The sequence below is a fragment of the Eikenella corrodens genome, from assembly GCF_003990355.1.
Lineage (GTDB): Bacteria > Pseudomonadota > Gammaproteobacteria > Burkholderiales > Neisseriaceae > Eikenella > Eikenella corrodens_B.
The window spans coordinates 1874880-1931574 of record NZ_CP034670.1 but is presented as its reverse complement, the minus strand read 5'-3'; the positions used below and the strand labels follow the sequence as shown (position 1 = coordinate 1931574).

At 55.6% G+C, this 56695-nt stretch carries 52 protein-coding genes, 1 tRNA gene and 2 pseudogenes (2 of these 55 only partly in view); 33 read left to right on the top strand and 22 right to left on the bottom strand.

Going from position 1 to position 56695, the window contains the following annotated elements:
* From ELB75_RS09735 to ELB75_RS09700, 8 genes are all read left to right on the top strand, one after another.
* A protein-coding gene (locus ELB75_RS09735) for an Imm51 family immunity protein (protein ID WP_126983742.1) crosses the window boundary here: on the top strand, positions 1 to 313 show its 3' portion. 623 nt of this gene lie to the left of the window's left edge; the window shows 313 of its 936 coding nt (coding positions 624-936); the start codon falls outside the window, past its left edge; its stop codon occupies positions 311 to 313.
* Positions 314 to 377: 64 nt separating this feature from the next.
* Complete coding sequence (gene scpB, locus ELB75_RS09730) at positions 378 to 971, top strand: SMC-Scp complex subunit ScpB (RefSeq protein ID WP_126983741.1); 594 nt, start codon at positions 378 to 380, stop codon at positions 969 to 971.
* Positions 972 to 1149: 178 nt separating this feature from the next.
* Entirely contained in the window at positions 1150 to 3189 is a 2040-nt protein-coding gene (recG, locus tag ELB75_RS09725) for an ATP-dependent DNA helicase RecG (RefSeq protein ID WP_126983740.1), read from the top strand.
* A gap of 309 nt (positions 3190 to 3498) precedes the next feature.
* Complete coding sequence (locus ELB75_RS09720) at positions 3499 to 4341, top strand: BPSS1780 family membrane protein (RefSeq protein ID WP_126983739.1); 843 nt, start codon at positions 3499 to 3501, stop codon at positions 4339 to 4341.
* A 148-nt stretch (positions 4342 to 4489) separates the two neighbouring features.
* Positions 4490 to 5344 (top strand): ABC transporter six-transmembrane domain-containing protein, encoded by an 855-nt coding sequence (locus tag ELB75_RS09715; RefSeq protein WP_126983738.1) that lies wholly within the window; start codon positions 4490 to 4492, stop codon positions 5342 to 5344.
* Between the two features lie 413 nt (positions 5345 to 5757).
* Positions 5758 to 7536, top strand: a complete 1779-nt coding sequence (gene ilvB, locus ELB75_RS09710) for a biosynthetic-type acetolactate synthase large subunit (protein WP_126984281.1) — start codon at positions 5758 to 5760, stop codon at positions 7534 to 7536.
* The gene (gene ilvN / locus ELB75_RS09705; RefSeq protein WP_035573514.1) at positions 7536 to 8027 is read left to right on the top strand and encodes an acetolactate synthase small subunit; all 492 of its coding nucleotides are present in this window, start codon (positions 7536 to 7538) and stop codon (positions 8025 to 8027) included. The genes ilvB and ilvN overlap by 1 nt, the downstream gene beginning before the upstream one ends.
* Before the next feature lie 525 nt (positions 8028 to 8552).
* On the top strand, positions 8553 to 8741 hold the full coding sequence (locus ELB75_RS09700) for a hypothetical protein (protein ID WP_126983737.1): 189 nt from the start codon (positions 8553 to 8555) through the stop codon (positions 8739 to 8741).
* 200 nt (positions 8742 to 8941) lie between these two features.
* On the opposite strand, the gene ELB75_RS09695 is transcribed toward ELB75_RS09700, so the two are convergent.
* Both ELB75_RS09695 and ELB75_RS09690 read right to left on the bottom strand, forming a co-directional pair.
* Positions 8942 to 9958: a DUF1853 family protein gene (locus ELB75_RS09695; protein ID WP_126983736.1), complete on the bottom strand. Its 1017-nt coding sequence runs from the start codon at positions 9956 to 9958 to the stop codon at positions 8942 to 8944.
* Positions 9955 to 10269, bottom strand: a complete 315-nt coding sequence (locus ELB75_RS09690) for a hypothetical protein (protein WP_126983735.1) — start codon at positions 10267 to 10269, stop codon at positions 9955 to 9957. Before ELB75_RS09690 ends, ELB75_RS09695 begins: the two co-directional genes overlap by 4 nt.
* Before the next feature lie 353 nt (positions 10270 to 10622).
* On the opposite strand from ELB75_RS09690, the gene ELB75_RS09685 reads away from it, so the two are divergent.
* The 7 genes and pseudogenes from ELB75_RS09685 to ELB75_RS12720 all read left to right on the top strand — a co-directional run bounded on the left by ELB75_RS09685 (position 10623) and on the right by ELB75_RS12720 (position 16699).
* Positions 10623 to 11696, top strand: coding sequence for an AI-2E family transporter (locus ELB75_RS09685; RefSeq protein WP_126983734.1), 1074 nt, complete (start codon positions 10623 to 10625; stop codon positions 11694 to 11696).
* A gap of 275 nt (positions 11697 to 11971) precedes the next feature.
* On the top strand, positions 11972 to 12235 hold the full coding sequence (rpsT, locus tag ELB75_RS09680) for a 30S ribosomal protein S20 (RefSeq protein WP_003823349.1): 264 nt from the start codon (positions 11972 to 11974) through the stop codon (positions 12233 to 12235).
* Between the two features lie 294 nt (positions 12236 to 12529).
* Positions 12530 to 12910, top strand: coding sequence for a holo-ACP synthase (acpS, locus tag ELB75_RS09675; RefSeq protein WP_126983733.1), 381 nt, complete (start codon positions 12530 to 12532; stop codon positions 12908 to 12910).
* A gap of 126 nt (positions 12911 to 13036) precedes the next feature.
* Positions 13037 to 14383, top strand: a complete 1347-nt coding sequence (locus tag ELB75_RS09670; protein ID WP_126983732.1) for an aldehyde dehydrogenase family protein — start codon at positions 13037 to 13039, stop codon at positions 14381 to 14383.
* 182 nt (positions 14384 to 14565) lie between these two features.
* On the top strand, positions 14566 to 15381 hold the full coding sequence (gene hpnC / locus ELB75_RS09665; RefSeq protein ID WP_126983731.1) for a squalene synthase HpnC: 816 nt from the start codon (positions 14566 to 14568) through the stop codon (positions 15379 to 15381).
* An 856-nt stretch (positions 15382 to 16237) separates the two neighbouring features.
* Positions 16238 to 16342: pseudogene (locus ELB75_RS13135) on the top strand (carbonic anhydrase); the annotation flags it as partial.
* Between the two features lie 183 nt (positions 16343 to 16525).
* Positions 16526 to 16699 (top strand): hypothetical protein, encoded by a 174-nt coding sequence (locus ELB75_RS12720; RefSeq protein WP_206501449.1) that lies wholly within the window; start codon positions 16526 to 16528, stop codon positions 16697 to 16699.
* A gap of 86 nt (positions 16700 to 16785) precedes the next feature.
* Here the strand turns inward: ELB75_RS12720 and ELB75_RS09650 are convergent, their stop codons facing one another.
* Positions 16786 to 17058: a hypothetical protein gene (locus tag ELB75_RS09650; protein ID WP_126983730.1), complete on the bottom strand. Its 273-nt coding sequence runs from the start codon at positions 17056 to 17058 to the stop codon at positions 16786 to 16788.
* Positions 17059 to 17230: 172 nt separating this feature from the next.
* Here ELB75_RS09650 and ELB75_RS09645 point away from each other — a divergent pair, with 172 nt between their 5' ends.
* On the top strand, positions 17231 to 17467 hold the full coding sequence (locus ELB75_RS09645) for a helix-turn-helix domain-containing protein (RefSeq protein ID WP_126984280.1): 237 nt from the start codon (positions 17231 to 17233) through the stop codon (positions 17465 to 17467).
* Positions 17468 to 17542: 75 nt separating this feature from the next.
* Here the strand turns inward: ELB75_RS09645 and ELB75_RS09640 are convergent.
* Positions 17543 to 17710 (bottom strand): annotated as a pseudogene (locus ELB75_RS09640) (GTP cyclohydrolase, FolE2/MptA family); the annotation flags it as partial.
* A 139-nt stretch (positions 17711 to 17849) separates the two neighbouring features.
* Between ELB75_RS09640 and ELB75_RS09635 the strand changes: the two are divergent.
* A protein-coding gene (locus ELB75_RS09635) for an IS5 family transposase (protein WP_126982866.1) occupies positions 17850 to 18645 on the top strand; the annotation gives its coding sequence in 2 pieces (ribosomal slippage) (positions 17850 to 18215 and positions 18217 to 18645; 795 coding nt in all).
* Between the two features lie 344 nt (positions 18646 to 18989).
* On the opposite strand, the gene ELB75_RS09630 is transcribed toward ELB75_RS09635, so the two are convergent.
* The 4 genes from ELB75_RS09630 to hscB all read right to left on the bottom strand — a co-directional run bounded on the left by ELB75_RS09630 (position 18990) and on the right by hscB (position 23555).
* Positions 18990 to 20390 (bottom strand): hypothetical protein, encoded by a 1401-nt coding sequence (locus ELB75_RS09630; RefSeq protein WP_126983729.1) that lies wholly within the window; start codon positions 20388 to 20390, stop codon positions 18990 to 18992.
* A 56-nt stretch (positions 20391 to 20446) separates the two neighbouring features.
* Entirely contained in the window at positions 20447 to 20713 is a 267-nt protein-coding gene (locus ELB75_RS12715) for an ATP-binding protein (protein ID WP_206501448.1), read from the bottom strand.
* A 127-nt stretch (positions 20714 to 20840) separates the two neighbouring features.
* Positions 20841 to 22868, bottom strand: a complete 2028-nt coding sequence (gene uvrB, locus ELB75_RS09620; protein ID WP_126983728.1) for an excinuclease ABC subunit UvrB — start codon at positions 22866 to 22868, stop codon at positions 20841 to 20843.
* 186 nt (positions 22869 to 23054) lie between these two features.
* The gene (gene hscB / locus ELB75_RS09615; protein WP_126983727.1) at positions 23055 to 23555 is read right to left on the bottom strand and encodes a Fe-S protein assembly co-chaperone HscB; all 501 of its coding nucleotides are present in this window, start codon (positions 23553 to 23555) and stop codon (positions 23055 to 23057) included.
* Positions 23556 to 23758: 203 nt separating this feature from the next.
* Between hscB and prmA the strand changes: the two genes are divergently transcribed.
* Together prmA and ELB75_RS09605 are read left to right on the top strand one after the other, a co-directional pair.
* Positions 23759 to 24652, top strand: coding sequence for a 50S ribosomal protein L11 methyltransferase (prmA, locus tag ELB75_RS09610; protein WP_126983726.1), 894 nt, complete (start codon positions 23759 to 23761; stop codon positions 24650 to 24652).
* Between the two features lie 250 nt (positions 24653 to 24902).
* Complete coding sequence (locus ELB75_RS09605; RefSeq protein WP_126984279.1) at positions 24903 to 25718, top strand: MJ0042-type zinc finger domain-containing protein; 816 nt, start codon at positions 24903 to 24905, stop codon at positions 25716 to 25718.
* Between the two features lie 340 nt (positions 25719 to 26058).
* Here the strand turns inward: ELB75_RS09605 and ELB75_RS09600 are convergent, their stop codons facing one another.
* Entirely contained in the window at positions 26059 to 26862 is an 804-nt protein-coding gene (locus ELB75_RS09600; protein ID WP_126983725.1) for a c-type cytochrome, read from the bottom strand.
* A 281-nt stretch (positions 26863 to 27143) separates the two neighbouring features.
* On the opposite strand from ELB75_RS09600, the gene ELB75_RS09595 reads away from it, so the two are divergent.
* Positions 27144 to 27220, top strand: a tRNA-Arg gene (locus tag ELB75_RS09595).
* A gap of 201 nt (positions 27221 to 27421) precedes the next feature.
* Here the strand turns inward: ELB75_RS09595 and ELB75_RS09590 are convergent.
* The 6 genes from ELB75_RS09590 to ccoG form a co-directional block, all read right to left on the bottom strand.
* Positions 27422 to 28081, bottom strand: a complete 660-nt coding sequence (locus ELB75_RS09590; RefSeq protein ID WP_126983724.1) for a protein-L-isoaspartate O-methyltransferase family protein — start codon at positions 28079 to 28081, stop codon at positions 27422 to 27424.
* Between the two features lie 318 nt (positions 28082 to 28399).
* The gene (locus ELB75_RS09585; protein ID WP_126983723.1) at positions 28400 to 28924 is read right to left on the bottom strand and encodes a hypothetical protein; all 525 of its coding nucleotides are present in this window, start codon (positions 28922 to 28924) and stop codon (positions 28400 to 28402) included.
* A gap of 11 nt (positions 28925 to 28935) precedes the next feature.
* Positions 28936 to 29232 (bottom strand): hypothetical protein, encoded by a 297-nt coding sequence (locus ELB75_RS09580; protein WP_126983722.1) that lies wholly within the window; start codon positions 29230 to 29232, stop codon positions 28936 to 28938.
* 280 nt (positions 29233 to 29512) lie between these two features.
* Positions 29513 to 31795 carry an NADP-dependent malic enzyme gene (locus ELB75_RS09575; protein WP_126983721.1) on the bottom strand — a complete coding sequence of 761 codons (2283 nt, stop codon included), beginning with the start codon at positions 31793 to 31795 and terminating at the stop codon, positions 29513 to 29515.
* A 79-nt stretch (positions 31796 to 31874) separates the two neighbouring features.
* On the bottom strand, positions 31875 to 32462 hold the full coding sequence (locus tag ELB75_RS09570; RefSeq protein WP_126983720.1) for a FixH family protein: 588 nt from the start codon (positions 32460 to 32462) through the stop codon (positions 31875 to 31877).
* A 4-nt stretch (positions 32463 to 32466) separates the two neighbouring features.
* Entirely contained in the window at positions 32467 to 33888 is a 1422-nt protein-coding gene (gene ccoG, locus ELB75_RS09565) for a cytochrome c oxidase accessory protein CcoG (RefSeq protein WP_126983719.1), read from the bottom strand.
* A gap of 623 nt (positions 33889 to 34511) precedes the next feature.
* Between ccoG and ELB75_RS09560 the strand changes: the two genes are divergently transcribed.
* On the top strand, positions 34512 to 35549 hold the full coding sequence (locus tag ELB75_RS09560; protein WP_126983718.1) for a threonine aldolase family protein: 1038 nt from the start codon (positions 34512 to 34514) through the stop codon (positions 35547 to 35549).
* Between the two features lie 187 nt (positions 35550 to 35736).
* Here the strand turns inward: ELB75_RS09560 and ELB75_RS09555 are convergent, their stop codons facing one another.
* A complete protein-coding gene (locus tag ELB75_RS09555) occupies positions 35737 to 35949 on the bottom strand; it encodes a hypothetical protein (RefSeq protein ID WP_126983717.1) in 213 nt (70 codons plus the stop codon).
* An 11-nt stretch (positions 35950 to 35960) separates the two neighbouring features.
* Positions 35961 to 36539 (bottom strand): C40 family peptidase, encoded by a 579-nt coding sequence (locus ELB75_RS09550; RefSeq protein WP_126983716.1) that lies wholly within the window; start codon positions 36537 to 36539, stop codon positions 35961 to 35963.
* Positions 36540 to 36705: 166 nt separating this feature from the next.
* Between ELB75_RS09550 and ELB75_RS09545 the strand changes: the two genes are divergently transcribed.
* Positions 36706 to 38373 (top strand): ABC1 kinase family protein, encoded by a 1668-nt coding sequence (locus ELB75_RS09545; protein ID WP_126983715.1) that lies wholly within the window; start codon positions 36706 to 36708, stop codon positions 38371 to 38373.
* Positions 38374 to 38644: 271 nt separating this feature from the next.
* Here the strand turns inward: ELB75_RS09545 and ELB75_RS09540 are convergent, their stop codons facing one another.
* The gene (locus ELB75_RS09540) at positions 38645 to 40018 is read right to left on the bottom strand and encodes an L-serine ammonia-lyase (protein ID WP_126984278.1); all 1374 of its coding nucleotides are present in this window, start codon (positions 40016 to 40018) and stop codon (positions 38645 to 38647) included.
* Between the two features lie 416 nt (positions 40019 to 40434).
* Between ELB75_RS09540 and ELB75_RS09535 the strand changes: the two genes are divergently transcribed.
* A complete protein-coding gene (locus tag ELB75_RS09535; protein ID WP_126983714.1) occupies positions 40435 to 40638 on the top strand; it encodes a hypothetical protein in 204 nt (67 codons plus the stop codon).
* Positions 40639 to 40810: 172 nt separating this feature from the next.
* Here ELB75_RS09535 and xseA read toward each other — a convergent pair whose 3' ends face one another.
* Positions 40811 to 42163 (bottom strand): exodeoxyribonuclease VII large subunit, encoded by a 1353-nt coding sequence (xseA, locus tag ELB75_RS09530; protein ID WP_126983713.1) that lies wholly within the window; start codon positions 42161 to 42163, stop codon positions 40811 to 40813.
* 219 nt (positions 42164 to 42382) lie between these two features.
* Here xseA and ELB75_RS09525 point away from each other — a divergent pair, with 219 nt between their 5' ends.
* Together ELB75_RS09525 and ELB75_RS12525 are read left to right on the top strand one after the other, a co-directional pair.
* Positions 42383 to 43978, top strand: a complete 1596-nt coding sequence (locus tag ELB75_RS09525) for a peptide chain release factor 3 (protein ID WP_126983712.1) — start codon at positions 42383 to 42385, stop codon at positions 43976 to 43978.
* Positions 43979 to 44051: 73 nt separating this feature from the next.
* Positions 44052 to 44750 (top strand): hypothetical protein, encoded by a 699-nt coding sequence (locus tag ELB75_RS12525; protein WP_164726867.1) that lies wholly within the window; start codon positions 44052 to 44054, stop codon positions 44748 to 44750.
* Between the two features lie 119 nt (positions 44751 to 44869).
* Here ELB75_RS12525 and ELB75_RS09515 read toward each other — a convergent pair whose 3' ends face one another.
* Together ELB75_RS09515 and ELB75_RS09510 are read right to left on the bottom strand one after the other, a co-directional pair.
* Positions 44870 to 46291, bottom strand: coding sequence for an SLC13 family permease (locus ELB75_RS09515; protein WP_126983710.1), 1422 nt, complete (start codon positions 46289 to 46291; stop codon positions 44870 to 44872).
* Between the two features lie 237 nt (positions 46292 to 46528).
* Positions 46529 to 47320, bottom strand: a complete 792-nt coding sequence (locus tag ELB75_RS09510; RefSeq protein WP_126983709.1) for an inositol monophosphatase family protein — start codon at positions 47318 to 47320, stop codon at positions 46529 to 46531.
* A gap of 212 nt (positions 47321 to 47532) precedes the next feature.
* Here ELB75_RS09510 and ELB75_RS09505 point away from each other — a divergent pair, with 212 nt between their 5' ends.
* The 8 genes from ELB75_RS09505 to ELB75_RS09470 all read left to right on the top strand — a co-directional run bounded on the left by ELB75_RS09505 (position 47533) and on the right by ELB75_RS09470 (position 56472).
* A complete protein-coding gene (locus ELB75_RS09505) occupies positions 47533 to 48024 on the top strand; it encodes a DUF456 domain-containing protein (RefSeq protein WP_035573406.1) in 492 nt (163 codons plus the stop codon).
* Positions 48025 to 48393: 369 nt separating this feature from the next.
* Positions 48394 to 48807: a PTS sugar transporter subunit IIA gene (locus ELB75_RS09500; RefSeq protein ID WP_126983708.1), complete on the top strand. Its 414-nt coding sequence runs from the start codon at positions 48394 to 48396 to the stop codon at positions 48805 to 48807.
* Entirely contained in the window at positions 48801 to 49070 is a 270-nt protein-coding gene (locus ELB75_RS09495; protein WP_064104562.1) for an HPr family phosphocarrier protein, read from the top strand. Before ELB75_RS09500 ends, ELB75_RS09495 begins: the two co-directional genes overlap by 7 nt.
* A 2-nt stretch (positions 49071 to 49072) precedes the next feature.
* A complete protein-coding gene (gene ptsP / locus ELB75_RS09490) occupies positions 49073 to 50836 on the top strand; it encodes a phosphoenolpyruvate--protein phosphotransferase (RefSeq protein ID WP_126983707.1) in 1764 nt (587 codons plus the stop codon).
* A 580-nt stretch (positions 50837 to 51416) separates the two neighbouring features.
* Positions 51417 to 54047 (top strand): leucine--tRNA ligase, encoded by a 2631-nt coding sequence (gene leuS / locus ELB75_RS09485; RefSeq protein WP_126983706.1) that lies wholly within the window; start codon positions 51417 to 51419, stop codon positions 54045 to 54047.
* Between the two features lie 83 nt (positions 54048 to 54130).
* Positions 54131 to 54520, top strand: a complete 390-nt coding sequence (locus tag ELB75_RS09480) for a hypothetical protein (protein WP_126983705.1) — start codon at positions 54131 to 54133, stop codon at positions 54518 to 54520.
* Positions 54521 to 54587: 67 nt separating this feature from the next.
* Entirely contained in the window at positions 54588 to 55454 is an 867-nt protein-coding gene (locus ELB75_RS09475) for a CPBP family intramembrane glutamic endopeptidase (RefSeq protein ID WP_126983704.1), read from the top strand.
* Between the two features lie 10 nt (positions 55455 to 55464).
* Positions 55465 to 56472, top strand: coding sequence for an IS5 family transposase (locus ELB75_RS09470; RefSeq protein WP_126983703.1), 1008 nt, complete (start codon positions 55465 to 55467; stop codon positions 56470 to 56472).
* A gap of 217 nt (positions 56473 to 56689) precedes the next feature.
* Here the strand turns inward: ELB75_RS09470 and ELB75_RS09465 are convergent.
* Positions 56690 to 56695 (bottom strand): IS630 family transposase gene (locus ELB75_RS09465; protein WP_126983702.1) (it continues 842 nt past the right edge of the window). Within the gene, positions 56690 to 56695 belong to an annotated coding region that runs on past the window's edge; the region does not span the whole gene.

The window sequence follows — 56695 nt, the reverse complement described above, 5'->3', positions numbered from 1 at the left end:
ACTCTATGCCCTTAGATCTGTTTGCGACTGTCACTTGCCCGATTTGCGTTGCCGTGAAGCCTTCTACCAAGCCCTGACGCACAAAAAAGCCGCATTCCGTTACGCAGCGCTGTACGGATTGTTATACCTGTATGAATTTGATGTGGAAAAAGTTAAGCCGCTGCTCCATGACAAAGCCAAAGCAGTGCGCGAAGCCGCCGAATACCTTCTGCGCGGGGATCAGCGCAAAGACAAAGCCGAAGACATTTTCCTTTGGAGATTTGACGATAAAGCCATCAACGCAATCCGTAAGGAATGGAAGCAGGCTACCTGAAAAAGCAGCCTGGCATTCATACCCAACGTTTTGTCAAACTCGCCCAACACATATCACACCACCCATGCCGCACACCCTTTCCCCCGAAAGCCTGATCGAAGCCGTGCTGCTTACCCAGCCCGAGCCGCTGCCCGAACGCCGCCTGCGCGCCCTGTGCGAGCCGCCGCTTTCTGCCGACAAGCTCGAAGACGTGCTCGAAGCCCTGCAACAGCGCTGGCAGGGCAGGGCGCTGCAACTGGTGCGCACCCATGAGGGCTGGCGGTTTCAGGTAGCCTCTGCCGCCTTCGAGCGGCTCGGCAGTTTGGAAGAACAGCGCACGCCGCGCTACTCCCGCGCGGTGATGGAAACCTTGGCCATCATCGCCTACCGCCAGCCGGTCACGCGCGGCGACATCGAAGCCATCCGCGGTGTGGCGGTGTCGCAAAACGTGATGCAAACCCTGCAGGAACGCGGCTGGATAGAAAGCGTGGGCAAACGCGACACCATCGGCCGTCCCAGCCTGTGGGCCACCACCAAAACCTTTCTCACCGATTTGCAAATCGACACCCTCGAATCCCTGCCGCCCCTGGCCGAATTGGGCGAGTTGGTGTTGCCGGAGTTGGGTATTTCCGGCACCACGGCAGAAAAAGGGATGGTGGAAGAAGAGGCTGCGAAATAGGGCATTCAAGCGCGGCCAATATTTTCAGGTAGCCTGATGAAGGCTACCTGAAAAACATCCGCTCCAGTACAATCCCGCCATCTTTCTGCCACGCACAAACCCACGCTTTAGCTTCGCAGAAACTCACTTCGTTCGTTTTAACTGCGTTGAAGCTCACGCTTTCAGGTAGCCTTATCCCATGAGCGCCGATTTCAAACAACAACTCAAGCTCACCGACACCACCGCCGGCAAGCTCGCCAAGCTGCATATCCGCAGCCTGTGGGATGCCGTGCTGCACCTGCCCCTGCGCTACGAAGACGAAACCCACCTTACCCCCATCAAAGACGCGCCCGTGGGCGTATCCTGCCAAGTGGAAGGCGAAGTGACGCATCAGGAAATCCAGTTCCGCCCGCGCCGCCAGCTGATTGCCCAAATCCGCGACCAATCCGGCAGTGTGCTGCACCTGCGCTTTATCCATTTCTACCCCGGTCAGCAAAAACAGCTCGCCGTAGGCAAACGCATCCGCGCCATCGGCGAAATCCGCCACGGCTTTTTCGGCGACGAAATGGTGCACCCCAAAATCCGCGATGCGGCAAGCCAAAGCCTGGCCGAGAGCCTCACTCCCGTGTATCCCACCGTGTCCGGCCTCAGCCAGCCCACGCTGCGCCGCATTATCCGCCAAGCCCTCGGGCAAACCGATTTGGCCGACACGTTACCTGAAAGCCTGCTGGCAAAGCTCAAGCTGCCGCCGCTGGCCGAAAGTCTGCACCTTCTGCACGCGCCGCCGCCCGAATACAGCATCGGCCAATTGTCGGACGGCAGCCTGCCTGCCTGGCAGCGGCTGAAGTTCGACGAACTGCTCGCCCAGCAGCTTTCCATGCGTCTGGCCCGTGCACAGCGGCTCAGTGGGCAGGCCGTGCCGCTGGTGGGCGACGGCAGCCTGGCCAAACCGCTGGTGCAGAGTCTGCCTTTCGCCCTCACCGCCGCGCAGGAGCGCGTGCTGGCCGAAATCCGCCAAGATTTGGCACAGCCGCACCCGATGCACCGCCTGCTGCAGGGCGATGTGGGCAGCGGCAAAACCATCGTGGCCGCGCTTTCTGCGCTGGCCGCCATCGAAGCAGGCGCGCAAGTGGCCGTGATGGCGCCCACCGAAATCCTCGCCGAGCAGCACCACATCAAATTCCGCCAATGGCTCGAGCCGCTGGACATCAGCGTGGCCTGGCTTTCAGGTAGCCTCAAAAAGAAAGAAAAAGACCAAGCCAAAGCCGCGCTGGCTGACGGCCGCATCCGCCTGGCCGTGGGCACGCACGCCCTGTTTCAAGACGACGTATCCTTCCAAAACCTCGGCCTGGTGATTGTGGACGAGCAGCACCGCTTCGGCGTGGCGCAGCGCCTCGCCCTGAAAAATAAAGGCCGCGACGTACACCAGCTGATGATGTCTGCCACCCCGATTCCGCGCACGCTGGCCATGAGCTTCTTTGCCGACCTCGACGTTTCCATCATCGACGAGCTGCCACCCGGCCGTACACCGATTAAAACCCGCTTGGTCAACAACATCCGCCGCCGCGAAGTGGAAGGCTTTGTGCTGGCTACCTGTAAAAAAGGGCGGCAGGCCTATTGGGTGTGCCCGCTGATTGAAGAGAGCGAAGCGCTGCAGCTGCAAACCGCCACCGATACGCTCGCCGAGCTGCAGGCCGCCCTGCCCGAGCTCACCATCGGCCTGGTGCACGGCCGCATGAAAAGCGCGGAGAAAGCCGCCGTGATGGCTGAATTTGCCGCCGGGCGCATCCATGTGCTGGTGGCCACCACCGTGATCGAAGTGGGGGTGGACGTGCCCAACGCCGCCCTGATGGTGATCGAACACGCCGAGCGCATGGGGCTTTCCCAGCTGCACCAATTGCGCGGCCGGGTAGGGCGCGGCGCCGCGGTATCCAGCTGTGTGCTGCTGTTTGCCGAGCCCTTGGGCGACACCGCCAAAGCCCGCCTCAAGGTGATCTACGAAAATACCGACGGCTTTGAAATCGCCCACCAAGACCTCAACATCCGCGGCCCCGGCGAATTCCTCGGCGCCCGCCAAAGCGGCCTGCCCATGCTGCGTTTCGCCAATTTGGAGCAAGACCTGCCCCTCTTGGAAGCCGCCCGCCGGATCGCGCCCGAGCTCATCGCCCGCCACCCCGATATTGTGGAAAAACACCTAGAACGCTGGCTGGCCAGCCGCGAAGGTTATTTGGGCGTGTGAACGGGCAAAGGCTATCTGAAAGCGAAGCTTCAACGCGGTTAAAACCAGTGAAGCGGGTTTCTTTGGATCGGATCGGACTTCCGTGGGAGAAGGGCTCTGCGGAGCTAGAATTTCAGGTAGCCTTCATCGGGCTACCTGAAAATCCGGTGTGCGCTATGGCTGAATCATTTCTTTATAGAAAGCGGCATGGTTGCGCCGCTGTGTGTTTCCGCCACAATATCCCGCCCGATGCCCGCCGTATTTCCGCCGCCCGCCGGCTTGCTGATAAAATCCACACTTCTTCTGATTAATCAACAAAAAGAGTAAAGCATGAACAATCAAGATTTTAACCGTTATGCCCCGCCGAGCACGCCGTTTGAAGAAATCTCCCGCAGCATTGAAGACGACGGCTATTTGGGCGAGCCGCAGGCCGTGGGCATGGGGCGGGCGATGGGCTGGCTGCGTGATGCATGGAGCTTGTTTAAACAGCGGCCGGGCAAATGGATGGGTGCGGTGCTGCTGATTCTGCTTGCCAACGTTGTTATTGCACTTATCCCTATCGTCGGCCCGCTGTTGCAGCCGCCGCTGATGACCTTCCTATTGGCCGGTGTGGCCTATGCGGCGCAAGACACCGAGCAGTATGGTAATTTCAGTATCGGCGATATTTTTTCTACCGGCTTTCGGGAGCGGGCTTTGAGCCTGTTGGGTGTGGGGCTGTTTACTTTTGCCCTAACCTTGCTGTACGGCGCAATCGTTTACTTTGTATTCGGTAGTGATGTGTTGCAGGCATATTTGGACAATGTGCAGGAAGGGATGCCAAACAACCTGAAGGCCATGAATTTGGTTTTCGCCATTGTTTATTTGTCTCTCACTTTCCTTACCCCCACGCTGATTATCCTGCAAGGCGAAAAGCTGTTCCGCGCCATCGGCCTGAGCCTGAAAGGCTTTCTCCGCAACATCGGCGGTGCGTTTTGGTGTTCGCTGCTTATATTTTTGGCCTTCCTCGGCGTGATATTTAGCGGTGCGGTTTTGACAGGCTTCTTGGCCTCGCTCGCGCCGGGATTGGGCAAAGCTGCCCTGGTGCTGCTGGCCGTTGCCGTGCTGGCCTGCCTGCCGGTGCTGTTTATCCTGCCTTATGCGGTTTACCGCGATCTGTTTTTTGAGCGGGAATAGCCTATCCTTCCATTCCAGGCAACAGGCTACCTGAAAATCTAGTGTTCCGGTTTTAGGTAGCCTGTTTTGTATAATATGGGTCGCTGCCAAAAGGCTGCCTGAAAAACAAGCCGGTTATCTCAAAAATCTTCCAAACACACTCCACACCATGCCCTCCCCATCAGCCTTCCAAACCCTCAAAGCCATCGCTGCCCAAAACCGCCGCCGTCTCATCGGAACGTTCTCTCTGGTGGCAGCGGAAAACCTGCTTATCAATACTTATCCGTTGTTTGCCGGCTTCGCCATCAACCAGGTGGTGTCCGGCAGCTTGTGGGGTGCGGCAGGTTATGCGCTGCTGATGATTGTGATTTACAGCGTGTCAGCAGCACGCCGCAGTGTGGATACTCGAGCCTTTGCCAAAATCTATGCCGAAACAGCCGTGCCAGTAATTCTGCGCCAGCGCGAAAGTGGGAGCAGCCATTCGGAAACCGCTGCCCGTGTAGCTCTTTCCCGTGAGTTTGTGGATTTTTTCGAGTTGCACCTCCCCTTGTTTACTACTTCAGTGTTTTCCGCCGTTGGCTCGGTGGTGATGCTGCTGGTGATTGAGTTTTGGGTGGGCGCTGCGGCACTGTTGGTGGCGGCGGTGTTTGCTCTGTTGGTGCCGCGTTTTGCTGCCGTGAATGATCGGCTCTACCACCGCCTGAACAACCGCTTGGAAAAGGAAGTGGATTTGGCGGGTACGGCTGGCGAGCATACTTTGTTGAAACATTATTCCTTCTCCGCCCGCCTACGGATTCTGATTTCCAATCGTGAAGCTGCCAGCTTCCTGACTATAGGGCTGGCGCTGAGCTTCCTGTTCGGTACGGCATTGTTGCTGCTTACCCTCCAGGGCTATGGTAGCGCGGGGCACGTTTACTCCGTAACCACTTATCTGTGGAACTTTGCCATGAGCTTGGACGATAGCCCGCAGCTTTTGGAGCAGTATGCCAAACTCAAAGATATCGGTAAGCGGGTTGAAATGTAGTTGTACTGTGGTTTAGATGGATAGGAAAAGGCTACCTGAAAACCGGCATGCTTCCGGTTTCAGGTAGCCTTTGTTTTCGCAGCATAGCTGCCAGCCGATATTATTCGATAGCTTATTTCCGCTTTTTTAAGTGAAGTGGCATTTTCTTAGTGATTGCTCGGCGTTAGCTAGTTAATCATGCCTCTGATGCAGTATTTTTCCTGCCTGCTCTTGTTTTTTATGCCGCGCTGCGGTATCTTGATTTTTCTTTTTTTACACAACCCCGCATCTCTTCCGAGGGTGCGGCGTGCAGACTGTTACCGGTTGTTGCCGTTTTGCGTACCTTAAATCCGCCCGGCTTCAGCCAGCGCACTACCATGCCGGGGTAAAGCTGCCGCCGACTGTCGGCTGATGTGCATAAAAGGAGAGGTTTGATGCAGTTATCAGGCGCACAAATATTGGTGCAAAGTCTTAAGGCCGAAAACGTGGAATACGTGTTCGGCTATCCCGGCGGCGCGGTTTTGGAAATCTACGACGCTCTCTACCAACTCCACAAATTCGAGCATATTCTGGTACGCCACGAGCAGGCTGCGGTGCATGCCGCCGATGCCTATGCGCGCGTGAGCGGCAAGGTGGGCGTGGCGCTGGTTACTTCCGGCCCGGGCGCCACCAACGCCATCACCGGCATTGCCACGGCCTATAGCGACTCCATCCCGCTGGTGGTGATCTCCGGCCAGGTGCCTTCGCCCGCGGTGGGCTCGGATGCGTTTCAGGAAATTGATATGGTGGGCATTTCCCGCCCGTGCGTGAAGCACAATTTCCTAGTCACCGAGGTGGACGAAATCGCGCCCACCATCAAAAAGGCGTTTCAAATCGCGCAGAGCGGCCGCCCCGGCCCGGTGGTGGTGGACATCACTAAAGATGCTACGCAGGCGCTTTCTAAGTTCAGCTATCCGCAGGAAGATATTTTTATCCGTTCCTACCAGCCGGTTACGCACGGCCATATCGGCCAGATTAAAAAAGCGGTGCAGATGCTGGCGGCGGCCAAACGCCCGCTGGTGTATTTCGGCGGCGGCGTGATTTTGGGCAATGCGGCCAAACAGCTCACCGAATTGGTGCAGCTTTTGAACATTCCCTGCACCGGCACGCTGATGGGTTTGGGCGGCTATCCCGCTTCCGACCGCCGCTTCCTCGGCATGCTCGGTATGCACGGCACATACGAGGCCAACTTGGCCATGCACGATGCCGATGTGATTTTGGCCGTGGGCGTGCGTTTTGACGACCGCGTAATTTCCGTGCCGGCCAAATTCCTGGAACAGCCGAGGAAAATTATCCACATCGACATCGATCCTTCCAGCATCGCCAAGCGCGTGAAGGCCGATGTGCCGATTGTGGGCGACGTGAAAAACGTGTTGGAGGAAATGATCGGCCTGTGGCGCAAGCAGGAATTGCAGTTTAATCCGGCCAATCTGGAAAAATGGTGGCAGCGCATCGAAGCTTGGCGCAGCCGCGACTGCCTCGCCATCGAGCCGCATGAAGACATTATCCTGCCGCAGCAGGTGGTGCGCACCCTGGCCGAAGTAACCCGGGGCAACGCCATCATCACTGCCGACGTGGGGCAGCACCAAATGTTTGCCGCGCAGTATTACCCCTTCTCCCAGCCGCGCCAATGGCTCAATTCCGGCGGCCTTGGCACCATGGGCGTGGGTCTGCCTTATGCCATGGGCGCGTATCTGGCCGCACCGGATCGCGATATTTGCTGCATCACCGGTGAAGGCTCGATTCAGATGAACATCCAAGAGCTGGCTACCTGCAAACAATACAACCTGCCGGTGAAAATCATCTGCCTGAACAACGGCTACCTCGGCATGGTGCGCCAATGGCAGGAGCTGTATTACAGCAACCGCGAAGCCGAAACCTATTTCGACACGCTGCCCGATTTCGTGAAACTGGCCGAAGCCTACGGCCATGTGGGCATGCGCATTGAAAAGCCGGCCGACGTGGAAGGCGCGCTGCGCGAAGCCCTCGCACTGAAAGACAGGCTGGTGTTTATGGATTTCGCCGTCGATCCCAAACAAAACGTCTTCCCCATGGTGGGCAACGGCAAAGGCTTGGACGAAATGGTGTTGCCGCCGCATATGCGCGAGCGCAAAGCCGATTCCGATGTAAACGAAGTAACCGACCGCCACTATGACACAAGGAGCGTGCCATGATGCGACACATTTTATCCATTCTGATGGAAAACGAATCCGGCGCCATGAGCCGCGTGGTCGGCCTCTTTTCCGCGCGCGGCTACAACATCGATGCGCTTTCCGTAGCCCCCACCGAAGACCCGACCCTCTCGCGCATGACCATCGTTACCCGAGGCAACGACCAAGTGCTCGAGCAGATTACCAAGCAGCTCAACAAGCTGGTGGAGGTGGTGAAAGTAATCGACTTCAACAATTGCCGCCATGTGGAACGCGAACTGATGTTGGTAAAAGTGCGCGCCTTGGGCAAAGACCGCGATGAGCTCCTGCGCCTGACCGATATTTACCGCGGCCAGGTGGTGGACGTAACCGATAAAAGCTATGTGATCGAAATCACCGGCACCAGCGACAAACTCGACAGCTTTCTCGAAACCGTGCCCAAAGGCTTGATTCTGGAAACCGTGCGCACCGGTGCCGCCGGCATCGGGCGCGGCGAGCGGATTTTGAAGATTTGATGTTGCCGGGCAGGCCCAAGCCTGCCGTGAATTTTCAAACAGCCTTTGTATGAAATGTCGGATACCCTATCCGGCCGGCCGCTGCGCCGTAGAGGCTACCTGAAACCAAGCAAATATTTTTCAGGTAGCCTTTCTCTCTTTCAGGCTACCTGAAAATCCATAGAGCGTAGGTTGGGTTAGCCACGGGCGTAACCCAACCAATAGCAGAATGTTGGGTTTATCAACCCAACCTACGCCCTGCGGCACGAAACAAGAAAAGGCTGCCTGAAACTTTTCAGGTAGCCTTTCTTTCTTTTGGGGTTGCCTGAAAAGCCGTAGCCGTTTAGGGTGCATGCAGAACGCGCGCGCAAGGTTTGGGATGGCGTGTGTTCCGCACATCCTAAGGTAATCTGTCGGTATGGCAATGCTGGCTTACGGCTGTGTCGGATGCCGGTATCCGGCCTGCAGCCGCCGTAGAGGCTACCTGAAAAAAGATTATGCTATTATTTACGGATAATTGTGTTCAACCCTGTGAAAGGAAAAAACATGAAAGCAACATATCGGTTGGCCGCTGCGGCGGTGTTGGCTGCCCTGTTGTCGGCCTGCGGTGCCGGCGTAGGCGTGAGCGGCGGCGATGGCCATGTGGGTGCGCGCGGCTCGGTGGATTTGGGCAACGGCAATAGCAGCGTGACGCCTTATGGCAAAGTGGGCGTGGGGGTGGAGGTAACGCGCTAGGCAGCTGTGTTACTGTTTCTATATCTGCCCGTTATAGTGGATTAACAAAAATCAGGACAAGGCGGCGAGCCGCAGACAGTACACACGTTACGGCAAGGCGAGCCAACGCTGTACTGGTTTTTGTTAATTCACTATAGAAAGGCTACCTGAAAACCGTTTGGATGGTTTCAGGCAGCCTTTTTGTTGTTCGGTATGGCTATTCAGCCGCGGCACATCAGGCGTTGGGTTTCGTGCCACATGCCGTCGGGGCGTGGTTCGACCACGGCGATGAGGCCGGGGGCTCGGCGGGCGAGTTCGGCGGCGCTGATGGTTTGTTCAAACGGGACGCGGGCGGGGGCGAGGTAGGCGAGGCGGGGCAGGGGGTAGAAGCGTTGTGCGGCTTGGGCGGGGTAGTCTGCCCATTGCGGGAGGAGGAGGCCGCTCCAGCCGAGGGGATTGAGGGGGCTGCCGTTGAGGCTGCCGTTTGGGGTGAAGCCGGTGCCGCGGATGATGGTGGCGGTGTGTAGGGCTGAACTGCTAAGGTTTTTTGCTTTGTGCAAATCTGTTTCGCCTGTATTGGTTTTGCAGGGGTTTGCTTCGCTCGTTTTAGCTTCGCAGAAACCCGCTTCGCTCGTTTTAGCTTCGCAGAAACTCACTGCGTTCGTTTTAGCTTTGCAGAAACTCGCTTCGCTCGTTTTCAGGTAGCCTTGGAGTGGGGCGGGCAGTTGGGCGCGGGCTTGGGGGGTGTGGAGGAGGCAGCATTGTTGTTGCAGTTTGGCGGCTTTGCCGAGCAGGGTGTCGGCGGGGTTGAGGCCTTGGAAGTCGTCGGGTGCTGTGCCGCCGTAGTATTTGCAGGTGAGTTCGAGGTGGTAGGGGGTGGAGTCGAGCAGGCAGAGGAAGTCGGCGGCGCCGAGGGTGTGGCCGCTTTCGCTATGGACGGGGTGGTTGCGGGCGATGAGTTGGCAATGGGGGGCGTGGGCCAGCCAGAAGGCGAGCAGGCTTTCGGCGTAGCGGCCTAGGCGGTGGCCGAAGGGGGCTTCTTGTTCGAGCCATTGCGTCAGTGGGGCAGGGGCGTCGTCGAGGCTGAGCAGGAAGCGGAAGCCTTGGCTGCCGAGCAGGCGGGGGATGGGGAGCTCGCAGCCGCTGTGCCACAGGGGTGGTGCGGTGAGCAGGGCGGCGAGGTCGCGCACGGCGGGGTGGCGCAGCCGCCACCAGATGGCATCGAGGGCGTAGTTCATGGTTGGGCGGGAAGGCAGCGGGCAAAGGCGGTTTGCAGGTGTTGGAGAAAGCCGGGATGGCTTAAGTTGGTGTCGATGGCTTGGTGGGCAGGATGGCTGAAGCCGCCGTTGGGTTCGCGGCGGGAAGGCAGCAGGCGGACGGTTTGGCCGGGTGTGGCGAGCAGCAGTACCAGGCTGCTTTCGATATCGAATTTTTTGGTGGCGGGGTAGCCGCTGAAGCGGGTGATGCGTTGCATGAGACGGCTTTCGTTCAGTTGGGTTGGGCTGACGGTTTGTTTGGTGGGCAGCAGGCTGTGCAGCAGGGGGGACAAGGCAGCTTGCGGCGGCGGCGGAGAGTTTGACGATGCGTTCGGACAGCCAGTCGGCGGCGTTGCCGCTATCGAGAGCGTCGTAGCTGATGAGGACGAGGTCGCCGTTGGGTAGGCGGCACAGTTGGCAGGCGTAGGTAAAGGGCATGGTGGAGTAAGATGGAAATTGATGTGAGGGAATGTAGCGATGACGGGGTGGGCAGTCAAGTTGTCTCAAGAGGCTACCTGAAAAGAGGGCGTGGTTTCAGGTAGCCTTTCGTTTGTGGATTGTGTGTGAAATCATTTGTTTTTTATGGGTTGACACCGGATAATACGCGCGACGCGGCGTGTGCCGGATGAATTAATTGAGGCTGTGTATGTATAAAACGAAGAAGCGTGGCTGGCTGCCGTGGGTGGTTGGCGGGTCGCTGTTGTTGGCGGTGGTACTTTTAATTGTGCAGATACGCGATGTGCTTTCGCCGTTTGTGGTGGCTGCGGTGTTGGCCTATATTTTGAACCCGCTGGTAGAAAAGCTCTGCCGGCACAGGGTGCGGCGTGCGATGGCGGCGATGCTGGTGATGGTGTTTGCGTTGCTGCTGCTGGTGTTGCTGCTACTGATAGTGGTGCCGATGTTGGTGCAGCAATTTGGCAGTTTGCTGGATAAACTGCCGGAATTGGCGGCATTTGCGCAAAATAAGGCGCTGCCCTGGATTAATCATATGCTGGGCACGCATTGGGTGTTAAACGACCAATCGGTATCGAAATGGCTAAGCGGCCATGTGGGCAGTGTTCAGGCAGGGCTTTCCAAGGCGCTGCCGGCCTTGTTGGAACGGGGCGGCAATTTGGTAACCAGGTTGGGCAATTTGATGGTGCTGCCATTTTTGCTGTATTACTTCCTGCTGGATTGGTCGCGCTGGGCAGAGGGAATTAACACCATGATTCCGCGCCGCTATCTGGCAGCCTATACGCGCATTGGCGGCAATATGGATACGGTGTTGGGCGAATTTTTGCGCGGCCAGCTGATTGTGATGCTGATTATGGGGCTGCTCTACGGTTTGGGACTGATGCTGGCCGGGTTGGAATCGGGCTTTGCTATTGGTATGGTGGCGGGGCTGTTGGTGTTCGTGCCGTATTTGGGGACGTTCACCGGCCTGCTGCTGGCCACAATGGCAGCGCTGTTGCAGTTTGACACTTGGCAGGGGCTGATTACCGTGTGGGCAGTGTTTGCCGTGGGGCAGTTTTTGGAAAGTTTCTTCATCACGCCGAAAATTGTGGGCGACCGCATCGGGCTTTCGCCGTTTTGGGTGATTTTCGCCTTGATGGCTTTCGGCAGCCTGTTGGGCTTTGTGGGCATACTGCTGGCGCTGCCTTTGGCCGCAGTAACGCTGGTGTTGCTGCGCGAGGGCGTGGCGGCATATATGGATAGCGGGTTCTACCGGCGAGAGAAATAGTCGGGCAGGGCAGGCGTTGTTTGCACAGGCTACCTGAAACGGCACAGCGGAATTTTGGTGCAGATAAAGTTTCAGGTAGCCTTTGGTTTGGTTTGGTTTTGGAGGCAGGTTGGGAAATGTGCTGAGCCGCCCGGTTTTGTTGTATTGGGCAAACGCTCTTTCCCCGCTTGCCCGCCGTTTGCCGAAAATAGCCCGTGGCTACTTGCATTTAGACAACATCGCCAGTAAAATGCCTCGCTTACGGATTTTATTTTACTTATCAGGAGATTTTTCATATGGCCAATAGCGCCCAGGCACGCAAACGCGCCCGCCAGTCGCAGAAAAACCGTGCACACAATGCCAGCCTGCGTACTGCTTTCCGTACCGCAGTGAAGAAAGTTTTGAAGGTTGTAGAAAGTGGCGATAAAGCCGCCGCCCAAGCCGAATTCGTGGCAGCCACCAAAGTGATGGACCGCATCGCCGACAAAGGCGTGTTCCACAAAAACAAAGCCGCCCGCCACAAAAGCCGCTTGGCTGCCAAAATCAAAGCCATGGCCTAAGCCGCTTGCCGCATAAACGCTGCCGCATCTTGCAAATAGATGCGGCTTTGTTTTGCGCGGAAGGTTTGTATAGTGAATTAACAAAAACCAGTACAGCGTTGGCTCGCCTTGCCGTACTGTTTGTACTGTCTGCGGCTCGCCGCCTTGTCCTGATTTCTGTTAATCCACTATAGAGCGGCTGTGAGGCTACCTGAAAAATATGCCAATCCCGGCCAGCCGCTGCCGCCCCATCTGTAAGGCAGCCGCCAAAATGCGCTACAATGTGCCCACTATCTTGCACAACAGGAATACCCAATGATCTACGGCATCGGCACCGACATCCTGCGTATCGAGCGCATCGAGCAGCTATACGGGAAATACGGCCAGGCATTGGCCGAACGCCTGCTCAGCCGCATCGAACTTTTGGAGTGGCGATCCGTCGGCAACAAGGCAAATTTTTTGGCCAAGCGGTTTGCCGCCAAAGAAGCCTTTGCCAAAGCCGTGCACACCGGCTTGCGCTCGCCGGTAACACTGCACCACATTTCCATCGCCCACGACAAACTTGGCCGCCCCGAATTCGTGGTGGAGCTGCCCTTGCAGGAATGGCTGCGCCACCAAGGTATCGGGCGCGTGCATTTGAGCCTGAGCGACGACAACGGCGCGGTGGTGGCCTTTGCCGTGGCCGAAAAAGCCTAACCGCCAGAGCAGTACACCAGTATTCAAACAATAAAAACAAACACATCAATTTTCAGGTAGCCCTAATCGCCCGCAGGCCGGCCTGACAAAACAGTTAATCCAAAGCAAATAGAGAAAGGAAACACCATGTTCTACAGCCGCAACGTCGTTAGCAACACCTTGCTATACGAACGCCCCGCCGACAGCATGGACGCCTTCAGCCAAAGCCTGGCCGAAATGCGCACCGCCCAGCGCCGCTTTGCCGCTGCCGGCGTGCAGGCGCGGGTGGCTATGCTTGCTGCCTTTGCCGACCGGCTCGAAGCTGGAAAAACCAAGCTCGCCCGCATGATTTGCGAAGAAGTCGGCCGCTGCCTGCGCGAATGCGAAGCCGAGATGGACAAATCCGTTTCCCTCATCCGCTATTATGTGAAACTCGCCCCCCAGCTTCTGCAACACCAAACCATCGCCACCCAGGCCAGCCTCAGCCAAGTGCGCTTCGAGCCATTAGGCGTGGTGCTGGCCGTGATGCCGTGGAACTACCCTGTGTGGCAGATTATCCGCTTTGCCGTGCCAGCCCTCTGCTCCGGCAATGCCTGTTTGGTGAAACCCGCGCCCAGCGTGGCTCGGGTAACCGCCGCCCTGTTTGATATTGTCGGCAGCGAATTGCCCTGGCGCGCCGCCTGGCTGGCACACGAAGACGTAGAACACGCCATCGCCCAAACCGATGCGCTGGCCTTCACCGGCTCTGCCAACATCGGCCGCCGCCTGGCCGGTTATGCCGGCAGCCACCTGAAAAAATGCGTGATGGAGCTCGGCGGCAGCAACGCCTTCATCGTGCTCGACGATGCCGACATCGCCCAAGCCGCCGCCGACGCCTGCTACGCCCGCTTCCGCGATGCCGGCCAATCCTGCAACGCAGGCAAACGCATCATCCTCACCGAAGGCATCGCCGCCGAATTCACCCGCCTCTTCCTCGAGCACTGCCGCCGCCTCACCCCCGGCTGCCCGCTCGACCCCGGCACCACCCTCGCCCCGCTGCACCGCAAAGACCTGCAGCTGCAAGTGCACGAACAAGTGCAGGACGCGCTCGAACACGGCGCGAAACTCCTGCTCGGCGGCGAGCTGCCCAACGAAGCCGACACCACCTTCTACCCCGCCACCGTGCTCGACAACATCACCCCCGCCTGCCGCATGTACCGCGAAGAAGTGTTCGGCCCCGCCGTGGGCATTTTCCACGCCCGCGATGCCGCCGATGCCGTGCGCCTGGCCAACGACAACCCCTTCGGGCTCGGCGCCAGCATCTATTCCGCCAATCTCGATAAAGCCTGGGAGCTTGGCCAGCAAATCGAAGCCGGCAGCGTATTCATCAACCGCCACACCAGCAGCGACTTGCGCCTGCCTTTCGGCGGCGTAAAAGACTCCGGCTTCGGGCGTGAGCTCTCCGAATTCGGCTTGTATGAATTTGTGAACGTGAAAGCATATTGGCAGAAATAGCGCGGCAGAAGGCTACCTGAAAATGCGCAACCGTTTTTCAGGTAGCCTTGTGTCTGCGCAGTAGGTCGGGCATTTATGCCCAACACCGGCCTAGAACATAAAATTCGGCATCCACACCCAAACCGCATTTTTCAGGTAGCCTCCCGCTTTGAGGCTACCTGAAAACCCACTAAGGACACACTATGTCAGTCGGACACTACGAAAATTTCCCCGTCGGCTCGCTGGTTTTGCCGCGCCGCCTGCGCCGACCGGTGCACGCCATTTATGCGTTTGCCCGCACTGCCGACGATATCGCCGACGAAGGCAATTTGCCCAACGAAGAACACCTGCGCCAGCTTGATAATTTGCGCGCCGAACTCGATCGTCTTGCTGCAGGCCAAACCCCACACAGCGAATTGATGCAGCGGCTCGAGCGCGAAGCCATCCGGCCGTTTAATCTTCCGCTCGAGCCTTTCTACCACTTACTTTCCGCCTTCAGCCAAGACGTGGTGAAAACCCGCTATCAGCACTTCGGCGAGCTGGTGGATTATGCCCGCCGCAGCGCTAATCCGATTGGCCGACTGCTGCTGCATCTCTACGGCCACACCGATCCGCTCAGCCTTGCCCAAAGCGACGGCATCTGCACTGCCCTGCAACTCATCAACTTCTGGCAAGACGTGGCTGTGGATTGGCAAAAGGGCCGCGTTTATCTGCCGCAAGACGATTTAGAGAAATTCGGCGTGAGCGAAGCGCAAATTGCCGAAGGCCGCGCCGATGCCGCCTTCCAACGCCTGATGGCGCACCAATGCCAACGCGCCCACAAAATGCTCAAAGCCGGCTCTCCGTTGGGTAAAACTCTGCATGGCCGCATCGGCTTCGAGCTGCGCCTGATTATCCTCGGCGGGCAAAGCATCCTGCGCAAGCTGGAGGAAAACCGCTACAACGTCTTCACCCACCGCCCCGTGCTTGGCGCGAAAGATTGGTGGCTGATGCTGAAACGGGCTTGGCTGAAAAAGTGAACGGCTGTATTCAGCCCAGCCAAAAGGCTACCTGGAAGTGCAGTTTCAACGAAGCCAAAACGATGTTTTCGAAGGAAGCGAGACTTTTGCGTGGTTGAACATTTTTCCACTAGATAATGAAAGGGAAAAGTAACATGCGAAAAACAGCTGGGCATATTATTTTTTGCCTTGCTGCAACCAGCGTATTAAGTGCCTGCGGAAGTGTTTATTACGGCGGGGAGCCTGTGAATAAATATCTGCGCGACAACAACGGCCAAGTGGTTTTAGATAAGAACAGCAACCTGCCGATTGTGAACCCCGAGTTTCACATCATGCGGGAAATGAACCGCTGATTATTTAGCCGAATAAGGAGGGAATAATGCGAAACAATATAGGTATGCGGGCAGTAGTATTGGCCGCCGCGATGCTTTTGGGCGCATGTAGTGCCGCCGAATTTTGGAACGGGGAGTATGCAGAGGGGGCGGCGCTCCGCAGCAGCAGGAATAAAGAGGCAGCTTTTTACGCGACCGAATCGCCACAGGCCAAAGCAACTCGGGCGCAAAACAGCCGGTTGTGCTGGAGCGAAACCAATCGCATCCATGTCGCAGATGCCGCACACTGGGATGCTGCCTACGATAGGTGTATGCGCCGGCGGGGTACGCCGATGTGGGCTGATGATATGGGGCGATAGTCTTTCTATGCCCAAAAGGCTACCTGAAAACGGGCTCGCGAGTTTCTGCGAAGCTAGAATTTTCAGGTAGCCTTAAAAACGATGGAATTGCATAGTATGCCAGAATGGTTTTGTAGGTTTGGTTGGTAACCATAACATTTCACTTTGTTTTTTGGGTTATGCCTGCGGTTAACCCGACCTACTCACTATGAGCATATCGATTAGGCGCAAGCGGAGAAATTTACCCGCGCCATCGGTTCGCACAACAGCCGCCCCGTACAGCCGCTGAATGCGCGGGTTGTTATTGAATAAGCGGTAACGCTGCAACGGTAACGCTGCAAATAGAAAAGCAGCCTACACTTCAGGAATTGGAAAGTGCAGGCTGCTTTTTTTGGGAATGTAAGGCAGGCATTTATGCCTACACAGGTGCAGGCTACCTCAAGCAAAGAACGCGTGCGTGCGTACCGCATACACCCTACACCTCGGTTTTAAAGTTTGTGCCGTCCGCAGGTAGAGAGTGGTGCAGCTACGCACGCGGTTGGCAGGGAGGCAGGCTACGGCTTGCTGCGCAAGCTGGAGGAAAACCGCTACAACGTCTTCACTCGCCGCACCGTGCTCGGCGCGAAAGATTGGTGGCTGATGCTGAAACGGGCTTGGCTGAAGAAATAATTGTTTGTTGTGATTGGCAATAAAAAGGCTGCCTGAAATTTTCAGGTAGCCTTTTTATTCAGCAAGAAGAAACTGATAACGAGAATTTACAACACGCGATTGATAAACAGCGTTACAAACAAGACTAAATATGAAAACGGCCAAAATAGTAGGGAAGTTAGTTTGGCGTTGGCAACATTAGCAAGCGTGTTATGCATATGATGCCACTCCAATTGCCGCAACACGATGCGGTTGAGCAAGAAGCCGATAATGAAATAGCCGAAGAACAAAACATTGCCAGCTAAGCTGCCAGATAAAAAAGTATAGCCAAGATACATGAAAAGCAAGCCACCTACATAGACAATAAGCCCCAGTTTCATCGGGGAAAGTGAGCTTTTTTGTTCTGGGCTATTTTCCGTGGTTAAATTTTAATTGTTTTTATCTATTGGCGTTTTCCTTAAAGGTGGGGTGAAATTGTAACGAGGATTATAATCCGTGGATAAATAAACGTCAAAAAAGGATATTTTGGTATTTACGCAAGTGGATACCATCATGGCGGATTTAAGCACTTTAGTGGGCGAGCGCATTCGGCAGCAACGCAAGCGGCTGGGTATCAACCAGGAGAAACTGGCATTGATTGCTGACATCGATCGCAGCTATATGGGACGGATTGAGCGCGGCGAAGTGAACGTCACTCTAGATAAACTCTATGGTCTGTGTGTCGTATTGCAATGTGAAGCAGCCGATTTGCTGCCACTTCGGGCGGAGCTTGATAGGCGGCAGGAATAAGATTAAGGCTACCTGAAAACCAGGAAATAGGGTTTTCTGGTAGCCTTTTGTTGCCTGGCAATGCCGCCGGGGGCTTCAAGAATACTCAATCAGCGCATAGGCTGAATGGTTGTGGATGCTTTCGAAGTTTTTGCTTTTCATGCTGAAGCGGTCGATGCGCGGGTCGTTTTTCAGCGCCACGGTGATGTCGCGCACCATGTCTTCCACGAATTTGGGATTTTCGTAGGCGTGTTCGGTAACGTATAGTGGATTAACAGAAATCAGAACAAGGCGGCGAGCCGCAGACAGTACACACGTTACGGCAAGGCGAACCAACGCTGTACCGGTTTTGTTAATTCACTAGACCTCTTGCGAAAGTATCCTGAAGATTTACAATTCCCAAATGAAATACGAAAACCTCATCCAAAGAAGCGACAGGGAATTCAAACGGCTCACAGGTGTAACGCCCGTCCTTTTTCATGAAATGCTGCAAGTCACCACAGAAGCAGAAAGCCGGAAGGTCAAGTCAGGCAGGCCGCATACGCTCGGTTTGGCAGACCAACTGCTGCTTACCCTAAGCTATCTGCGCCATTACCATACCCAACTCGAATTGGCCGCCATCTACGGCCTTTCCGAAAGCAATGTCTGCCGCACCATCCGTAAAACCGAGGACGCCCTCATCCGTTGCAAACGCTTCTCCCTGCCAAAGCACAAGAATCCGGGCGACCAAACGGTCATCATTGACGTTACCGAAAGCCCGATTGAACGTCCCAAAAAAACAGCGGCAGTATTACAGCGGCAAGAAAAGGCGGCACACGGTTAAAATCCGGGTCATATACGGCAGGGAAACGGAAAAAATCATCAGCATCCGGACGGGGATGGGTGCCCGGCATGACATGCGTTTAGCCAAGAGGCACCTTGCAGAGCTTTATCCCTACAAAATAGTCATTGCGGATAAGGGTTATCAAGGATTGGCCAAAACCGGATTACAGACCCCGAAAAAGAAATCCAAACGTCATCCGCCGGACAAACAGGATAAAGAGGCGAACAGGCGGTTAGGCAAACTCAGAACCGTCATCGAGCACATCAACAGGAAACTGAAGATATTCAAAATATTGTCGCTGCCTTACCGCAACAGGCGGAAACGGTTCGGGTTAAGGGCAAATCTGATTGCAGGACTGGTTAATGCGATGGGATGAATATTTTCGCAAGAGGTCTACTATAGTGTGTGTGGCGCCGCTACGCACGCAGTTGGTAGGGATGCAGGCTACGGCTTGCTGCGGCTAATCGTACCTACAGGCTACCTGAAAATGCCGTGCAACGGAAAAGCAGCCTGCACTTTAGGGTTTCAAAGTGCAGGCTGCTTTTTTGGAGATGTAGGGTGGGCATTTATGCCTACGCAGGTGCAGGCTGCCTCACGCAAAGAACGCGTGCGTGCATACCGCACACACCCTACACCGTGGTTTTAAAGTTTGTGCCACCCGCAGGTAGGGTGTGTGGTGCAGCTACGCATGCAGTTGGCGGGGATGTAGGCTATGGCTTGCTATTTCGGACATCCATGCAGCTCCAGACACGTCAAAGGATACGGCTTGCCGTCTATCGTAACCGTGTCTTTTTTCAGGCTGCTTTGGGGAGCGGTTTCCAGTTGCCGCTTTGCCCAATCGGGAAGGTCATACCATTTGAAGTCTTCCAGTCTGAGTTTGTTGTCTGACAGGACAACCCCGCCCAGGTCTTGTTGTGTTTCTCCATGCAACGGCTTTCCCGACAGATAAGGCACACACCGGATGCTTGGTGTTTTATATCCGGCAATCTGCTGTCCGTCGCTGCATTGCCATTCAATGCTGTTGATTGCCGCATCGGTTAAGCCCGTGTCCCGGCCAGAGTTGGTAAATCTGGATACCGTGTTGAGCAGCATCATATTTTCAGGCTGCCTTCCGTTGGCAGTGGCAGAGAATAAGGCGTTTTTGGGTGCGGCATCGGTCAGCACGATAGCGTTAAACTGCTTTTCAGGCTGCCTGAAAAACCATTCGCCGAAATCCTTACCCTCATAATCGGGCGGATAAAAATTGATGTCGTAGCGGTTTAGCCGCACGCAGTCGTCGTGCAGTTCCTGTATGTCGGCAAACGGTGTGTATGTGTCTTTATCGGCAGTGTAATTCGGCAAACCGAAAATCCGTATTCCTTTTTCGAGCGATTCGGAATGCCAGCCGGCAATCTGTTCGATTGTTGTGTGTTGCAGATTGCCCAAATACCAATTGGTCGGTTTTTCAGACAACAAAATCAGGCTGACAGACGGTGGTGCGCCGGCAAAATCCAAATACACGTTTTCGGCAGAGGTCTGGTTGCTTATGCGGTAAATATATTCTTCTTGGCGTTTCCACACAATTTTTTCGCGGACGCAATCTGCCGCTTTCTGCCGGAAAATCTGTCTGTGGTCCTCCATGGTCAGTCCTTTGACAACCTCCCTGTCGCTGCATTCGGCAATCTGCACAGACGGCTTTACGCCTGCAAAGCACCGCCAGCGTCCGTTTTCCGCTTTAAACCAAATACTGCGGCGTTCCAGCAAATCGGGAATGTAGTCTGATGTCGCACCGGTGGGTCGCAATCCGGTAGGGATGCCTCTGTCGTTATATTTATACCGTGGCAGAAACGTGTATTTATAGGCATTTAAACGCGGATAGTACAATACCTGCCAGCGCAGATACGGGCTGAAATCCTGCGGCATTTTGTCCGCCAAATCCGGAGATTCGGGGGGCGGCAGGCGTTTTTTCAGTGCGGCAACCGTTTCCGCCAACAAACTCTGCGCCTGCCGCCGCTCTTCTGCTTTGTGTTTTTGATACTGTTTTACAATTAAATCCGTGGCGTAAACCGCAATAGCGATGCCCGCTGCAAATACCGCTGTCCGCACTATTCTCGAAACGGTTGGATGGGTTCTCTCTGACATTTCTCAATCTTCCTGAAAATAGAAAGGTGCATTCATTCACTGTAATAAGAAAGCCATTATGGGGAATGAATGTAAAGATGCGGTAGAATTGTTGTAAATATTTGATGAAGATTTTCAGACTGCCTGAAAACACAGATTCCATATCCCAATCCCTTTTTCCCTTCTTGACCTTTAGAAAATAAACGTTCATATCCACCTCTTCCTTGTTTATCGCAGGCTTCCTCTACACCAAACTTCAAACAATCCGATAGAAAACCAAATGCATCAAAAATGGTACCTTTCTCCACACCATTTTTTCCAATTACGGCAGTTAGTGGAGTCAATGGTTTACTTTTCTGTTGATTCCATAGTTTCCCCCAATGTAACATCTTTAAGTGAACCAAAATTTTTAATACGGAAACCTTCAATTTTTGCCATTTAAATTCCTATATAAAATCAATTATATAAAACCTACTCAGCCCCAAACAACAAATTCTCCTTAATCCCCCGAATCCTATCCCGCAACACAGCCGCTTCTTCAAACTGCAAATCTCTAGCCGCCTGCTGCATGGCTTTTTCCAGTTTGGCGATTTCTTTAATCGCGTCTTCTTCGTTGTGAATCTCGCCGACTTTGACCTTGTTTTTGGTTTTCAGACGACCTTTGCCGCCGTCTTCTTCGTGGTACACGCCGTCGATGATGTCTTTGACCTGTTTTTTAATCTGCTGCGGCACGATACCGTGTTCTTCGTTGAATTTCATCTGTTTTTCGCGGCGGCGTTCGGTTTCGTCGATGGCGGCCTTCATGGAGTCGGTGATTTTGTCGGCGTACAGGATGGCGACGCCGTTCACGTTGCGCGCGGCGCGGCCTATGGTTTGAATCAGGCTGCGGTGCGAGCGCAGGAAGCCTTCTTTGTCGGCGTCGAGGATGGCGACGAGGGAGACTTCGGGGATGTCGAGGCCTTCGCGCAAGAGGTTGATGCCGACCAGCACGTCAAATAGTCCGAGCCGCAAATCTCTAATGATTTCAACGCGCTCGACGGTGTCGATGTCGCTGTGCAGGTAGCGCACTTTAATGCCGAGTTCGCTGTAGTAGTCGGTGAGTTGCTCCGCCATACGTTTGGTGAGGGTGGTAACGAGTACGCGTTCGCCTTTTTGGATGCGGTCGTTGATTTCGCTCATTAAGTCATCAACTTGGGTGGCGACGGGGCGGATGATGATTTGGGGGTCGACCAGCCCTGTGGGGCGGACGACTTGTTCGACCACTTGTCCGGCGTGTTCTTCTTCGTATTTGGCGGGGGTGGCGGAAACGAAGACGGTTTGCGGCATGACTTTTTCAAATTCGTGGAATTTGAGCGGGCGGTTGTCGCGGGCGGAAGGTAGGCGGAAGCCGTAATCCACGAGGTTTTGCTTGCGCGAGGCGTCGCCTTTGTACATGCCGCCGATTTGGGTAACGGTAACGTGGCTTTCGTCGATGAACATGATGGCGTTATCGGGCAGGTAGTCCATCAGCGTGGGCGGCGGTTCGCCTTCTTTTTTGCCGGAGAAGTGGCGGGAATAGTTTTCGATGCCTTTGCAGAAGCCCATTTCGTAGAGCATTTCGAGGTCGAAACGGGTGCGCTGTTCGATGCGTTGTTGCTCGACGGGGCGTTGTTCGCGGGCGAAAAATTCGATGCGTTCGCGCAATTCTTCTTTGATGGACTCGCAGGCGCGCAATACGGTGTCGCGCGGGGTAACGTAGTGGCTGGATGGGAAGACGGTGTAGCGGCCGACGCGCTGGTGCAGGCTGCCTGAAAGGGGATCAAACATATCGAGGCGGTCGATTTCGTCGTCAAACAGGCTGATGCGCAAGGCGTTTTCGGAGCTTTCGGCGGGGTACACGTCAATCACGTCGCCGCGTACGCGGAAGCTGCCGCGTTTGAAGTCTAAATCGCCGCGTTCGTACTGCATGGAAACGAGCGTGGCGATGATGTCGCGCTGCTCGATGGTGTCGCCTTCTTTGACGGACAACACCATTTGTTGATACTCGGTCGGGTCGCCGATACCGTAAATGGCGGACACGGTGGCGACGATAATCACGTCGTCGCGCGTCATCAGGTTTTTGGTGGCGGAAAGGCGCATTTGCTCGATGTGTTCGTTGATTGCGCTGTCTTTTTCGATGAACAAGTCGCGGCTGGGCACATAGGCTTCGGGCTGGTAATAGTCGTAGTAGGACACGAAATATTCCACCGCGTTTTCGGGGAAAAACTCGCGCATTTCGGCGTAGAGCTGGGCGGCAAGGGTTTTGTTGTGCGCCATGATGATGGCGGGGCGGCCGCTTTGCGCGATGACGTTCGCCATGGTGTAGGTTTTGCCCGAACCGGTTACGCCGAGCAAGGTTTGATAGGCCAAACCGTCTGAAAGCCCTTCGAGCAGGCCGGCAATGGCGGTGGGCTGGTCGCCCGCGGGCGGGAAGGGTTGGTGGAGTTTGAAAGGGGAATTGGGGTATTGGATGATGTCCATGAGACTACCTGAAAAAAGCGCGGGCAAAAGGGAGATTATAGCGCTAATGCGTGCGCTTGCTGCGGGGCGTGCTGGGGTTTCAGGTAGCCTTTTGTGGCCTGGCGGGGCGGCAGCGGAGCAGTATTGTTATGAAGAAGGCTACCTGAAAGTTTCAGGTAGCCTTCTTTTCAGGCAGCCTTTTCAGGATTACAACGCAGCGTGGATTTCCTGTCGGATTTTATCGAGGAAACGGCCTTGCGGCACCAGTTCGGCGGCTTGGGCGTAGTCTGCCTGCCGAAAGGCGGTGCTGAGTTTGGCCAGCAGCCGAGCCTCTTCGGCAGCCACTTGGCTATCCAGCGCAGCAAGCCGTTCGGTGGAATTTGCAGCGCGGGCTGCGGCCAGCTCTTCGCGCCATTCCATTTGCTGCATCAGAAACTCGGGGTCGAAGGCGGTGCGCTCTTCGGAATCGGCCTGAATACCTTGTACCTGCAGCAGCAAAACGGCGCGCTCCAGCGGCCGGCTGAGGCGGCGGTAGGCTTCGTTTACGGCGGCGGCCATCATCACGGCCTGTTTCTGCTCGAAGGCGGAAGCGGTGGCGGTTTTGTCGGGATGGAAGCGGGCGGCCAGTTGGCGGTAGGTTTGCTCCAGCGCGGCGGGATCGAGGTCGAATTGCGCGGGCAAGTTGAAAAGTTGGAATTCGCGCGGCATGTGTGTGCTTTCAGGTAGCCTGTTCTAAAGATGGAATATTGTATAGGCAAACGCCAAGATGAGGCTACCTGAAAATGGCGGCAGTCGGTTTTGCTGAGGTATGCTGCATCTGCTTTCAGGTAGCCTGCAAGCGCCGTCGGCTGGCGGAAGGGCGGCGGCTTGCTATACAATACGCGCCCTTACCATTTGAAAGAAATGCGATTATGCCCTACCAACAAGCCAGTATTCCGATTGGTGCCGACCGTGCCGAGCAGTTTTCCGATGCGTTAATGACGGCCGGCGCATTGTCGGCTGCGATTGAAGATGCCTACGCCGGCACAGACGAAGAACAGGCTATTTTTGGCGAGCCGGGCGAAGAAAGCGGCCAAATTTGGCAGCGCAGCTTGGTGATCGCCTTGTTTAACGACCAATGCAACGTAGCCGCTGCCGTGGCGGCTGCAGCCAAGGAATGCCGGTTGGAAGTGCCGCCCTACCGCATCGAGCAGCTGCCGGAGCAGGATTGGGTACGCCTCACGCAATCGCAGTTTGATCCCATCCGCATTTCCGGCCGGCTGTGGATAGTGCCCACCTGGCACGATATTGCCGACCAATCGGCCGTCAACCTGCGGCTCGATCCCGGCTTGGCTTTCGGCACGGGCAGCCACCCCACCACCCGCTTGTGCCTGCAATGGCTCGATGAAAATATCCAAGCTGCCGACCGCGTGCTCGACTACGGCTGCGGCTCCGGCATTTTGGCCATTGCCGCGCTCAAACTTGGCGCTGCCGATGCCGACGGCGTGGATATCGACGAGCAGGCCATCATTGCCAGCCGCAGCAATGCCGAGCAAAACGAAGCCGCCGCCCGTTTTTTCCTGCCCGACAACTTGCCGGAAGCGGGATACGATGTGGTGGTGGCCAATATTCTGGCTAATCCGCTGCGCCTGTTGGGCGGCATGCTGGCCTCGCGTACCAAGGCGGGCGGGCGGATTGTGCTTTCCGGCATTCTGGAAGAGCAGGCCGAAGAGCTAAACGGCATCTATAGCGAATGGTTCGATATGCAGCCGCCGGTTGCCGAAGGCGGCTGGGTGCGTTTGGTGGGCGTACGCAAAGCCGGATAACCCGCCGGCCGTGCCATAGAGCCGTTTCGAATAGGGGCAAAACCGGACAAGCCAATGCCGCGTATCCTTCTTTTTTGAAACGGCTAAATTCACGGCAAATGGTTTGGCGGGAGGGTTCCGCCGACACGGACTTTCTGTAAAATATACAAAAAACCGACAGTTAGCCGCTAAAAGGCTACCTGAAAATGGTAAAAGTGCATTAATTTTCTTAAAATAGCGGTCGAAACATCAGTATTTGGATTGCCGACACATGAAAACCGTCAAACTCAGTTGCCCCCGCTGCCAAGCGGAAAATCATTATGCCGTAGCCGATTTGCAGGCAGCCAACGGGCGGGTGCAGTGCAGCCAGTGCCGACATGCCTTTACCGTAGCGCGCAAGCCGAAAGCCCAGAGTGCCCCGGCCGCCCAGGCTGAAATTCTGCAGGAAGACGTGATTCACGCCAAAATGCCCCTGCGCGAAAAACTCGCCCGCCTCAAACAACAATCTGCCGCCTTGGCCGCACAGCAGGCCGGGCAGGATGCCGACGAGCCTCTGCATACCCAGAAAAAACCGCTGGCCGCCGAGCTGGACGAAATCGACAGCCGCCTGCGCCGCCAGCGCATGGCCTTGGATAACGACACCGGCCAAGCCATGCCCTTCAAACTGGCCGAAGCCGAGCGTACTGCCAACAGCGCCGATGCCATCGAAGCCCTGTTGCAACGCTCCGCTTCCACCCCGCCGCCGCCCACCGTGCTGCCCAGCATCGACACCCTGCTCAAAAGCGCACAATCTGCCGCCGCCGGCCATGGGCAAACCCAAAACATCCACATCCAGGCCGAGAGCTTGGTATTCAACTTGATGTCCGGCCGCGATCCCGGCGGCATCCAGCTGCCTGCCGCAGCCAAACTGCCCGCTGTTATCGACCAGCCCGCCGATAATCTGCTCGCTGCGCCTTCCAGCCCCCCGAATACTCCCGCATCTGCCGCCGCCGTACACAGCGAATTCAACTGGACGCTGGCTTCTCTGGCCGCGCTCACGGTATTAATTATGCAGCTGTTTTACTATTTGCTGATTATGAAGCATTAAATTACGGCGTCGAAAGTGAAAAGGCTACCTGAAAACCGGTTTGGAGAGGTTTCAGGTAGCCTTTTATGATTTTGGAAGCAAGGGCTATTTCCTGTTTAACCGGCGTGGTTTGTAGGCCTACGTCGGCTGGGATAAGTTGGATGGCGTGCGCTGCCGGCCGTTGAATAACTACCGCTAAGTGCAATTGTGTAGGGTGCTGCATGCTGATTGGCAGGCAGTGCGGGCATTCGAGCGACGGATGGCGACATTTTTGCAAGCGGCAGGATAGCCCGGCCGCTTGATTAGCGAAATAAAGGCTACCTGAAATTTTCAGGTAGCCTTGCTTATGCAGGGGAGGCTCTCACAGTTTGCCGCCGGATTGGTTGGCCATATACACCACGGCGGCTTCCACGTCGGCATCGCTCAGGTTGGCATCGCCGCCGCGGGCGGGCATGGTTTTGAAGCCTTGGATGGCATGCTGCACCAAGGTGGCGCGGCCTTGTTTGAGGCGCGGTGCCCATTGGTCGTTATGGGTGATCTTGGGCGAGTTGGGGAAGGCGGAGTTGGCGGCGTGGCAGGCGATGCAGAGTTTGTTGAACACGGCTTCGCCATTGGCTGAGGCAGATTTGCCTGCGGGAGCGGAAGCGGCTGCACCGGAAGCGGCGGCATCGCCTTTTTGCACGGCGGGGGCGGTGAAGTTGCCGCCGGATTGGTTGGCCATATAGGCCACGGCGCGGGCAACTTCGTCGTCGGTGAGGGTGCTGTCGCCGCCGCGCGCGGGCATTTGGCCTGCGCCATTGAAGCCGTTTACAGCGTGGGAAACGAGGGTGTCGAAGCCTTTGGCGATGCGGGCGCTCCATTCGTCGTTGTGGGTGACTTTGGGGGCGAAGGCGACGTTTTTGTCGGCGCCGTGGCATTGGATGCAGACTTTGTCGAACACTTGCTTGCCTTCGCGTTCGCCTACGGGCGTACCGTCGCCCATGGTGAGGCGGCCGATGGGCTGGATGCGGGTTTCCACGGCGCTGGGCTGCATATCGGAAACGTTGCTGTAGTAGCCGGTGGTGGCAAGCTTAATCAGGAGGAAGAGGGTGATCAGCAAAACGAACAGGCCGCCGATGAAGGTAGTGGCGGCTGAGCCTTTGATGTTGTTGGCAGTGATGTTCATGGTATGGGCTTTATGGTTTGTGGTCGCTATGGGCGCATGCGGTGCGCATGCTTGTTGGTTGGTGTGAAACCTTCGCCTAATCAAGTTATTGAATGCTTTTTAGGATTGGCGCCCAAGCCGGCTTATACGGATTGGGTTTCGGTTTGTAAGATTGTGCGAAATTATACTGAATTCGCTTATGGCTTCCAATCGTAAAATCCTATTCTGTGCCGCTTTGCCGCCGGAAGGAGACAAAATTTTTTGCCTTTGCGCCGGTTTTGGGTTAATCTTACGCGCTTCTCGCACCCATAGCTCAGTTGGATAGAGTGTCAGTTTCCGAAGCTGAAGGTCACAGGTTCGATCCCTGTTGGGTGCGCCAGTTTCATGGGAAGGCAGCCGGAGGGCTGCTTTTTTGTTGCCCGGCCGTTCCAAACCGGCATGATACGACGTTGGTTTGCCTTGCCGTTTCTGTATTGCCTGCGGTTTGCCGATTGGTATCGAATGCCAATTTGGCTTGTTATACGGCGGAGGGACGGCTATAAATTTCAGGTAGCCTTTCCAGTGGGGCTACCTGAAAACGTTAGAAGCGAAATGATGAGGCTTTTTTCACGGCGGGGCCGCCGAGGGCGGGGGCTACGGTGTCGAACATCACGCTTTGTTCGTAGCCGGCTTCGCCGTTGCATTGCACGAGCAGGGCGTGCATCACGGGTTCTTGGCCGACGATCACGGCCATGCGGCCGCCGGCAGGCAGTTTGCTGCGCAGGGTTTCGGGCATGACGGGGCAGGAGCCGCCCACGTAGATGGCGCTTACGGTGGCGATGGGCGGGTTTACCAGGCCGTCGCCGATGCGGTAGTCGATATTGGTGATGCCAAGGCGGTCGAGCACGGCTTTGGCTTTTTGCTGCTGGGCTTCGTCGGTGTCGATGGTGATGACGCGGCCGGCGAGTTTGGCCAGCACGGCGGTGGCGTAGCCGGAGCCGGTGCCGATTTCGAGCACGGTGTCATTTTTGGTGAGCTTCAGGCCTTGAATCAGGCGGGCAACCACTTTGGGTTCGAGCATGGCGCTGCCGTTGGGCAGGGGCAGGGAGAGATCGGCGTAGGCGTAGGCTTGCTGTTCGGGGGCAACGAATTGTTCGCGCGGCACTTCGGCCAAGGCGTCGAGAACATCGAAATCCAATACGCTCCAAGGGCGGATTTGCTGTTCGACCATGTTGAATCGGGCTTGTTCGAAAAAGTTCATTATTCTGCTCCGCAATGGGGGTGGTATGTGTTTGAAGGCTGGATTATAAGCTAATTCGGCGTTTGTGGGCGGCAAATGTGCGGGAGAAAGAAAAGGCTGCCTAAAATTTCAGGTAGCCCTTTTATAGGGCTATTTACTTCTTGTGAAATACAAGTTGTCAAATAATAGGCAACATCGCAATTAAATAGTATAGTGAATTAACAAAAAACAGTACAGCGTTGTCTCGCCTTGCCGTAACGTGTGCGCTGTCTGCGGCTCGCCGCCTTGTCCTGATTTTTGTTAATCCAATATATTTAATCTAGATAAAATAACAAACCCTTATGCATAGTTATTTAATATTGCCTCTATACCTTCCTTTCCAAATTCTTCATACAAGGGAGAAGATCTATCATTTAATGATTTTTGTAGCTGATAGATTGTTACAAACCAATCTTTATCTAAAGAATCAAATAGCGATTTCGCTTTTTTATTATGGGTATTAAATGCAAATACACCCCAGTCAACAGGGTAATACTGTGCTGCACACCAACTAAGATCATGCGGTGTTATTACAACTCCTGTGAAATTAATCTCTTTCTCGTATATTATTTTACCTATATCTGTTAAATTATTATTCACTACATCCACATTGATCACAGGGATATCACTGACTGAAGTAAAAATATCTAATTCTAAATAATTATTTAAAATTAGAATATTGCTAAACTCATTTGCAAATTCTTTATCGCTAAATAATGGATAATCAAAAAATAAAAATTTATTATACTTTAACTCTTTATTAAAGAAAAAGAAATCTGGAAATCTAAATTCATTTTTAGTCATAATTTCACTAAATTTATTCATAAATATATCTCCTATTTAATTAGGCAAAATCGTATTTTTATACCGACTTTATCCTCATTAATTAAAATTTCTGCCAATGGAAAACCTGTTTTTACATCACGCATTCCTCTGTATGTACTTCTTGGATAAAAATTGTATCTAACACCACCTTTTTCAAAATAGTAAACATTTGACTGACTAGTTGCATGCCGTGAAAAACCATTTCTTTCTAGATTAATCATAGCTTCTTCTTGTGATATATTGGCAAAAATCTGAGTAGACGAATTTCTAGTAGCCCATTTTTCAAATTGAGAACTATTTGCTCGCATGTTATTAGCAGCCCTTCCACAGCATCTTCTCTATGCCTTTTCTTGATATTATTTGATCTATTATGATGATTACCATTATTCGGATCGGGTGGCATAGGCGCGCCTGCAGCAGCTACAACCTGCTGGGGTTGTGTAGCAGTAGCAAATGCCGCATTGAGGTTGAACAGCAGCATCAATTTATCAACTGACGGGAATTGTTCACTCCCTACCTGTTTAGTCAGAGTTGAAAAAGGGCTACCTGAAATTTCAGGTAGCCTTGATTTTTACTGTTGCAGCTGGTTTAGCCTTGGCGCTGTGCATCCACGGCGGCCAATGCCACCATGTTTACCAAGCGGCGCACGGAGGCGAGCTGGTTGACGATGTGCACGGGTTTTTTCATGCCCAGCAGAATCGGCCCCACGGTTACGCCGTCGGGGCTGGCGACGCGCAGCAGGTTGCAGCTGATGTTGGCGGCTTCCACGTTGGGCATCACCAGGAGGTTGGCGGCGCCTTTCAGGGTGGAGTCGGGCAGGCTTTGCTGGCGCAGGCTTTCCACCAAGGCGGCATCGCCCTGCATTTCGCCGTCGATTTCCAACTGCGGGGCGGCTTGGCGGATGAGCTCAAGTGCACGGCGCATTTTTCCGGCGCTTTCAGAGGGCACGGAGCCAAAGTTGGAATGCGAGAGCAGCGCAACCTTGGGCGTGATGCCGAAGCGTTGGATTTCTTCGGCGCACATCAGCGTGCTTTGGGCAATCTGCTCGGCGGTCGGATTGGCGTTGACATAGGTGTCGGCAATGAACAGGTTGTGGCCGCCGAAAATCAGCGCGTTCATGGCGCAGGCGGTGTGTTCGGGGTTGTTGTAGCCGACAACGTTGGAGACGATGCCGAGGTGGTGCTGGAAATGGCCGACTGTGCCGCACACCATGGCATCGGCATGGCCGAGCTGCAGCATGAGCGCGCCGATGAGGGTGGTGTTGGCAAGTACGCGGCGTTTGGCCAAATCGGGGGTGATGCCGTTGCGCTGCTGCAGGCGGTAGTATTCCTGCCAGTATTCTTGGTAGCGCGGGTCGTTTTCGTTGTTCACGATTTCAAAATCGCTGCCGGGGCGGATGGTGAGCCCCATTTGTTGGATGCGCTCTGCGATTACGGCGGGGCGGCCGATGAGGATCGGTGCGGCCAGTTTGGCAGACACAATCTGCTGGGTGGCGTGCAGCACGCGCTCGTCTTCGCCTTCGGCCAACACCACGCGTTTGAGCGATTGGCGAGCCTGGGCGAAGATGGGTTTCATGAACAGGCCGGACTTATAAACAAACTCGTTCAGTTTTTCTTCGTAAGCGGCGAAATCGGCAATCGGGCGGGTGGCCACGCCGGAATCCATGGCGGCTTTGGCCACGGCGGGTGCCACGCGGGCGATCAGGCGCGGATCGAAGGGTTTGGGAATCAGGTATTCGGGGCCGAATTTCAGCTCGGCGCCGGTGTAGGCGGTGGCGACTTTATCATTTTGCTCGGCCATGGCCAAATCGGCAATGGCGCGCACGGCGGCCAGCTTCATTTCTTCGTTGATGGTGGTGGCGCCCACGTCGAGCGCGCCGCGGAAGATGAAGGGGAAGCAGAGAACGTTGTTTACCTGGTTGGGGAAGTCGGAACGGCCGGTGCCGATAATCACGTCGGGGCGGGCGGCTTTGGCTTCCGGCGGCCAGATTTCGGGCTGCGGGTTGGCCATGGCCAGCACGATGGGCGAGGCGGTCATTTGTTTGAGCATGTCGGTGCTCAACACGTTGGGGCCGGAGAGGCCGAGGAAGATGTCGGCGCCGGGCACGGCGTCGCCCAGTTTGCGCCAGCCTTTGTCTTCAATGGCGTAGCGCACTTTGCTTGCGTCCATGCGTTCGCGGTCTTCGCGGGTTTGGTAGATGACGCCTTTGGAGTCGCACACGGTGATGTTTTCGCGTTTCATGCCCAAGGCCACGAGTAAGTCGAGGCAGGCGATGGCTGCCGCGCCCGCGCCGGAGCACACTAAGCGCACTTGGCCGATGTCTTTGCCCACCAGGCGCAGGCCGTTGAGGACGGTGGCAGCGGTGATGATGGCCGTGCCGTGCTGGTCGTCGTGGAATACCGGGATTTTGCAGCGTTCGCGCAGTTTTTTCTCAATGTAGAAGCATTCGGGCGCTTTGATGTCTTCCAGGTTGATGCCGCCGAAAGTGGGCTCGAGCGAGGCGATGATGTCCACCAGTTTTTCGGGGTCGGTTTCATTGATTTCGATATCGAACACGTCGATGCCGGCGAATTTTTTAAACAATACGCCTTTGCCTTCCATCACCGGTTTGCTGGCTTCTGCGCCGATATTACCCAAGCCGAGCACGGCCGTGCCGTTGGAAACCACGGCCACCAAGTTGCCGCGTGCGGTGTATTTGTAGGAATCTTGCGGATTGGCTTGGATTTCCAGGCAGGGGGCGGCCACGCCGGGGGAATAGGCCAGCGACAGATCATGTTGGGTGGCCAGCGCTTTGGTGGGGGCTACCTGAATTTTGCCGGGCTGCGGATATTGGTGGAAATCGAGGGCGGCTTGCTTCAGCATATCGTCCATGGGATAGGTCCTTTTGTGGGGTGGAAGGGGAAACGGGCTTGAGGCTACCTGAAAAATCCAATGCCTGCCCAGCCTGGGGCTACTGCTTGGCTTTCGGCGGATTGGGTACCGCCGGCTGGGGCATCGACACCAGGCTCAGGCTGTTGCCGCGTTTGGGATACCAAATGCCTTGCACGCGCCATTTGCCGGCGCTGTCTTCCAGGCGTACATACCAATGGTCGGCAGGGCGCAGGGCTTGGAAATCTGCGGCATATTCTACCCGATTCGCCGCCGCTGCGGCACTACCCTGCCGCTGCATCGCTACGGTTTGGTCGTATTCGCTGCGGGCAGGATGCAGCCACAGCAGTTTGAGCGGCACGTCGGGCTCGATATTGCCGCTGAGCAGGATTTTGGCGCGGTTGTTGTCGGGGCTGACGAGCAATTCGGCACGGATTTGCCGACGTTCGGCTTCTTGGTCGCGCTCCATTTGCAGGGCGATGTTTTTACCTTCGCGGTAGTAATCGTCGGTAACCAGCGAGGGGTTGTTTCGGGTGGCGGCCAAGTAATAAGTGTAGAAACCGGCCGCCACCACAATGGCCGGCCCGGCCATCAGCAGCCACGGCCAGGGGTGTTTGTACCAGGGCTTGGCCGGGGCGCTGTTGCCACGGGGCGGGATGGGCGTGCTCATGTGCTTATTCTCCGGTGAAGGTGCTTTTGGTGGTGATGGTATCGGCTTCGTCCGGCTTTTCGGCATCAGCGTAGCGGAAGGTGAAAACAATGGGGTTGCTGCCCCGTTCGGCGTAGTCGGGCAGTACGGCTACCTGAACGGGGATGGAAACGCTGTCGTTGCCGCCCACGCGCAGGCCGCCTTCGGGCAGGCCGGTGATTTTGATGTCTTCCAGGCCGGAAACCGAGGCGGTGAGGATTTTTGCGTGCTCGCCGGTATTGCTGATGCGCAGGTTGTAGGCGTTTTCCAGCCAGCCGTCTTGGTTTTGGCGCACCATCACGCCCCGGTCTTTGATGATGTCGATGTGTACGTCTTGGCGCAGCAGGAGGCCCACCGCCAGACCCACGGCCACCACGGCCAAAACCGCGCCGTAGCCCAACACGCGCGGGCGCAGCATACGGCGCGGGATTTTGCTTTCCGGATAGTCTTTTTCCAGCGCACCTTCGGTGGTGTAGCGGATGAGGCCGCGCGGATAGCCCATTTTGTCCATGATGTCGTCGCAGGCATCAATGCAGGCAGCGCAGCCGATGCATTCGTATTGCAGGCCGTCGCGGATGTCGATGCCCACCGGGCACACCTGCACGCACATGGTGCAGTTGATGCAGTCGCCCAAATCGGTGTCTTCGCGCTGCACGTTTTTCTTGCGTGCCCCGCGCGGCTCGCCGCGTGCCGGGTCGTAGGAAATAATCAGCGTGTCGCGGTCGAACATGGCGCTTTGGAAGCGGGCGTAGGGGCACATGTATTTGCACACCTGCTCGCGCAGGATGTGGGCAAACAGCCAGGTGGCGCCGCCGTAGAGCGCGGCGGCAATCAGCGCTGCGCCGGAAACGGCCGCCCAGTTGAGCGTGAAGATGTGCGTTACCAGCGCGCGGATGGGGCTGAACCAGCCGGCGAAGGTGATGCCCGTCCAAGCGCACACCAGGAAAATCAGCAGGTATTTGGTGGCCTTGATGCGGATTTTGGTGAAGTTCCACGGCGATTTGTCGAGCTTGAGCCGCTTGTTGCGGTCGCCTTCCACCAAGTGGTCGATCCACAGCATGATTTCGGTATAGACCGTTTGCGGGCAGGCATAGCCGCACCACAAGCGCCCGGCGATGGTGGTCCACCAAAACAGGCCAAAGGCCGAAAGCAGCAGCAGGCCGGTGAGGTAGATTAAATCGTTGGGCACGAGCGTGAAGGCAAAGATGTGGAAGCGGCGGCCGGGAATATCGAACCACACTGCCTGACGGCCGTTTAGATTGAACCACGGGGTAACATAAAACACGAACTGCGTGGCCAGAATCGCCCACAGGCGCAGATTGGCAAAACGGCCTTTGGCCAGCTTGGGATGAATGCGTTTCGCGCCCTGATACAGGGAAATCACCTGCTCTTTCGGGGGTTGCGCCATGGGTGTGTTCCTTTGATTGGGTCTGTGGATTATTGTTGTTTATTAGTGGCTTGGCCGCCTTTTTGGCACAAGGGGCCGGTTGGGTGCGGCAGCCGATAACGCGCGGGATTATACGCCGCTGCCGAAATGCTTGTCAGCCCGTTAGTCGGCTGTTGTTCGGGTATAATAGAGAAAGGCAATGGCTGTTGAGGCTACCTGAAAGCCGTGGGGTTGGGTTTTGGCTTGGTTGGACGATGCTTTCAGGTAGCCTTTATGGCTAAATATAGTGAATTAACAAAAATCAGGACAAGGCGGCGAGCCAACGCCGTACTGGTTTTGTTAATTCACTATACTTCACTTCCCATCACTCTGGCTCGCCTTGCCGTAACGTGCGTGTTGCCTGCGGCTCGCCGCCCGGCATGGAGAAAAATCATTTCGACTGTATCTGGCATCGGCGGTGCAGGATGGAGGCTACCTGAAAATGTCGCCGCAACGATATTCCTGCGGGCTTGGTATTTCAGGTAGCCTTTTTGCGGCATTTGGCGGGGCGAGGGCAGGGCGACAGTGCGGCAAGAGAGAACAGTGCCGTATCGATTTCCGCTAGTCCGTCATATAATCCCTGCCTTTTGCAGAAAGGCTCGATCATGCCCTCTTTTGGCAACGACTATCTTTCCGGCTGCCATCCGGCCATTCTTGAGCGCCTGATTCACAGCAATCTTGAGCAAACCCCGGGCTACGGCCTTGATCCCTACTGCGAGTCTGCCCGCGCCAAAATCCGCTCCGCCATTGGCAGCCAGGCAGCCGATGTGCATTTCTTGGTGGGCGGCACGCAAACCAATGCCGCTGTAATCGCCCATATTCTGCGGCCGCACCAAGGCGTTATCGCTGCCGAATCCGGCCACATCGCCACCCACGAAACCGGCGCCATCGAAGCCTCAGGCCACAAAGTGCTTGCTTTGCCTGCTGCCGACGGCAAGCTCAACGCGCAGCAAGTGCAGGGCTTCATCGAACAATACTACGCCACCAGCCCGATTAAAGAGCACATCGTCCAGCCCGGCATGGTATACGTTTCGCAGCCTACCGAGCTTGGCACGGCATACAGCCAAGCCGAACTTGCCACGCTCTCGCAAGTGTGCCGCCGCCACGGCCTGCCGCTGTTTGTGGATGGCGCACGCCTCGGCTACGCCCTGCACCCCGAAGTGAGCGACCTCACCCTGCCCTCCCTCGCCGAATTGGCTGATGTGTTTTATATCGGCGGCACCAAATGCGGCGCCCTGTTTGGCGAAGCCGTCGTCATCACTAACCCCGCGCTACAACCCCATTTCCGCGCCACCATCAAACAACACGGCGGCCTGCTCGCCAAAGGCCGCCTGCTCGGCATCCAGTTCGACACCCTGTTTACCGGCAACCTATACCAAACCATCTGCCACAGCGCCATCGCCTACGCCAGCCGTATCCGCCAAGCCTTTGAAGGGCGAGGCATCGCCTTCTACGGCGCATCCGCCACCAACCAGCAATTTCCCATCCTGCCGGAAGCGCAAGCAGCCTACTTCATCCGCGAATTCGGTTTTGCGGCCTACTGGCCGGCAGAAAACGGCCGACAAATCGTGCGCTACTGCACCAGCTGGGCCACCACCGAATCCGATGTGGCAACCCTGCTGCACGCCATCCAACATCTGTGATGCCACTGCCGAACACAACAAAGGCTACCTGAAAATCTATTTGCGTTTCAGGTAGCCTTTGCTTAATCGGGGAATGCAGCTTTGTATAGTGAATTAAATTTAAACCAGTACAGCGTTGGCTCGCCTTGCCGTACTATTTCTGTCTACGGCTCGTTGCCTTGTCCTGATTTAAATTTAATTCACTATATCAGTTATACGGGTTGTGCACGCTGCGCACCAAATCTTGCAGGAATTCGCGCACTTGTTTTTCACTGCAGCCCATCAGTAGAGCGTCTTCGAAGGTATCTTGCGCGAGCTGGTAGAGCTCTTGCATATTTTCCTGCATCACTTTCACTTTTTCGGTGCACGATACGATGTTGCCGTCATCGCTGTACCATTTGGGCATGGGGGGCATATTCATGATACAGGCCTTTAACGGGTGAAGCGAGAGGAGCGGTCTACCCGGCGGGCGGTGATGTAGCGGCTTTTCCAATAGTTACCGTTCATACTGGTGATTTCGATGTCGCGGCCGGTGCGCGGGGCGTGGATGAAGCGGTCGTTGCCGATATACATGCCGACGTGGGAAACGCGGCCGCCCGAGCCGAAAAATACCATGTCACCGGGCTTGAGGTTGGCACGGTCTACCTGCTGGCCTACTGTAGCCATTTCGGCGGAAGTGCGCGGCAGGGTGATGCCCATGCTGCGTTTGAAGATATATTGCATGAAGCCGCTGCAATCGAGGCCTTGGGTGGGGGAATTGCCACCGAAGCGGTAGGAGAGGCCGATGAGGCTCATGGCGTTCATGATGAGGTCGCCGGCTTCGTCTTGGCTGCCGGAAGAACGGCGGCCAGATGAGGAAGAGTTGCTGTGGCCGTCGTGTTCGGTCCGTTCGCGGATCAGGCGCTCGAGGGCGTCGTTATCCAATCCTTCCGGAGCGGCGTGTGCGGCGGGGGCGAGGCCGAAAGCCAGGGCGGCCAGGGCGCAGAGGGTTGCTTGTTTTATCCACTTCATCAATCTGAAACTTTCTTGTTTTGCCCATGTTATAGCATAGTGCGGCAAGGGGCGGCAATGTGTTTGGCCGAACGGTGCGCAATCGGGCGGTTTGTGCGCACCGGCAGGCGCGTATGTTATGCTGTGCGCCTGTTTGTGCGGACTTTATCCGCAAAGGGGATGCCGTATGGTTAGAACTGCCATGCCCGCTTTGGGCGACATCAATCGTTTGCGTCAAATCGCGGCCACGCTGGCGCGGCACGGTTTGGGCGGCTTCCTCAGCCGGATTAAGCTGAACCGGGCTTCTTGGCTCGGCGGCTCGACCGCGCAGGAAGATGCCGGTGGTTCGAGTACGGCGCACCGTTTCCGGCTGGCGTTTGAGGAGCTGGGGCCGACCTTTGTCAAGCTCGGCCAGATTTTGGCCACCCGGGTTGATATTTTCAACGCCGAATGGATTGAGGAATTCGAGCATCTGCAAAGCAGCGCGAATCCTTTGCCTTTCGAGGCGATTCTCTCCCTGCTCACCGATCAGCTAGGCTGCCCGCCGGATCAGGTGTTCCGGCACATCGACAGCGAGCCTTTGGGCAGCGCCTCCATCGCGCAGGTGCACCGCGCGGTGTTGCTCGACGGCAGCGAGGTAGCGGTAAAGGTGCGCCGGCCGGATATCGAACCGCTCATCCGGGCGGATTTGCGTATTCTAACCCATCTGGCGCAGCTCACCGAATCGGAAATGCCGGAAACCCGCCGCTATCAGCCGGTGCAGATGGTGCAGTATTTTGCCAAAAGCCTAGCCAGGGAAACCGATTTGCTGGCCGAAATGCGCCATTTGCAGCGGTTTGCCGCGCTGTATGCCAACCATCCGGCGGTGCATATTCCCAAGACTTATCCCGAATACAGCAACCGGCAGGTGCTGGTGCAGGAATACATCGCCGCCGATTTGCTCAAAGATACCAACATCGAATTGCTTAACGCTGAAGAGCGGCATATTTTGGCCTGCCGCATCACCGACGTGATGCTCGACATGATACTGGGGCAGGGCCTGTTTCATGCCGACCCGCATCCGGGCAACATCTTTATTTATCCCGATTTGCGCATCGGCCTGATCGATTTCGGCATGACGGGCTACCTGAATCCGGTGCGCCGGCAGGAAATCAACGCGCTGGTTGAAGCCCTTATCCACCGCGACCCGTTTGCCGTGCAATATATTCTGAGCAACTGGGCGCAAGGCGAAGTTCCCGATGAAGACCTGCTCGGCGCCGACGTGATGGAAATGCTGCTCGACTACGAGCACACCGCCGTGCGCGATTTGCGCGTGAGCCAGATAATTAACGATTTAACCCGCATCATGCGCGAACACGAGCTGGCCTTGCCGGGCGACTTGGTGATGCTGTTCAAAGCCCTGCTCACCCTCGAAGGCGTGGTGAAAAGGCTGGACGGCAGCTTCCAACTGCTGGAACACGCCAAACCGATTGTGCAGAAGGTGATCCGCCAACGCCTTTCGCCGCAGCAGCTTTGGCGCCGAAGCCGCACGCAAAGCCGTATGCTGGGGCAGATGCTGGGTGATCTGCCCAAAAACCTGCTGCGCCTCAACCGCAATCTGCAAAGCGGCCGGTTAAACGTAAACCTGGATTTGAAACGCCTCGATACCCTGAACCGGCACTTGGAATACAGCGCCAACCGGCTGACCATGGGCATGGTAACGGCGGCTCTGATTATCGGCTCGTCCATCCTGCTCAGCAGCAATATCGGCCCGAAGCTGTTCGGCCTCTCGTTTCTGGGCTTTCTCGGCTATCTCTTGGCCTTTGCCAACAGCTTGTGGATTATCTGGTCTATCTGGCGTTCGGGCAAACATTAAAACAAAACTTTTCAAGCGCGTAAAAAAGTGTATGGTAAAGAATGGCGGCAGTTGGGAGAAAATGGGTAACAGGCAATCCATTAATATCATATAGCTAAAGCATTTCATTCACGGTGGCGTAGGCTCGCTTTGCCAAGCGGATTTATTGTTTGCAGCTTGCCGCTTGGTAGGGAAAATAATTGCTTTGGCTATGGCTGCAATCAGAAGGCTACCTGAAAAATCATTTTCAGGTAGCCTTCTGCTGTTTCGGCATTAAAAACGGCATTCCGTTTCAACACAGCACATGCACCACATGCGTGGCCAAGCCGCCGGTGGAGGTTTCGCGGTATTTCGGGTTCATATCTTTGCCGGTTTCATACATGGTTTTGATTACTTCATCCAGCGACACTATGGGATCGGTGGTGCGTTGCAGCGCCATGCGCGAGGCGTTGATGGCTTTGATGGAGGAAATGGCGTTGCGCTCGATGCACGGCACCTGCACTTGGCCGCCCACCGGGTCGCAAGTGAGGCCGAGATGGTGCTCCATGGCGATTTCGGCGGCAATACATACTTGTTCGACAGTGCCGCCCTGAATCTCGGTCAGCCCGGCAGCGGCCATGGAGCAGGCCACGCCCACTTCGCCCTGGCAGCCCACTTCCGCGCCGGAAATGGAGGCATTCATTTTATACAGGCTGCCGATGGCGCTGGCCGTGATTAAATAACGCAGGATGTGTTCTTCATCGGCGTAGAAAATGAAGTGGTCGTAGTAGGCCAATACAGTGGGCACGATGCCGCAGGCGCCGTTGGTGGGCGCGGTAACCACCCTCCCGCCGGCGGCGTTTTCTTCGTTGACGGCAAAGGCCACCATATTTACCCAGTCCACCGCTGCCATTGGGTCTTTATCGTTCAGCCCGTTTTTCTTAAACTGCTTGCGCGAGAGTGGTGCGCGCCGTGGTATTCGCATGGGGCCGGGCAGCACGCCTTCGGTGTGCAGGCCGCGCTGGATGCAATCGCTCATGGTCTGCCACACGGCACGCACATAGTCGCGCACTTCCTGCTCCGGCCGCAGGGCGCATTCGTTGCGGAACATCAATTCAGAGAGGGTGAGATTATGCTCGTTGCACTGGCGGATGAGGTCGTCTGCGTTGGCATAAGGATAGGGCACATTGACGGGGGCAGATTGCTTGCCGCTGTCGGCAAATTGTTTTTCAGTCACCACAAAACCGCCGCCGATGGAGTAAAACACTTCCTGCACCACCAACTCATCGCCGACATAGGCTTCTAAGCGCATACCATTTTCATGCAGCGGCAGGAATGAAGAATGGAACACGAAATCGTGTTCGTAGTCGAACGGGGTTTGGTGGCCGCCAATGTCGGTGAGGGTTTTGCTGTTCAATACTTGCGCAATAAATTTGGGGAAGGCGGTGGTGTCCACCGTATCCGGCTCGTAGCCCGCCAGGCCGCCGATGATGGCGTGGTCTGTGCCATGGCCTTTGCCGGTGAAGGAGAGCGAGCCGTACACATGGGCGCTGAAGCGGGTAATCTTATCCAGCAACCCCTGTTCGATAAGCTGTTTGCGGAACAGCACACCGGCACGCATCGGCCCTACGGTATGCGAACTGGACGGGCCGATACCGATTTTGAACATGTCGAAAATACTGATCATTTTTTCCACCCCTTTCACTCATAGTGGGTCAACCGGAATCGGAGCAGGGCGGTCGGCTGTAAATGGTACATACGTATGGCAAAGCGGGCCAGCGCTCTATCGATTTAAAGTTAATCCACCATAGTTATTTAACTTTTCGCATTCATCAATATCTTACCAAATTCGCCATCGGCAGCATAGGGCATGCTGCCGTGTGCCGGGCGATATGAATGCGGTTTCCCCTATGAATAATGCTGGACAAGTTGCCGCTACCTAGGCAAAATGCGCACATTGCCTGTTTGATGCAGCAAGGATGTTGTGGGAAAGCATGAGAAGTTTGGGCAATATTTTCGTGATGCATATTGCATAATTGTACAAAAACAGTGCAGTATGGTTAGCTTTTTATTTTCAATCAACTACATTATTTAGAGGTTAATATGCCACAAATGTTGATTCAAGTGTCCGGTATGAAGCATAAAACGGACGGGGACCGCTTGGTTTTGAAGGGTGAAGCTGTTGCGGGTGTGAGAATGGTGAATGCCAATCATGAGGACGGCCGCGTAGTGATTACACACGGCGACGGCTTCGATATTGAAGCATTTAAAGCTGTCCTCTCGGCAGAAGGTTTTACCGTGGCATAACCGTATCGGTCAAACAAGCACAAACGGCTTCCGCAAAGGAAGCCGTTTTGCTTTTTCAGGTAGCCTTTTGCAGTGAGGCTACCTGAAAAGCGATAGCTCAAGCGATGATGTTTTTTGATTGCATGGGCTTGCCGTCTCGCAGGAAAAACTGCTGCAGCAATCTCTGCACGCGCTAATCAAACAAATCCTGCTGCCCGGTACGCTGCGGCAGCACCTGCGCCTTGGCCGTGCCGGTTTCAAAATGCAGCTGCAACACCTGCCCGCTGTGCAGCCTGCCAGCATCGCGCACCACTTTGCCCGTGCGGTCGGTAATCACACTATAGCCGCGCGACAGCGTGTGTTGCGGCGAGAGGGCGTCCAAAATGCCCGCCTGCTTTTGGCACTGCGCCTGCTTTTGCGCCAAGAGCGCAGCCATGTGGCGGTTGAGTTGTGTCGCCTGCGTGTGCAGCTGTCGCGCAACGGTTTGCACTTGCGGCCTGCTGCGGCGGCACAGCTCGGCCAAGTAGGCCAGTTGCTCCTGTTTGCGGTGCAGGTGGTGCAGCATATGGTCGGCAAGCATTTGGCGGCTACGCAATAGGCCAGCCTGCTGTTCCTGCCATTTCTGGCGCGGGTGGCGCAACTGCGCGGCATGCCAATCGAGCCGTTGCGCCGCGTCTGTGCAGCGCCGTTGCAGCGTGTGGCGCATATGGCTGTGCAGGCGGCACATTTTGTCCAGCTGCTCCGCACGGTTCGGGCTGGCCAGCTCGGCGGCGGCAGTGGGCGTGGGTGCGCGCACGTCGGCGGCAAAATCCGTGAGCGTGAAATCCGTTTCGTGCCCCACCCCGCTTACCATCGGAATCGGGCAGGCCGCCACCGCGCGTACCACTGCCTCTTCGTTAAACGCCCACAAATCCTCAATGCTGCCCCCGCCACGGCACACAATCAACACATCTGCCTGTGCGTGTTCTGCCGCCGCCGCAATGGCTGAGGCTACCTGAAACTCGCTGCCTGCGCCCTGCACCGCCGTGGGATACACAATCACGCGCACATCCGGCGCCCGCCGCCGCAGCGTGGTGACCACATCGCGCAACGCTGCCGCGGCCAGGCTGGTGACCACGCCGATACACTGCGGCGCGGCAGGCAACGGCCGTTTGCGTGCCGCATCGAATAAGCCTTCCGCCTGCAGGCGCTGCTTCAGCCGCTCATATGCCTCAAACAGCTGCCCCAAGCCCTTGCGCCGCACTTCCTGCACATTAATCTGAAATTCCCCGCGCGCCTCATACAGCGTGATTTTGCCCAACACCTCCACTTCCTCGCCCTCGCGCAACAGCGCGGCCAGCGAACGGGCGGCATGCTTAAACAAAGTGCAGCGCACCTGGGCGCGTTGGTCTTTTAAAACAAAATAATAGTGTCCGCTCGCCGCCTTCACCAAATTCGATACTTCGCCGCCCACCCACAGCCCGGCGAGCTGGTCTTCCAGCAGATTTTTAGCCAAATGGTTGAGTTCGGAAACAGAAAGCGCGGCGGGGGCGAATAGGTCGGACATGGCAATACGGCAGAAAAATAAACAAAGGCGGCATTATACAAGGGGAAGGCTACCTGAAAAATCGGGCGGTAGATTTTCAGGTAGCCTTCATACCGCCCTAAAGGCTACCTGAAAACGGATGCAGCGCGTTGCGTTCCAACCGCCTGCACGTTTTTCAGGTAGCCTTTCCCTACGCGGCAATATGTTAAAATACGCCGTTTTCAATTCGGATTTTCCGCCATGTCCAATATTCCAGACCAAGTGCGCCGCCGCCGCACGTTTGCCATCATCTCCCACCCTGACGCGGGTAAAACCACGCTGACCGAAAAACTGCTGCTGTTTTCAGGTGCGATTCAGAGCGCAGGTACGGTAAAAGGCAAGAAAACCGGCAAATTCGCCACTTCCGACTGGATGGAAATCGAGAAGCAGCGCGGCATTTCCGTCGCTTCGTCAGTGATGCAGTTCGACTACAAAGACCACACCGTCAACCTCTTGGACACGCCGGGACACCAAGACTTCTCCGAAGACACCTACCGCGTTTTAACCGCCGTGGACAGCGCGTTGATGGTCATCGACGCGGCAAAAGGCGTGGAAGCGCAAACCATCAAACTCTTGAACGTCTGCCGCCTGCGCAATACGCCGATTGTCACGTTCATGAACAAATACGACCGCGAAGTGCGCGATTCCTTGGAATTGCTGGACGAAGTGGAAAATATTTTAAAAATCCGCTGCGCGCCCGTTACTTGGCCGATCGGCATGGGCAAAAACTTTAAGGGCGTGTACCACATCCTGAACGACGAAATCTATCTCTTCGACGCGGGCGGCGAACGCCTGCCGCACGAGTTCGACATCATCAAAGGCATCAATAATCCCGAATTGGAACAACGCTTTCCGCTGGAAATCCAGCAGCTGCGCGACGAAATCGAATTGGTGCAGGCTGCTTCCAACGAGTTCAATCTCGACGAATTTCTTTCAGGTAGCCTCACGCCCGTGTTCTTCGGCTCCGCGATTAACAACTTCGGTATTCAGGAAATCCTCAATTCATTGATTAACTGGGCGCCCGCTCCGAAACCGCGCGATGCGACCGTGCGCATGGTCGAGCCGGATGAGCCGAAATTTTCCGGATTTATCTTCAAAATCCAAGCCAATATGGACCCGAAACACCGCGACCGCATCGCCTTCTTGCGCGTCTGCTCCGGCAAATTCGAGCGCGGCATGAAAATAAAACACCTGCGCATCAACCGCGAAATCGCCGCCTCCAGCGTGGTTACCTTCATGTCGCACGACCGCGAGCTGGTGGAAGAAGCCTACGCGGGCGACATCATCGGTATCCCGAACCACGGCAATATCCAAATCGGCGACAGCTTCTCCGAAGGAGAACAACTGGCGTTCACCGGCATCCCCTTCTTCGCCCCCGAACTGTTCCGCAGCGTCCGCATCAAAAACCCGTTGAAAATCAAGCAACTGCAAAAAGGTTTGCAACAGCTCGGCGAAGAAGGCGCGGTACAAGTCTTCAAACCGATGAGCGGCGCAGATTTGATTTTGGGCGCGGTCGGCGTGTTGCAGTTTGAAGTCGTTACCTCGCGGCTGGCCAACGAATACGGCGTAGAAGCCGTGTTCGACAACGCATCCATCTGGTCGGCACGCTGGGTATCGTGCGACGACAAGAAAAAGCTGGCGGAGTTTGAAAAAGCCAACGCGGGCAATCTGGCGATAGATGCAGGCGGCAACCTCGCCTACCTCGCCCCCAACCGCGTGAATTTGAACCTGACACAGGAACGCTGGCCGGACATCGTGTTCCATGAAACCAGGGAACACGCGGCGAAGCTGAGTTGATAAAGAGGCTACCTGAAATAAGATTTTCAGGTAGCCCTTATGCTGAAAAGGCTACCTGAAAAGTTAGGTGGTCATGTTTTATAGTGAATCAAATTTAAACCAGTACAGCGTTGCCTCGCCTTGCCGTACTATCTGTACTGTCTGCGGCTCGTCGCCTTGTCCTGATTTAAATTTGATTCACTATAATTTTGTTAAAGCTGCGCTTTCAGGTAGCCTGAAAGCGGATGGAGAAAGTGGAATGGCTTGGTTTGAGTTTGAAGAGGAAGAATGGGGGCAGTTGAACAAACTGGCGCTGGTAGTAGCGCTAGTGTTGGTGGCATTGCTGCTGCTCACCCGGCCCCTGGTATGGAAGGCGGATGCTTCGAAGCTGGCTATGGTGGTGTTTGTGTTGTTGGCGGTAGTTTGTGTGCGTTGGTTTTTCCGCTGGCCGGCGGGAGAAAAACAGAGTTTGAGCAGCGGCGGGCAGTTTAAAGGCAGAATGTCGAGCGTGATGTGGGGAGTGTTGCTGGCTGGTGTGCTGACACAGGTGGTGGTGAATGGTGTGGTGCTTGCTTCGCTGCTGCCGGTGGAACCAATGGTACGGCAAGCCAAGCTGTTGGATACACGGGGGAGCCGGAGCGGTTTTAATACATGGGTGGTGGAGTTGGAGGATGGCACGCGTTTTGATGTGGAATACGCCTTTTTGAGGAGTGTACCAAAGAGATTGGTGGGGCAGACGGTGCGGATAAAGATACAGGAGAACCGGCTGGGGTATTATGTGCGGCCGGAGTAGAAAAATAGATAGGAAAAGGCTACCTGAAAATTTTCAGGTAGCCTTTTTCAATACGATGGGTATAGCAGGAATAAGCCCGGCAAGCTGTTAATCCGGTGCAGCTGTCGGGTTTATTCTTGTTAAGTCAGGAAGAAGTATGCCCAAGCCGATACCACGATGATGGATAGGATATTCAGCAGGAAGCCAACCTGCATCATTTCTTTCTGCTTAATCAGCCCCGAGCCGAACACAATCGCATTGGGCGGCGTGGCCACAGGCAACATAAAGGCACAAGATGCACCGATGCCGATAATCAGCACCAACACTTCCTGATTCATGCCCATTTTGGCGGCAATGGTGGCGAATACCGGTACCAATAGCGCGGCGGATGCGGTGTTGCTGGTGAATTCGGTGAGGAAGATGATGAACGCGGCCACCACCAAGATAATCACCAAGGGGGAAGCATGGCCGAAAGAAGCCGCCACTTCATTGCCCAAGGCGGCAGAAGCACCGGATTTTTCCATCAATACGGAAAGGGTGATGCCGCCACCGAACAGCATCAGCGTACCCCAGTCGGTGTTGCGTGCCACTTCGCGCCAGCTCACCACACCGAACATCACCACGGCCACTGCCGCCACCATGGCGATAAAGCTGTCGATCGATTTGATACCGGTGGCTTTGCCCAAATCTCCGCCGAAAATCCAGCACAGGGCGGTAACCACAAAAATGATGACGGTAATCACGCGGTGCAAGGTCCACGGAATGTCTTCTTTTTGCTGCAAATCCACTTTTTCGGCAAAGTTCGGTTTCAATACTACAAACAGGGAAAACAGCATCAGCGGCAGCAACACCAGCATCATCGGCAGGCCGTGCTTCATCCAGCCGGCGAAGTCCAAATTGAGCGCTTTGGCGGCAATCGCGTTGGGCGGCGAGCCCACCAGCGTGCCCAAACCGCCGATGCTGGCGCAGTAGGCAATGCCCAGCAGCACGAATACATAGGTTTTGCGGTCTTTTTCCTTATCGACGTGCCCCATCAGCCCCATGGCCAACGGCAGCATCATCGCGGCGGTGGCGGTGTTGCTGATCCACATGGAAAGGCCGGTGGTAACGGCAAACACCATCATCACCGCCGCCAGCATATTGCCGCGCGAGAGCGAAATCACCAGCATGGCGATTTTTCTATCCAGCCGCTGCACGTGCATGGCTGCCGCCAGCGCGAAACCGCCGAAAAACACATAAATAATCGGATCGGAAAAGCCGGCAAAGGCTTCTTTGGTGCCCATATCCGGAATTTTGAAGAAAATCGCTAATAGTGGCACCGTAAGCGCGGTAACGGTGATGTGCACCGCTTCGGTAAACCATAAAATGGCCACAAATAGCAAAATAGTCAGCCCGGCATTGGGATAATGTTCATAGGGCAGAATTTGGTAGGCAATAGCAGATATCACGGCCGCAATAATGGCGATAATCAGCCCGCGAAAGCTGGTTACCGGTACTTGCGCACTTTGCAGCTCAAAGTTTTCTGGCAAATTGGTTTGGCTTGGGTTCTCTAGGAAGTTCATTAATCCTCTCCATCAAGGTGGTTAAGCTTTATCTTCACGTTTTTATTGTTTCAACCATGAGCGTGTGTGCACTCACCGCGGCAGAATAAGAGCTGGTAAGGGTTCTGTCAATTATTAATATGAATATCCCAAGCTATCTGTATATCGGCCGGCCGCTTAAAAGGCTACCTGAAATTTTAGCTTCGCAAAAACTTGCGTTGCCGGTTTTCAGGTAGTCTTTATATTGTGCAAGGGGTATCAGGCAGCCAAGTGCGGGGCGATGGTTTGCAGCATTTGCGCCAGCACTTTGGGTGGGGCGGCTACGATGTTGCCGCTTTCGAGCCAGCCTTCGTTGCCACGCATATCGGTTACGATGCCGCCTGCTTCTTGTACGATCAGTGCGCCGGCGGCGATGTCCCAGGGTTTGAGGTTGAATTCGAAGAAACCGTCGAAGCGGCCGCAGGCCACGGCGCACAGGTCGAGCGAGGCGGCGCCTTCGCGGCGGGCACCGGCGGTTTTGGTGAGGAAGTCGCGCAGGATGTTCAGGTAGCGTTCCATCATGCTTTGATCCACCACGGGGAAGCCGGTGCCGATTAGGCAGCGGTTGAGCTCGATGCGGCTGGATACGCGGATGCGGCGGTCGTTGAGCAGGGCGCCTTCGCCGCGTGAGGCGAGGTAGAGGTCGTTGCGCTCGGGGGCATACACGAGGGCTTCCTGCAATACGCCTTTATGCAGCAGCGCCATGCTGATGGCGTATTGGGGGTGGCCGTGCAGGTAGTTGGTGGTGCCGTCGAGCGGGTCGATAATCCATTCGTATTCGGCTTTTTCGGGGCCGCTGCTGCCGCCTTCTTCGGCGGTGATTTTGTGTTGGGGATAGGCTTCCTGCAGGATTTCGCGGATGATTTCTTCGGCAGTGCGGTCTATATCGGAAACGAAGTCGTTGAAGGCTTTGCTGTCGATTTTAACTGCGGGCAGGTTGTTGGCGGCACGCAGCATCATATCGCCGGCGCGGCGGGCGGCTTTGATGGCGGTGTTGAGGACGGGATTCATATTTCTCCGATTTAGGTAGTGGGGGCAGGCTGCCGCTGGCAGGCTACCTGAAAATGAAAAGGCTGTGCCGGAAACGGCAGCCGATGTTTGGGGCGGCATTATACCTTGGGCGGCAGATGGGCAAAAGCGCCCAGGCTTTAAATCGGCGGCGGCGGCCTTATTTGGCTGGCATGCGGGAATTTGCCTGCCTTGTTTGATAAAGGAATTTAATGATGACGGCTTTGCTGATTATTTTGGCGCTGGTGTTGCTGCTGGCGGGTTTGGCGGGCTCGATACACCCGCTGCTGCCGGGGATGCCGCTGATGTTTGCGGGCACTTGGCTCTTGGCCTACAGCCAGGATTACGAGGTGATCGGCACCACGGCGCTGACGGTGTTGGGGCTGATTATGGCGCTCGCCTGGACGCTGGATTATGTGGCGGGGCTGTTGGGGGCGAAATTTACCGGGGCGAGCAAACAGGCGCTGTGGGGCTCGCTGGCGGGCGGCGTTGTGGGGCTGTTTTTTGCACTGCCGGGCATGGTGCTGGGCCCGCTGGTTGGCGCGGCAGTGGGGGAATTTGCGGCACAACGCAGTTTGTGGGCCGCCGGCAAAGTTGGGCTGGGCACGCTCTTGGGCTTTGTGGCGGGCGTAGTGGCGAAGTTGGGCTGTGCGCTGGTGGTGCTGTTTAGTATTTTCGGGCTGTATGTGTATTATTGGCTGAGTTAGAGTTTTCAGGTAGCCTGTTGCCAAGCAAGAGGCTACCTGAAGTTTTGTTATTGCCTAAGGGCTGGCTATAGTGGATTAACAAAAATCAGGACAAGGCGGCGAGCCGCAGACAGTACACACGTTACGGCAAGGCGAGACAACGCTGTACAGGTTTTTGTTAATTCACTATAAAACCGTTTAACATGGTGATTTCTGGCGGCTGTCGCCTCCTAGTTTATCGCAAGGCTTGCCGTATCTGCTTGCCGCCTGCCTGTTGCCAAAGGCTACCTGAAAACGGAAAATGGCCGATTAAACACTTTCAGGTAGCCTCAGCCTGCTTTCCTGCTTACAGGCTACCTGAAAAAACTTTTGCAATGAAATGAGAAATACATGATTGGTTTGATGATTATCACGCATGAAACGCTGGGCGAGTCGTACACCAAGCTGGCCCGGCATTTTTTCGGGCAGATGCCGGCGCATTTGGCGATTGTGGGCGTGAATCCAGATGAAGATGCGGATGCGGCTGCCGCACGAGCCCAAGCAGCAGCGGAGCGTTTGGCGTTTGCCGACGGCATTTTGCTTTTGGCCGACGTGTTCGGCGCCACGCCGTGCAATATCGGCCGCCGGCTGCTGCCGCACTACCTCATGGTGATGCTCACCGGGCTGAATGCGCCGATGATGGTGAAGGCGGTGCAGGAGGCGGAAAAGGCCGATGATTTGCTGGCGCTGGCCGAATCGGTGCGCCAATCGGCCTTGGCGGGGATTATGCTGGTGTTGCCGGAAGAGGAGCAGGGCGTATGCTGAAACAGGAAGTGGAGATTATCAATAAACTGGGGCTACACGCGCGTGCGTCGAGCAAGTTTACGCAAACGGCAGGCGCGTTTGCGGCGGAAGTACGGGTGTGCCGCAACGGCAAGTGCGTAAACGGCAAAAGCATCATGGGCTTGATGATGCTGGCGGCAGCCAAGGGCTCGGTGATTGAAATTGAAACCGAAGGCGCCGACGAACAGGCGGCCATGCAGGCGCTGGTGGCGTTAATCAACAATTATTTTGACGAAGGCGAATAAACATGAGCGTGGTGTTGCACGGATTTGCAGCAGGCGGCGGGATTGCCATCGGGCGGGCGCATTTGGTGGTGCGCGGTATGGAGGAAGTGCCGCAGCTGGATTTGGCGCCGGAAGAAATTGATGCGGAAGCCGAACGTTTCGATGCCGCCATCAAGGCCACGCGCCGACAGCTGGAGCGATTGCGCAGCGCCATTCCGGAAAATGCGCCAACCGAATTGGGCGCGTTTATTTCGCTACATCTGATGCTTCTGACCGACGTTACGCTTTCCCGCGAGCCAATTGATATTCTGCGCGCGCAGGCCATCAATGCCGAATGGGCGTTGAAGCTGCAAACCGACAAGCTGGCCGAGCAGTTTGATGCGATTGAAGATGAATACCTTCGCGAACGCAAGCAGGATATGCTTCAGGTAGCCGAGCGGATTTACCAAAACCTGATGGGGCAGAACACCGATTTCATGCCCGAAGCAGGCGAGTTAGACGACGACATCATCCTGATTGCCCACGATTTGTCGCCTGCCGACGCAGTATATTTTAAAGAACACCATATTGCCGGCTTCGCCACCGATGCCGGCGGCCCCACCAGCCACACCGCCATTTTGGGGCGTAGCCTGGATATCCCTTCCGTGATCGGGCTCTACAACACACGCGAACTCATCAGCCAAGATGATTGGATTATCGTGGACGGCATCAGTGGCGTGCTGATCATCAACCCCGACGATTTAATCCTCAGCGAATACCGCAAGCGCGACCGCGTATACCGCAGCCAGCGCCGCCTGCTCAACAAGCTAAAAGACATCACCGCCACCACCAAAGACGGCGCAGACATCGAGCTATTGGCCAATATCGAATCTGCCCAAGATGTGCGCCTGATGCACCGCCTTTCTGCCGACGGCGTGGGGCTGTTTCGCAGTGAGTTCCTGTTTCTCAACCGCGACAACCTGCCCGATGAGGACGAGCAATACCGCGTGTATGCCGGCATTGTGAAAAAGCTCAAAGGCAAGCCGCTCACCGTGCGTACTGTGGATTTGGGTGTAGACAAAAACCCGCGCTGGTTTGGCGAAGGCCATGCGCTCAATCCCGCGCTGGGCATGACCGGTATCCGTTTATGCTTGGCCGAGCCGACGATGTTCCGCACCCAAATGCGCGCAATTTTGCGTGCAGCGGTGCATGGCCCGGTGAAAATCATGTGGCCGATGATTACTTCGGTGGACGAAGTGAGACAGTGTATCAATCATTTGGCGGTTGCCCGTAAGCAGCTGGACGAACGCGGCACAGAATATGGTGAAGTGCAGGTGGGCGCGATGATTGAAATCCCCTCCGCCGCACTCACAGTGGGCCATATCCTGCAACACTTGGATTTCATCTCGGTGGGCACTAACGATTTGATTCAATACACCTTATCGGTAGACCGCGGCGACGATAGCGTGAGCTATCTCTATCAGCCCGCCCATCCGGCAGTGTTAAAACTGCTGCATCATATTTTCAGCACCGCCAAACGCATGGGCAAGCCGGTGTCGGTATGCGGCGAGATGGCCGGCGATTTACATTTCACCCGCCTGCTGCTCGGCTTGGGCTTGCGCCGCTTCTCCATGAATGCCAGCAATCTTTTGGCTGTAAAGAATGTAATCATTCAAAGCCATGCCGGTGAGCTGGCGGCACAGGTGAAAAAGCTGCTGCGCTTGAGCGATCCGGAGAAGGTGCGGCAAGCCGTTAAAAAGATGAATACAGCAGATGATGACAAAAATGCAACACTTGAAATAACATAACATTGCACGGCGTGAATAAGCCGAAAGTGAAGAAGTGTTAAAAAATACTGTTTAGATACTGGTAGTAATCTTAATTAAAGTAAACACTCGTATTGTTGGCAAATTGTGTTTTTATGCAATTTTATCGCAGCAGATTGCCGTATTTGGGTAAATAACGACAATTAAGTGGCGACAAGGTGAGACGTGTTCTATATAATGCGCCGCATCTGTGCTGCTTCTTGGTAGGCAGCATGGATAGTAAGTAGACGTTTTCCCGCAAGTTGGCCATCAATACTTCCTCCCTTGGTATTGATGGCTTTTTTTTATGCGGGCTGGAGAGTTTGTTTATATCGGCTAGCCAAAGCGATGGCTTCAGTTTATTCAGGCTGGTGCTTTCAGGTAGCCTCTGCCCACGGAGAAATGTGGCCAGCTTATTTCAATCTGTATACTGGTCAGAATCACTAAATTGCCACGGGCGGCTGTTTCAAGCAACAGCTGCCCGATTATTTTTCCTACTGCTATCTTGTTTGGCGTAGCCCCCGCTGCTGGCTTATAATCCGCAGCTTTCCAATCTATCCGAAAACATCGGTAAAACGACATCATGCAAGAACTCTACCAACCCTCCGCCATCGAGCCCGCCGCGCAGCGGAAATGGGCGGCCGAACGCGCGTTCAATGTGTCCGAAGACGCTGCCAAACCCAAATTCTACTGCCTCTCCATGTTCCCCTATCCCAGCGGCAAGCTGCACATGGGGCATGTGCGCAACTACACCATCGGCGACGTGCGCAGCCGCTTCAAAAAAATGCAGGGGTTCAACGTGTTGCAGCCGATGGGTTGGGACGCGTTCGGCATGCCCGCCGAAAACGCGGCGATTAACCACCAGGTTGCGCCGTCCAAATGGACGTATGAAAACATTGCCTATATGCGCAAGCAGTTGCAGAGCCTGGGTTTTGCGCTGGATTGGGAGCGCGAAATCGCCACCTGCCGCCCCGAATACTACCGTTGGGAACAGCTCCTGTTTACCAAGCTGTTTGAAAAAGGCATTGTGTACAAGAAGTTGGGCACGGTGAACTGGGACCCGATCGACCAGACCGTGCTGGCGAACGAGCAGGTGATTGACGGGCGCGGCTGGCGTTCCGGCGCGCTGGTGGAAAAGCGCGAAATCCCGATGTACTACTTCAAAATCACCGATTACGCCGAGCAGCTGCTGGCCGATTTGGACGGTTTGGACTGGCCGGAGCAGGTGAAAACCATGCAGCGCAACTGGATTGGCAAATCGCGCGGCATGACCGTGCGTTTTCAGGTAGCCGCCGACAGCCGCGAAGGGCTGCCTGAAAGCCACCGCGAGTTTGTGCAGGTGTACACCACCCGCCCCGACACGCTGATGGGCGCGACGTATGTGGCCGTGGCCGCCGAGCATCCGCTGGCCGCCGCCGCTGCCGAAAAGCAGCCTGCACTGCAAGCGTTCATTGCCGAATGCAAGGCCGGCAGCGTGGCGGAAGCCGACATGGCGACCATGGAGAAAAAAGGCATGCCCACCGGCCGCTTCGTCATCAACCCGCTCAACGGCGAGCGGCTGGAAGTGTGGGTGGCGAACTATGTGCTGTGGGGCTACGGCGACGGCGCGGTGATGGCCGTGCCCGCGCATGACGAGCGCGATTTTGCCTTTGCCAAACAATACCATCTGCCGATTAAACAAGTGATTAGCGTGGACGGTCAGCCGTTTGACGCGGCGCAATGGCAGGACTGGTATGCCGACAAAGAAAACGGCGTGCTGGTAAACAGTAACGAATTCAACGGTTTGAATTTTCAGGCTGCCTTCGATGCCATCGCCGCCAAGTTGCAGGCTGCTTCTGCGGGCGAGCCGAAAACGCAATACCGCCTGCGCGACTGGGGCATTTCGCGCCAACGCTATTGGGGCTGCCCCGTGCCGATTATCCACTGCGATACCTGCGGCGACGTGCCCGTGCCCGAACAAGATTTGCCCGTGGTGCTGCCTGAAAACGTCGTGCCCGACGGCGCAGGTTCGCCGCTGGCCAAAATGCCCGAATTTTACGAGACAAAATGTCCGAAATGCGGCGGCGCGGCCAAGCGCGAAACCGACACCATGGACACGTTTGTGGAATCGAGCTGGTACCAGTTCCGCTATATGTCGCCACGCGACGACGCGCACATGGTCGCGCCCGAAGCCGCCGCGTATTGGGGGCAGGCCGACCAGTATATCGGCGGCATCGAACACGCTATTCTGCACCTGCTGTACGCCCGTTTCTTCACCAAACTGATGAACGACGAAGGCATCGTGTCCGTGCGCGAGCCGTTCAAACAACTGCTCACGCAGGGCATGGTGCTGGCGGCGACGTATTACCGCGAAAGCGCGGATGGCAAAAAAACCTGGTTCAACCCCGCCGAAGTGCGCGTGCAGACGGACGACAAAGGCCGCCCTGTGTCCGCCGTGCTGGAAGCGGACGGGCAGCCCGTGGTCATCGGCGGCGTGGAAAAAATGTCCAAATCCAAAAACAACGGCGTGGACCCGCAGCAAATCATCGATGCCTACGGCGCGGACACCGCCCGCCTGTTTATGATGTTCGCCAGCCCGCCCGAGCAGTCGTTGGAATGGTCGGATGCAGGCGTGGAAGGCGCGCACCGCTTCCTGCGCCGCCTGTGGCGCACCGTGTACGAATTCGTGCAAAACGGCGGCAGCAGCGTGGGCAAGTTTTCAGGTAGCCAAGACGCGCTTTCAGGCAGCCTGAAAGACCTGCGCTTCAAGCTGCACAGCACCATCGCCAAAGTAACGGACGACTACGACCGCCGCCAGCAGTTCAACACCGCCATCGCCGCCGTGATGGAGCTGCTGAACCAATACGACAAAACCGACACCTCCGGCGAACACGGCCAAGCCGTCGCCCGCGAAGTGCTGGAAGCGGTTGTCCTGCTGCTGTCGCCCATCGTGCCGCACATCTGCGAAACCCTGTGGGGCGAACTGGCCGGCGGCAACCTGTGGCAGCAAAGCTGGCCCGCCGTGGACAACGCCGCGCTGGTGCAGACCGAGATAGAAATGATGGTGCAGGTGAACGGCAAACTGCGCGACAAAATCCAAATCGCCGCCGATGCGGACGAAACCGCCGTGAAAGCCGCCGCCCTTGCCACCACCGGCGCGCAGAAGTTTATGGAAGGCAAAGAGCCGAAGAAAATCGTCGTCGTGCCGAAACGGCTGGTGAATATTGTGGTGTAAGGCCGTTTGGCTGAAATAAAGGCTACCTGAAAACCGATTTGGTTTTTCAGGTAGCCTTCAATATAGCAATCAAGGAGCGAACCATGTTCAGAAAAATTATCGTCTTATCAATACTATTCCCCACACTGGCTGTCGCGCAACCGCCCATCCGAGATTGCCGGGCTTTTCTGTTGGATATGAGTGTGTTGGGTTTTCGTACCGGTGCGTGTCATCAAAATGAAAGACATCCACAGCTTATCCGGTTGGCAAAAAGGCAATCTGAATGTAGCGCAACATGGGAAAACCCGCAAATACAGGCAGAGAGCAGAGAGATTTACCGAACACTGCAAGATGAATTTATAAATGATGCGATCACGCCAGAGACGGTTGATACGATACTGGCCAGCAAGCAGATCGATGTCAGCCAAACCGAATTCTGTAAGGCATACGACAGGCAATTAGAGGAGATGGCACGGCGCTATTTGCAGCCGTGAACAACAAAAGACTACCTGAAAACCGATTGATTTTTTTCAGGCAGCCTTAAACATGAAAGGAACACCCATGCCGAAACCCTATCGCCCGTTTCTCTTTTATTTCCTATTCATGCTGATTCCGTGGATACTCTGGTTTTCCGCCGCCTACATCAGCCACCGCCCCGATGCCGCCGCGCACCAATGGGCGCAAGCCGGATTGGGTTTGGCGGGATTATTTGCTCCGGCGGTCATCGGCGCATGGCTGCTGCACCAAAATCCCGAACATTGGGCAGATGCCAAACGCCGTCTGTTCCGCTTAAACGGCTTTCCCAAACGCTATATCGCCATTGCTGCACTGCTCGGCTCTGTTACGCTCGTTATCGCCCAATTGGTATCGCTCACTTTCGGGCATGGCTGGGAGCAATTCCGAATTACCGGGCAGCCGTCGTTCACATCTGCCCTGTTGTCGCCGTGGTTTATGCTCGCGATTGCCCCTGTTGCCGAAGAAATCGCGTGGCACGGCTACGGCACTGATGCACTCACCGCACGATTCAGCCTGTTTGTATCATCGCTGATATTCAGCGTGTTTTGGGCGTTTTGGCACTTGCCGCTCGCCTTTGTGAAGGGCTATTACCAAAGCCAAGTGTTCGCCGAAGGCGCGCTTTACACGGCCAACTTCGTGCTCAGCCTGATTGCCTTCGTTATTTTGATGAACTGGCTTTATATGAAAAGCGGCCGCAGTATTTCGGTGGCCATTTTGTTCCACCTTTGCGCCAACCTCGGCAACGAAATTTTCTCCACCCATCCCGACAGCAAAGTGATTCAGACGGTGATTTTTACCGGCATCGTGTTGTGGGTTTTGGTAAAAGAGAAGTCCTTGTTTTTTTTACAAGAGACAAGGGGAGACCTTTGCAAAATCCCCCAAAATCCCCTAAATTCCCACCAAGACATTTAGGGGATTTCTCATGAGCACCTTCTTCCAGCAAACCGCCCAAGCCATGATTGCCAAACACATCGACCGCTTCCCACTATTGAAGTTGGATCAGGTGATTGATTGGCAACCGATCGAGCAATACCTGAATCGTCAAAGAACCCGTTACGTCCGAGACCACCGCGGCCGTCCCGCCTATCCCCTGCTATCCATGTTCAAAGCCGTCCTGCTCGGACAATGGCACAGCCTCTCCGATCCCGAACTCGAACACAGCCTCATCACCCGCATCGACTTCAACCTGTTTTGCCGTTTTGACGAACTGAGCATCCCCGATTACAGCACCTTATGCCGCTACCGCAACTGGCTGGCGCAAGACGACACCCTGTCCGAATTGCTGGAACTGATCAACCGCCAACTGGCCGAGAAAAACCTAAAAGTAGAGAAGGCATCCGCCGCCGTCATTGACGCCACCATTATTCAGACCGCCGGCAGCAAACAGCGTCAGGCCATAGAAGTGGATGAGGAGGGACACGTCAGCGGCCAAACCACACCGAGTAAAGATAAAGATGCCCGTTGGACAAAGAAAAACGGCCTCTACAAACTCGGTTACAAACAACATACCCGTACCGATGAGGAAGGCTATATCGAGAAACTGCACATCACCCCCGCCAATACCCATGAGTGCAACCACCTGTTGCCTTTGCTGGAAGGAATAGCCAAAGACACAACCGTCTATGCCGACAAAGGCTACGACAGTGCGGAAAACCGGCAACACCTGAAAGAGCATCGGTTGCCGGACGGCATTATGCGCAAAGCCCACCGCAACCGTCCTCTGACGGAAGCGCAAACCAAACGTAACCGATATTTGTCGAAGACCCGTTATGTGGTCGAACAAAGCTTCGGTACGCTGCACCGTAAATTCCGCTACGCCCGGGCAGCCTATTTCGGACTGATTAAAGTGAGTGCGCAAAGCCATCTGAAGGCAATGTGTTTAAACCTGTTGAAAGCGGCTAACAGGCTAAGTATGCCTGTTGCCGCCTAAAAGGAGGCTCGGATGCCCGATTATCAGGTATCCGGGGAGAAAAAAAGGAGATTGGGAACAAAAAACAGCCGGAAGCCTGGGTTTGGGCTTCGGCTGTTGGGTGGAGGGGGATTTTTGCAAAGGTCTCTATATGGCTTTTCCTAGGGTTTCGCTTTCTTAATTTTTTGGTCATTTAGTTTCATATTTTCAATATGTTAAGTTGAATTTAACGGTATAGTCAATT

What these genes read in the sequence shown, in the direction of transcription:
- scpB (WP_126983741.1), top strand. Translation starts at nt 378, where the DNA reads ATGCCGCACACCCTTTCCCCCGAAAGCCTGATCGAAGCCGTGCTGCTT.
- recG (WP_126983740.1), top strand. Translation starts at nt 1,150, where the DNA reads ATGAGCGCCGATTTCAAACAACAACTCAAGCTCACCGACACCACCGCC.
- ELB75_RS09720 (WP_126983739.1), top strand. Translation starts at nt 3,499, where the DNA reads ATGAACAATCAAGATTTTAACCGTTATGCCCCGCCGAGCACGCCGTTT.
- ELB75_RS09715 (WP_126983738.1), top strand. Translation starts at nt 4,490, where the DNA reads ATGCCCTCCCCATCAGCCTTCCAAACCCTCAAAGCCATCGCTGCCCAA.
- ilvB (WP_126984281.1), top strand. Translation starts at nt 5,758, where the DNA reads ATGCAGTTATCAGGCGCACAAATATTGGTGCAAAGTCTTAAGGCCGAA.
- ilvN (WP_035573514.1), top strand. Translation starts at nt 7,536, where the DNA reads ATGCGACACATTTTATCCATTCTGATGGAAAACGAATCCGGCGCCATG.
- ELB75_RS09700 (WP_126983737.1), top strand. Translation starts at nt 8,553, where the DNA reads ATGAAAGCAACATATCGGTTGGCCGCTGCGGCGGTGTTGGCTGCCCTG.
- ELB75_RS09695 (WP_126983736.1), bottom strand. Translation starts at nt 9,958, where the DNA reads ATGAACTACGCCCTCGATGCCATCTGGTGGCGGCTGCGCCACCCCGCC.
- ELB75_RS09685 (WP_126983734.1), top strand. Translation starts at nt 10,623, where the DNA reads ATGTATAAAACGAAGAAGCGTGGCTGGCTGCCGTGGGTGGTTGGCGGG.
- rpsT (WP_003823349.1), top strand. Translation starts at nt 11,972, where the DNA reads ATGGCCAATAGCGCCCAGGCACGCAAACGCGCCCGCCAGTCGCAGAAA.
- acpS (WP_126983733.1), top strand. Translation starts at nt 12,530, where the DNA reads ATGATCTACGGCATCGGCACCGACATCCTGCGTATCGAGCGCATCGAG.
- ELB75_RS09670 (WP_126983732.1), top strand. Translation starts at nt 13,037, where the DNA reads ATGTTCTACAGCCGCAACGTCGTTAGCAACACCTTGCTATACGAACGC.
- hpnC (WP_126983731.1), top strand. Translation starts at nt 14,566, where the DNA reads ATGTCAGTCGGACACTACGAAAATTTCCCCGTCGGCTCGCTGGTTTTG.
- ELB75_RS09650 (WP_126983730.1), bottom strand. Translation starts at nt 17,058, where the DNA reads ATGAAACTGGGGCTTATTGTCTATGTAGGTGGCTTGCTTTTCATGTAT.
- ELB75_RS09645 (WP_126984280.1), top strand. Translation starts at nt 17,231, where the DNA reads ATGGCGGATTTAAGCACTTTAGTGGGCGAGCGCATTCGGCAGCAACGC.
- ELB75_RS09630 (WP_126983729.1), bottom strand. Translation starts at nt 20,390, where the DNA reads ATGTCAGAGAGAACCCATCCAACCGTTTCGAGAATAGTGCGGACAGCG.
- uvrB (WP_126983728.1), bottom strand. Translation starts at nt 22,868, where the DNA reads ATGGACATCATCCAATACCCCAATTCCCCTTTCAAACTCCACCAACCC.
- hscB (WP_126983727.1), bottom strand. Translation starts at nt 23,555, where the DNA reads ATGCCGCGCGAATTCCAACTTTTCAACTTGCCCGCGCAATTCGACCTC.
- prmA (WP_126983726.1), top strand. Translation starts at nt 23,759, where the DNA reads ATGCCCTACCAACAAGCCAGTATTCCGATTGGTGCCGACCGTGCCGAG.
- ELB75_RS09605 (WP_126984279.1), top strand. Translation starts at nt 24,903, where the DNA reads ATGAAAACCGTCAAACTCAGTTGCCCCCGCTGCCAAGCGGAAAATCAT.
- ELB75_RS09600 (WP_126983725.1), bottom strand. Translation starts at nt 26,862, where the DNA reads ATGAACATCACTGCCAACAACATCAAAGGCTCAGCCGCCACTACCTTC.
- ELB75_RS09590 (WP_126983724.1), bottom strand. Translation starts at nt 28,081, where the DNA reads ATGAACTTTTTCGAACAAGCCCGATTCAACATGGTCGAACAGCAAATC.
- ELB75_RS09585 (WP_126983723.1), bottom strand. Translation starts at nt 28,924, where the DNA reads ATGAATAAATTTAGTGAAATTATGACTAAAAATGAATTTAGATTTCCA.
- ELB75_RS09580 (WP_126983722.1), bottom strand. Translation starts at nt 29,232, where the DNA reads ATGCGAGCAAATAGTTCTCAATTTGAAAAATGGGCTACTAGAAATTCG.
- ELB75_RS09575 (WP_126983721.1), bottom strand. Translation starts at nt 31,795, where the DNA reads ATGGACGATATGCTGAAGCAAGCCGCCCTCGATTTCCACCAATATCCG.
- ELB75_RS09570 (WP_126983720.1), bottom strand. Translation starts at nt 32,462, where the DNA reads ATGAGCACGCCCATCCCGCCCCGTGGCAACAGCGCCCCGGCCAAGCCC.
- ccoG (WP_126983719.1), bottom strand. Translation starts at nt 33,888, where the DNA reads ATGGCGCAACCCCCGAAAGAGCAGGTGATTTCCCTGTATCAGGGCGCG.
- ELB75_RS09560 (WP_126983718.1), top strand. Translation starts at nt 34,512, where the DNA reads ATGCCCTCTTTTGGCAACGACTATCTTTCCGGCTGCCATCCGGCCATT.
- ELB75_RS09555 (WP_126983717.1), bottom strand. Translation starts at nt 35,949, where the DNA reads ATGAATATGCCCCCCATGCCCAAATGGTACAGCGATGACGGCAACATC.
- ELB75_RS09550 (WP_126983716.1), bottom strand. Translation starts at nt 36,539, where the DNA reads ATGAAGTGGATAAAACAAGCAACCCTCTGCGCCCTGGCCGCCCTGGCT.
- ELB75_RS09545 (WP_126983715.1), top strand. Translation starts at nt 36,706, where the DNA reads ATGGTTAGAACTGCCATGCCCGCTTTGGGCGACATCAATCGTTTGCGT.
- ELB75_RS09540 (WP_126984278.1), bottom strand. Translation starts at nt 40,018, where the DNA reads ATGATCAGTATTTTCGACATGTTCAAAATCGGTATCGGCCCGTCCAGT.
- ELB75_RS09535 (WP_126983714.1), top strand. Translation starts at nt 40,435, where the DNA reads ATGCCACAAATGTTGATTCAAGTGTCCGGTATGAAGCATAAAACGGAC.
- xseA (WP_126983713.1), bottom strand. Translation starts at nt 42,163, where the DNA reads ATGTCCGACCTATTCGCCCCCGCCGCGCTTTCTGTTTCCGAACTCAAC.
- ELB75_RS09525 (WP_126983712.1), top strand. Translation starts at nt 42,383, where the DNA reads ATGTCCAATATTCCAGACCAAGTGCGCCGCCGCCGCACGTTTGCCATC.
- ELB75_RS12525 (WP_164726867.1), top strand. Translation starts at nt 44,052, where the DNA reads ATGTTTTATAGTGAATCAAATTTAAACCAGTACAGCGTTGCCTCGCCT.
- ELB75_RS09515 (WP_126983710.1), bottom strand. Translation starts at nt 46,291, where the DNA reads ATGAACTTCCTAGAGAACCCAAGCCAAACCAATTTGCCAGAAAACTTT.
- ELB75_RS09510 (WP_126983709.1), bottom strand. Translation starts at nt 47,320, where the DNA reads ATGAATCCCGTCCTCAACACCGCCATCAAAGCCGCCCGCCGCGCCGGC.
- ELB75_RS09505 (WP_035573406.1), top strand. Translation starts at nt 47,533, where the DNA reads ATGACGGCTTTGCTGATTATTTTGGCGCTGGTGTTGCTGCTGGCGGGT.
- ELB75_RS09500 (WP_126983708.1), top strand. Translation starts at nt 48,394, where the DNA reads ATGATTGGTTTGATGATTATCACGCATGAAACGCTGGGCGAGTCGTAC.
- ELB75_RS09495 (WP_064104562.1), top strand. Translation starts at nt 48,801, where the DNA reads ATGCTGAAACAGGAAGTGGAGATTATCAATAAACTGGGGCTACACGCG.
- ptsP (WP_126983707.1), top strand. Translation starts at nt 49,073, where the DNA reads ATGAGCGTGGTGTTGCACGGATTTGCAGCAGGCGGCGGGATTGCCATC.
- leuS (WP_126983706.1), top strand. Translation starts at nt 51,417, where the DNA reads ATGCAAGAACTCTACCAACCCTCCGCCATCGAGCCCGCCGCGCAGCGG.
- ELB75_RS09480 (WP_126983705.1), top strand. Translation starts at nt 54,131, where the DNA reads ATGTTCAGAAAAATTATCGTCTTATCAATACTATTCCCCACACTGGCT.
- ELB75_RS09475 (WP_126983704.1), top strand. Translation starts at nt 54,588, where the DNA reads ATGCCGAAACCCTATCGCCCGTTTCTCTTTTATTTCCTATTCATGCTG.
- ELB75_RS09470 (WP_126983703.1), top strand. Translation starts at nt 55,465, where the DNA reads ATGAGCACCTTCTTCCAGCAAACCGCCCAAGCCATGATTGCCAAACAC.